59 protein-coding genes (2 of these 59 cut by a window edge) are annotated in these 53676 nt (G+C 64.5%); 38 read left to right on the top strand and 21 right to left on the bottom strand.

Going from position 1 to position 53676, the window contains the following annotated elements:
- Positions 1-297: the 5' portion of a nucleoside deaminase gene (locus tag CAG34_RS15540; RefSeq protein WP_085591029.1), read on the bottom strand. It extends 162 nt beyond the left edge of the window; only the first 297 of its 459 coding nucleotides appear in the window; the start codon lies at positions 295-297; its stop codon lies off the left edge, out of view.
- A gap of 198 nt (positions 298-495) precedes the next feature.
- Here CAG34_RS15540 and CAG34_RS15535 point away from each other — a divergent pair, with 198 nt between their 5' ends.
- Positions 496-933, top strand: a complete 438-nt coding sequence (locus CAG34_RS15535) for a carboxymuconolactone decarboxylase family protein (protein WP_025338700.1) — start codon at positions 496-498, stop codon at positions 931-933.
- Between the two features lie 131 nt (positions 934-1064).
- Here CAG34_RS15535 and CAG34_RS15530 read toward each other — a convergent pair whose 3' ends face one another.
- Positions 1065-2075, bottom strand: a complete 1011-nt coding sequence (locus tag CAG34_RS15530; protein ID WP_025338699.1) for an AraC family transcriptional regulator — start codon at positions 2073-2075, stop codon at positions 1065-1067.
- 168 nt (positions 2076-2243) lie between these two features.
- Between CAG34_RS15530 and CAG34_RS15525 the strand changes: the two genes are divergently transcribed.
- From CAG34_RS15525 to CAG34_RS15515, 3 genes are read left to right on the top strand one after another with little or no spacing between them, the layout of a single operon-like run.
- Positions 2244-3428 carry an acetyl-CoA C-acyltransferase family protein gene (locus CAG34_RS15525; RefSeq protein WP_025338698.1) on the top strand — a complete coding sequence of 395 codons (1185 nt, stop codon included), beginning with the start codon at positions 2244-2246 and terminating at the stop codon, positions 3426-3428.
- A gap of 13 nt (positions 3429-3441) precedes the next feature.
- The gene (locus CAG34_RS15520) at positions 3442-4290 is read left to right on the top strand and encodes a 3-hydroxybutyryl-CoA dehydrogenase (RefSeq protein WP_025338697.1); all 849 of its coding nucleotides are present in this window, start codon (positions 3442-3444) and stop codon (positions 4288-4290) included.
- A gap of 12 nt (positions 4291-4302) precedes the next feature.
- On the top strand, positions 4303-4884 hold the full coding sequence (locus CAG34_RS15515) for a TetR/AcrR family transcriptional regulator (protein WP_085591027.1): 582 nt from the start codon (positions 4303-4305) through the stop codon (positions 4882-4884).
- Positions 4885-4993: 109 nt separating this feature from the next.
- Here CAG34_RS15515 and CAG34_RS15510 read toward each other — a convergent pair whose 3' ends face one another.
- The 5 genes from CAG34_RS15510 to CAG34_RS15490 are packed head-to-tail and all read right to left on the bottom strand — an operon-like array spanning position 4994 to position 11493.
- Positions 4994-5371: a response regulator gene (locus CAG34_RS15510; protein ID WP_085591025.1), complete on the bottom strand. Its 378-nt coding sequence runs from the start codon at positions 5369-5371 to the stop codon at positions 4994-4996.
- A 44-nt stretch (positions 5372-5415) separates the two neighbouring features.
- Positions 5416-6642 (bottom strand): hybrid sensor histidine kinase/response regulator, encoded by a 1227-nt coding sequence (locus CAG34_RS15505; protein ID WP_025338695.1) that lies wholly within the window; start codon positions 6640-6642, stop codon positions 5416-5418.
- Positions 6636-7211, bottom strand: a complete 576-nt coding sequence (locus CAG34_RS15500; RefSeq protein WP_085591023.1) for a chemotaxis protein CheB — start codon at positions 7209-7211, stop codon at positions 6636-6638. The genes CAG34_RS15505 and CAG34_RS15500 overlap by 7 nt, the downstream gene beginning before the upstream one ends.
- Positions 7208-8029, bottom strand: coding sequence for a protein-glutamate O-methyltransferase CheR (locus CAG34_RS15495; protein WP_085591021.1), 822 nt, complete (start codon positions 8027-8029; stop codon positions 7208-7210). The genes CAG34_RS15500 and CAG34_RS15495 overlap by 4 nt, the downstream gene beginning before the upstream one ends.
- On the bottom strand, positions 8026-11493 hold the full coding sequence (locus CAG34_RS15490) for a response regulator (RefSeq protein WP_085591019.1): 3468 nt from the start codon (positions 11491-11493) through the stop codon (positions 8026-8028). The genes CAG34_RS15495 and CAG34_RS15490 overlap by 4 nt, the downstream gene beginning before the upstream one ends.
- Before the next feature lie 249 nt (positions 11494-11742).
- On the opposite strand from CAG34_RS15490, the gene CAG34_RS15480 reads away from it, so the two are divergent.
- Complete coding sequence (locus tag CAG34_RS15480; RefSeq protein WP_085591016.1) at positions 11743-12093, top strand: response regulator; 351 nt, start codon at positions 11743-11745, stop codon at positions 12091-12093.
- A 120-nt stretch (positions 12094-12213) separates the two neighbouring features.
- On the opposite strand, the gene cobF is transcribed toward CAG34_RS15480, so the two are convergent.
- Complete coding sequence (gene cobF, locus CAG34_RS15475) at positions 12214-12963, bottom strand: precorrin-6A synthase (deacetylating) (RefSeq protein ID WP_085591014.1); 750 nt, start codon at positions 12961-12963, stop codon at positions 12214-12216.
- Positions 12964-13030: 67 nt separating this feature from the next.
- On the bottom strand, positions 13031-14320 hold the full coding sequence (locus tag CAG34_RS15470) for an OprD family porin (protein WP_085591012.1): 1290 nt from the start codon (positions 14318-14320) through the stop codon (positions 13031-13033).
- A 361-nt stretch (positions 14321-14681) separates the two neighbouring features.
- Between CAG34_RS15470 and CAG34_RS15465 the strand changes: the two genes are divergently transcribed.
- The 3 genes from CAG34_RS15465 to CAG34_RS15455 all read left to right on the top strand — a co-directional run bounded on the left by CAG34_RS15465 (position 14682) and on the right by CAG34_RS15455 (position 16134).
- Positions 14682-15041, top strand: a complete 360-nt coding sequence (locus CAG34_RS15465) for a histone-like nucleoid-structuring protein, MvaT/MvaU family (protein WP_015270810.1) — start codon at positions 14682-14684, stop codon at positions 15039-15041.
- Positions 15042-15266: 225 nt separating this feature from the next.
- A complete protein-coding gene (gloA, locus tag CAG34_RS15460) occupies positions 15267-15794 on the top strand; it encodes a lactoylglutathione lyase (protein WP_085591009.1) in 528 nt (175 codons plus the stop codon).
- A 97-nt stretch (positions 15795-15891) separates the two neighbouring features.
- Complete coding sequence (locus CAG34_RS15455) at positions 15892-16134, top strand: hypothetical protein (protein ID WP_013973119.1); 243 nt, start codon at positions 15892-15894, stop codon at positions 16132-16134.
- Between the two features lie 127 nt (positions 16135-16261).
- On the opposite strand, the gene CAG34_RS15450 is transcribed toward CAG34_RS15455, so the two are convergent.
- Complete coding sequence (locus tag CAG34_RS15450; RefSeq protein ID WP_085591007.1) at positions 16262-17083, bottom strand: shikimate 5-dehydrogenase; 822 nt, start codon at positions 17081-17083, stop codon at positions 16262-16264.
- A gap of 162 nt (positions 17084-17245) precedes the next feature.
- Here CAG34_RS15450 and CAG34_RS15445 point away from each other — a divergent pair, with 162 nt between their 5' ends.
- Together CAG34_RS15445 and CAG34_RS15440 are read left to right on the top strand one after the other, a co-directional pair.
- The gene (locus CAG34_RS15445) at positions 17246-17590 is read left to right on the top strand and encodes a hypothetical protein (protein WP_025338687.1); all 345 of its coding nucleotides are present in this window, start codon (positions 17246-17248) and stop codon (positions 17588-17590) included.
- Between the two features lie 93 nt (positions 17591-17683).
- Positions 17684-17866 carry a hypothetical protein gene (locus CAG34_RS15440; protein ID WP_075044883.1) on the top strand — a complete coding sequence of 61 codons (183 nt, stop codon included), beginning with the start codon at positions 17684-17686 and terminating at the stop codon, positions 17864-17866.
- A 73-nt stretch (positions 17867-17939) separates the two neighbouring features.
- Here the strand turns inward: CAG34_RS15440 and CAG34_RS15435 are convergent, their stop codons facing one another.
- On the bottom strand, positions 17940-18425 hold the full coding sequence (locus CAG34_RS15435) for a glycoside hydrolase family protein (RefSeq protein WP_085591005.1): 486 nt from the start codon (positions 18423-18425) through the stop codon (positions 17940-17942).
- Between the two features lie 65 nt (positions 18426-18490).
- Positions 18491-18856 carry a chemotaxis protein gene (locus CAG34_RS15430; protein WP_075044881.1) on the bottom strand — a complete coding sequence of 122 codons (366 nt, stop codon included), beginning with the start codon at positions 18854-18856 and terminating at the stop codon, positions 18491-18493.
- 162 nt (positions 18857-19018) lie between these two features.
- On the opposite strand from CAG34_RS15430, the gene CAG34_RS15425 reads away from it, so the two are divergent.
- The gene (locus CAG34_RS15425; RefSeq protein ID WP_085591003.1) at positions 19019-19843 is read left to right on the top strand and encodes a S24 family peptidase; all 825 of its coding nucleotides are present in this window, start codon (positions 19019-19021) and stop codon (positions 19841-19843) included.
- A gap of 225 nt (positions 19844-20068) precedes the next feature.
- On the opposite strand, the gene CAG34_RS15420 is transcribed toward CAG34_RS15425, so the two are convergent.
- A complete protein-coding gene (locus CAG34_RS15420) occupies positions 20069-20392 on the bottom strand; it encodes a DUF1654 domain-containing protein (protein WP_085591001.1) in 324 nt (107 codons plus the stop codon).
- Positions 20393-20630: 238 nt separating this feature from the next.
- On the opposite strand from CAG34_RS15420, the gene CAG34_RS15415 reads away from it, so the two are divergent.
- The 3 genes from CAG34_RS15415 to pbpG all read left to right on the top strand — a co-directional run bounded on the left by CAG34_RS15415 (position 20631) and on the right by pbpG (position 23682).
- The gene (locus CAG34_RS15415; RefSeq protein ID WP_085590999.1) at positions 20631-21305 is read left to right on the top strand and encodes a polysaccharide lyase family 7 protein; all 675 of its coding nucleotides are present in this window, start codon (positions 20631-20633) and stop codon (positions 21303-21305) included.
- Between the two features lie 160 nt (positions 21306-21465).
- Positions 21466-22596, top strand: coding sequence for a sensor histidine kinase KdpD (locus CAG34_RS15410; protein WP_085590997.1), 1131 nt, complete (start codon positions 21466-21468; stop codon positions 22594-22596).
- 159 nt (positions 22597-22755) lie between these two features.
- Positions 22756-23682, top strand: a complete 927-nt coding sequence (gene pbpG / locus CAG34_RS15405) for a D-alanyl-D-alanine endopeptidase (protein ID WP_025338679.1) — start codon at positions 22756-22758, stop codon at positions 23680-23682.
- Between the two features lie 151 nt (positions 23683-23833).
- On the opposite strand, the gene CAG34_RS15400 is transcribed toward pbpG, so the two are convergent.
- Positions 23834-24268, bottom strand: a complete 435-nt coding sequence (locus CAG34_RS15400) for a hypothetical protein (RefSeq protein WP_085590995.1) — start codon at positions 24266-24268, stop codon at positions 23834-23836.
- Positions 24269-24469: 201 nt separating this feature from the next.
- Here CAG34_RS15400 and CAG34_RS15395 point away from each other — a divergent pair, with 201 nt between their 5' ends.
- The 9 genes from CAG34_RS15395 (at position 24470) to CAG34_RS15355 (ending at position 32142) form a co-directional block, all read left to right on the top strand.
- Entirely contained in the window at positions 24470-25804 is a 1335-nt protein-coding gene (locus CAG34_RS15395) for a lysine N(6)-hydroxylase/L-ornithine N(5)-oxygenase family protein (protein ID WP_085590994.1), read from the top strand.
- Positions 25805-26108: 304 nt separating this feature from the next.
- Positions 26109-27302, top strand: a complete 1194-nt coding sequence (locus CAG34_RS15390) for a PepSY domain-containing protein (protein WP_085590992.1) — start codon at positions 26109-26111, stop codon at positions 27300-27302.
- A complete protein-coding gene (locus tag CAG34_RS15385; RefSeq protein ID WP_025338676.1) occupies positions 27299-27838 on the top strand; it encodes a hypothetical protein in 540 nt (179 codons plus the stop codon). Before CAG34_RS15390 ends, CAG34_RS15385 begins: the two co-directional genes overlap by 4 nt.
- A complete protein-coding gene (locus CAG34_RS15380) occupies positions 27835-28155 on the top strand; it encodes a hypothetical protein (RefSeq protein ID WP_085590990.1) in 321 nt (106 codons plus the stop codon). The genes CAG34_RS15385 and CAG34_RS15380 overlap by 4 nt, the downstream gene beginning before the upstream one ends.
- Positions 28152-28721, top strand: a complete 570-nt coding sequence (locus CAG34_RS15375; protein WP_085590988.1) for a DUF6162 family protein — start codon at positions 28152-28154, stop codon at positions 28719-28721. Before CAG34_RS15380 ends, CAG34_RS15375 begins: the two co-directional genes overlap by 4 nt.
- 16 nt (positions 28722-28737) lie before the next feature.
- The gene (locus tag CAG34_RS15370) at positions 28738-29640 is read left to right on the top strand and encodes a metal ABC transporter substrate-binding protein (protein WP_025338673.1); all 903 of its coding nucleotides are present in this window, start codon (positions 28738-28740) and stop codon (positions 29638-29640) included.
- Positions 29637-30383, top strand: coding sequence for a metal ABC transporter ATP-binding protein (locus CAG34_RS15365; RefSeq protein WP_085590986.1), 747 nt, complete (start codon positions 29637-29639; stop codon positions 30381-30383). The genes CAG34_RS15370 and CAG34_RS15365 overlap by 4 nt, the downstream gene beginning before the upstream one ends.
- Positions 30383-31282, top strand: coding sequence for a metal ABC transporter permease (locus CAG34_RS15360; RefSeq protein ID WP_085590984.1), 900 nt, complete (start codon positions 30383-30385; stop codon positions 31280-31282). The genes CAG34_RS15365 and CAG34_RS15360 overlap by 1 nt, the downstream gene beginning before the upstream one ends.
- Entirely contained in the window at positions 31279-32142 is an 864-nt protein-coding gene (locus tag CAG34_RS15355; protein WP_085590982.1) for a metal ABC transporter solute-binding protein, Zn/Mn family, read from the top strand. The genes CAG34_RS15360 and CAG34_RS15355 overlap by 4 nt, the downstream gene beginning before the upstream one ends.
- Before the next feature lie 125 nt (positions 32143-32267).
- On the opposite strand, the gene CAG34_RS15350 is transcribed toward CAG34_RS15355, so the two are convergent.
- The 5 genes from CAG34_RS15350 to CAG34_RS15330 all read right to left on the bottom strand — a co-directional run bounded on the left by CAG34_RS15350 (position 32268) and on the right by CAG34_RS15330 (position 35553).
- Positions 32268-33320 carry a DUF1615 domain-containing protein gene (locus CAG34_RS15350; RefSeq protein ID WP_085590980.1) on the bottom strand — a complete coding sequence of 351 codons (1053 nt, stop codon included), beginning with the start codon at positions 33318-33320 and terminating at the stop codon, positions 32268-32270.
- Positions 33321-33346: 26 nt separating this feature from the next.
- A complete protein-coding gene (locus CAG34_RS15345; protein WP_025338669.1) occupies positions 33347-33898 on the bottom strand; it encodes a hydrolase in 552 nt (183 codons plus the stop codon).
- A gap of 57 nt (positions 33899-33955) precedes the next feature.
- Positions 33956-34675 (bottom strand): thioesterase II family protein, encoded by a 720-nt coding sequence (locus CAG34_RS15340; RefSeq protein WP_085590977.1) that lies wholly within the window; start codon positions 34673-34675, stop codon positions 33956-33958.
- A complete protein-coding gene (locus tag CAG34_RS15335) occupies positions 34672-34893 on the bottom strand; it encodes an MbtH family protein (RefSeq protein WP_016711157.1) in 222 nt (73 codons plus the stop codon). Before CAG34_RS15335 ends, CAG34_RS15340 begins: the two co-directional genes overlap by 4 nt.
- A 258-nt stretch (positions 34894-35151) precedes the next feature.
- Complete coding sequence (locus CAG34_RS15330; RefSeq protein WP_025338667.1) at positions 35152-35553, bottom strand: hypothetical protein; 402 nt, start codon at positions 35551-35553, stop codon at positions 35152-35154.
- A 263-nt stretch (positions 35554-35816) separates the two neighbouring features.
- Here CAG34_RS15330 and purU point away from each other — a divergent pair, with 263 nt between their 5' ends.
- The 6 genes from purU to CAG34_RS15300 are packed head-to-tail and all read left to right on the top strand — an operon-like array spanning position 35817 to position 42641.
- Complete coding sequence (gene purU, locus CAG34_RS15325; protein ID WP_013973142.1) at positions 35817-36683, top strand: formyltetrahydrofolate deformylase; 867 nt, start codon at positions 35817-35819, stop codon at positions 36681-36683.
- Entirely contained in the window at positions 36680-37591 is a 912-nt protein-coding gene (folD, locus tag CAG34_RS15320) for a bifunctional methylenetetrahydrofolate dehydrogenase/methenyltetrahydrofolate cyclohydrolase FolD (RefSeq protein WP_085590975.1), read from the top strand. Before purU ends, folD begins: the two co-directional genes overlap by 4 nt.
- Positions 37573-38814, top strand: a complete 1242-nt coding sequence (locus CAG34_RS15315; protein ID WP_085590973.1) for an FAD-dependent oxidoreductase — start codon at positions 37573-37575, stop codon at positions 38812-38814. The genes folD and CAG34_RS15315 overlap by 19 nt, the downstream gene beginning before the upstream one ends.
- A gap of 12 nt (positions 38815-38826) precedes the next feature.
- Positions 38827-39132, top strand: coding sequence for a sarcosine oxidase subunit delta (locus CAG34_RS15310; RefSeq protein ID WP_075044863.1), 306 nt, complete (start codon positions 38827-38829; stop codon positions 39130-39132).
- On the top strand, positions 39129-42032 hold the full coding sequence (locus tag CAG34_RS15305) for a 2Fe-2S iron-sulfur cluster-binding protein (protein WP_085590971.1): 2904 nt from the start codon (positions 39129-39131) through the stop codon (positions 42030-42032). Before CAG34_RS15310 ends, CAG34_RS15305 begins: the two co-directional genes overlap by 4 nt.
- 3 nt (positions 42033-42035) lie before the next feature.
- Positions 42036-42641, top strand: a complete 606-nt coding sequence (locus CAG34_RS15300) for a sarcosine oxidase (RefSeq protein WP_085590969.1) — start codon at positions 42036-42038, stop codon at positions 42639-42641.
- A 355-nt stretch (positions 42642-42996) separates the two neighbouring features.
- Here CAG34_RS15300 and CAG34_RS15295 read toward each other — a convergent pair whose 3' ends face one another.
- The gene (locus CAG34_RS15295; protein WP_085590967.1) at positions 42997-43881 is read right to left on the bottom strand and encodes a LysR family transcriptional regulator; all 885 of its coding nucleotides are present in this window, start codon (positions 43879-43881) and stop codon (positions 42997-42999) included.
- Positions 43882-44026: 145 nt separating this feature from the next.
- Here CAG34_RS15295 and CAG34_RS15290 point away from each other — a divergent pair, with 145 nt between their 5' ends.
- Positions 44027-45046, top strand: coding sequence for an alpha/beta hydrolase (locus tag CAG34_RS15290; protein ID WP_024087356.1), 1020 nt, complete (start codon positions 44027-44029; stop codon positions 45044-45046).
- A 54-nt stretch (positions 45047-45100) separates the two neighbouring features.
- On the top strand, positions 45101-45823 hold the full coding sequence (locus tag CAG34_RS15285) for a pirin family protein (protein WP_085590965.1): 723 nt from the start codon (positions 45101-45103) through the stop codon (positions 45821-45823).
- A 222-nt stretch (positions 45824-46045) separates the two neighbouring features.
- Here the strand turns inward: CAG34_RS15285 and CAG34_RS15280 are convergent, their stop codons facing one another.
- Positions 46046-46339, bottom strand: a complete 294-nt coding sequence (locus CAG34_RS15280; protein ID WP_025339641.1) for a DUF1330 domain-containing protein — start codon at positions 46337-46339, stop codon at positions 46046-46048.
- Between the two features lie 78 nt (positions 46340-46417).
- On the opposite strand from CAG34_RS15280, the gene ribBA reads away from it, so the two are divergent.
- The 7 genes from ribBA to CAG34_RS15245 all read left to right on the top strand — a co-directional run.
- Complete coding sequence (gene ribBA / locus CAG34_RS15275) at positions 46418-47539, top strand: bifunctional 3,4-dihydroxy-2-butanone-4-phosphate synthase/GTP cyclohydrolase II (RefSeq protein WP_085590963.1); 1122 nt, start codon at positions 46418-46420, stop codon at positions 47537-47539.
- Positions 47540-47889: 350 nt separating this feature from the next.
- Entirely contained in the window at positions 47890-48915 is a 1026-nt protein-coding gene (locus CAG34_RS15270) for an ABC transporter substrate-binding protein (RefSeq protein ID WP_025339643.1), read from the top strand.
- On the top strand, positions 48912-49829 hold the full coding sequence (locus CAG34_RS15265) for an ABC transporter permease (RefSeq protein WP_015270844.1): 918 nt from the start codon (positions 48912-48914) through the stop codon (positions 49827-49829). Before CAG34_RS15270 ends, CAG34_RS15265 begins: the two co-directional genes overlap by 4 nt.
- Before the next feature lie 6 nt (positions 49830-49835).
- A complete protein-coding gene (locus CAG34_RS15260) occupies positions 49836-50645 on the top strand; it encodes an ABC transporter permease (RefSeq protein ID WP_015270845.1) in 810 nt (269 codons plus the stop codon).
- A gap of 19 nt (positions 50646-50664) precedes the next feature.
- A complete protein-coding gene (locus CAG34_RS15255) occupies positions 50665-51813 on the top strand; it encodes an ABC transporter ATP-binding protein (RefSeq protein ID WP_085590961.1) in 1149 nt (382 codons plus the stop codon).
- A gap of 239 nt (positions 51814-52052) precedes the next feature.
- A complete protein-coding gene (locus CAG34_RS15250; protein ID WP_085590959.1) occupies positions 52053-53360 on the top strand; it encodes a substrate-binding domain-containing protein in 1308 nt (435 codons plus the stop codon).
- Between the two features lie 189 nt (positions 53361-53549).
- Positions 53550-53676, top strand: the 5' portion of a protein-coding gene (locus CAG34_RS15245) for a TerC family protein (protein WP_085590957.1). The gene runs 938 nt beyond the window's last position; only the first 127 of its 1065 coding nucleotides appear in the window; its start codon is at positions 53550-53552; its stop codon lies off the right edge, out of view.

Raw genomic sequence — 53676 nt, 5'->3', positions numbered from 1 at the left:
AAACCAGGCCTGCTCGATGCCGCACAGGTGCATGGCCGCCAGGCACATCGGGCACGGGTGGCCACTGGCGTAGATTTCGGCGCCATCCAGGCGCGCCTGGCCCAGGGCGTGGCTGGCCTTGCGGATGGCCTGCATCTCGGCGTGGGCGGTCGGGTCCTGGGTGCTGTGGATCTCGTTGACCGCACGTGCCAGCACCTGCCCCTGGTACACCAGCACGGCGCCGAAGGGCCGGCCACCGGCCTTGATGTTGGCGCGGGCCAGGTCGAGCGCTTCGCGCATGTAGCGTTCTTCGGACATGAATCGGTTCTCCTGTTGCAAGACCTGGTCATTATCCGGGCTTGGGCGGCCTGGCAGAAATGAAGAGATTGGATGCCTGTCAGTGGCCTCCCGAATGGCCGATTGGCCTCCCGCTGATGCGCGCGATTGGCTATCGGGGAGGCCAACGTGCGGCGCTACAGTAGCGCCATCCCCACCCCACACCCTTTGGAGACAGCCATGCACAACCGTATCGAATGGGCCAAGCACGCCCCCGAGGCCTACAAAGCCATGGTCGGCCTGGAGCAGGCCCTGGCCAAGAGCGGCCTGGAGAATTCCCTGCTGGAACTGGTGCGCCTGCGGGCCTCGCAGATCAACGGCTGCGCCTACTGCGTCAACCTGCACGCCAACGATGCGCGCAAGGCCGGTGAGACCGAGGCACGCCTGCAGACCTTGTGCGTCTGGCAGGAAACCGCCTACTTCACCCCGCGCGAGCGTGCTGCGCTGGCCTGGGTGGAGAGCCTGACCCGGCTGCCCGAACACGGCGCGCCGCAGGGCGAATATGAAGCCTTGCAGGAACACTTCGAGCCGGCCGAGGTGGCCAACCTGACCCTGGCAATCGCCACCATCAATGCCTGGAACCGCTTCGGGGTCGGGTTTGCCATGGTGCCGGCCTGATCATTGATCGGTAGCCTGTACCGGCCTCTTCGCGGGTAAACCCGCTCCCACAGGTACAGCACATTTTTCAGATTCTGTGAGTCCCCTGTGGGAGCGGGTTTACCCGCGAAGAGGCCCGCACAGGCAACATCTCAACGCCCGGCCAACCGCGCCCGGTAGCTGCCGGGGCTCTGCCCGGTCCATTTCTTGAACGCCCGGTGAAACGCACTGGGCTCCTGGAACCCGGTCTGCTCGGCAATCTCGGCAATACTCAGTTCCCCTTCGCGCAACCGCTCGAAGGCCATTGCCCGGCGCACCTCATCCTTGATCTGCTGGTACGAACGCCCTTCCCGCTCCAGCTGCCGACGGAAAGTACTGGCACTGACCCCCTGCTGCTGCGCCAGCGCCGCCAGCGTCGGCCACTGCCCATAGCGCCGCGCCCGCAGGTGCCGGTACACCTCGGCCACCAGCCCGTTCTGGTTGCGAAAGCGAATCACCAGCCCCTGCGGCGCGCTGCGCAGGAAGGTTTTCAGGGCCGCCACGTCCTGCACCACCGGCAGGCGCAGGTAGGCGCTGTCGAACTCCACCTCGGTGCGCCCGCTGCCCAGGCGCAGGTCCGGCCCCCACAGCAGCAGGTCGTCCTCCTGGGCCGGGCGCGACACCGCCAGCTCGGTGCGGTCGATGGCGATCCGCCGCCCGGCCAGCCAGCACAGCATGCCGATCATCAGCACCAGGTAGGTTTCCTCGGCATACACCCGGGTCAGCGGGTCGGCGATGCTCGACTGCACGCTGATCAGCGCCCGCCCGCCACGCAGCGTCAGGCTGCCGCGCAAATCGCGCAGGAACAGGCCAAAACCGCCCATGCACTGGCGCAAGGCCTTTTCCAGGTTCGGCTCCAGGATCAGGCCCCGGCAGATCAGGGCGAAACTGCCCGGCGGCATGCCGTGGCTGTCGAGGCGGAAGAACTCGTCGTCCAGGCGCTGGATCAGCGCCAGCCACAACTGGGCGAAGGCCTTGGCCGGTACACGGGCCTGGGGCTGCTCGAGCAGTTGCGGGTCGATGCCCACCGCACGCAGCTGCGCATCGCGTTCGGCGGGGCAGTCGCGCAGGGCGTGGAGCATGGCATTGAGGAAGTACACGGCGACCGAATCGCTATCGCGCATGGCGGTTTTCGCTGTCTATGCTGAGTGGCAAAAAGTGCCAGGTTGTCTGAACAGTTCCGGCATAGGCTGCAACAGAGCCTTTGCCTAGACTCGGTCCCACTCCGGGATCGTCGGCCATTCTCGCAGAGCCTGGCCCGGTCCCGCCATGCCTTCGCAATCGGAGCCCCTATGAGCAGCGCAGAAATCTACGTCGTCAGTGCCGTCCGTTCAGCCATTGGTGGCTTTGGCGGTTCCCTCAAGGACCTGCCGCTGGCCGACCTGGCCAGCGCCATCACCCGCGCCGCCATCGAGCGCTCGGGCGTGGCCGCCGAGCAAGTCGGCCACCTGGTGATGGGCACGGTGATCCCCACCGAACCGCGTGACGCCTACCTGGCCCGCGTAGCGGCAATGAACGCCGGCATCCCCAAGGAAACCCCGGCATTCAACGTCAACCGCCTGTGCGGCTCGGGCCTGCAGGCCATCGTCTCGGCAGCCCAATGCCTGCTGCTCGGCGACACCGACGTGGCCGTGGCAGCCGGTGCAGAATCCATGAGCCGTGGCCCGTACCTGCTGCCGCAGGCACGCTGGGGCGCTCGCATGGGTGACCTGCAAGGCATCGACTACACCGTCGGCGTGCTGCAGGACCCGTTCGAACACTTCCATATGGGCATCACTGCCGAGAACGTTGCGGCCAAGCACGGCATTACCCGCGAAATGCAGGACGAACTGGCCCTGACCAGCCAGCGCCGCGCCGCCCGCGCCATTGCCGAAGGCCGCTTCGCCAGCCAGATCGTCCCGCTGGAACTGAAAACCCGCAAGGGCAGCGTGCAGTTCAGCACCGACGAGCATGTGCGTGGCGAAGTGACCGCCGAGCAACTAGCGGGGATGAAGACCGTGTTCAAGAAAGACGGCACCGTTACCGCCGGCAACGCCAGTGGCATCAACGACGGCGCTGGCGGCCTGGTACTGGCCAGTGGTGATGCGGTGCGCCGCCTGGGCCTGAAGCCGCTGGCACGCCTGGTGGGCTACGCCCATGCCGGTGTCGAGCCTGAACTGATGGGCCTGGGCCCGATCCCGGCCACCCGCAAGGTGCTGGAGAAGACCGGCCTGAAGGTGCAGGACCTGGATGTGATCGAGTCCAACGAAGCGTTCGCCGCCCAGGCCTGCGCCGTGGCTCGCGAACTGGGCTTCGACCCGGAAAAGGTCAACCCCAACGGTTCGGGCATTTCCCTGGGTCACCCGGTGGGCGCCACCGGCGCAATCATCGCCACCAAGGCCATCCATGAGCTGCAGCGCATCCAGGGCCGCTACGCCCTGGCCACCATGTGCATCGGCGGCGGCCAAGGCATCGCCGTGGTCTTCGAGCGCGTCTGAGGGAGCCTGACACATGAGCATTGAACAGATTGCTGTGATCGGCGCTGGCACCATGGGCAACGGCATTGCCCAGGTGTGTGCGGTGGCCGGCTACCAGGTGCTGCTGGTGGATGTTTCCGACGCTGCGCTGGAGCGCGGCGTGGCCACCTTGAGCAAGAACCTCGAGCGCCAGGTCGGCAAAGGCACCCTCGACGCCGACAAGGCGGCAGCCGCCCGCACGCGCATTCGCACCAGCACCGACTACACCCAGTTGAGTGGCGCGCAGCTGGTGATCGAGGCCGCCACCGAGAACCTGCAGCTCAAGCAGCGCATCCTGCAGCAGGTGGCGGCCAACGTCGCCGCCGACTGCCTGATCGCCACCAACACCTCGTCGCTGTCGGTCACCCAGCTGGCGGCCAGCATCGAGCACCCCGAGCGCTTCATTGGCGTGCACTTCTTCAACCCGGTGCCGATGATGGCGCTGGTCGAGATCATTCGCGGCCTGCAGACCAGCGACAGCACCTACGCCCAGGCGCTGGTGGTGACCGAAAAGGTCGGCAAGACCCCGATCACCGCCGGCAACCGCCCGGGCTTCGTGGTCAACCGCATTCTGGTGCCGATGATCAACGAAGCGATCTTCGTGCGCCAGGAAGGCCTGGCCAGTGCCGAGGACATCGACACCGGCATGCGCCTGGGCTGCAACCAGCCGATCGGCCCGCTGGCCCTGGCCGACCTGATCGGCCTGGACACCCTGCTGGCGATCATGGAGGCCTTCCATGAAGGCTTCAACGACAGCAAGTACCGCCCTGCCCCGTTGCTCAAGGAAATGGTCGCGGCCGGTTGGCTGGGGCGCAAGAGCGGCCGCGGTTTCTTCACCTACTGAGGAGCGAACGCCATGCCCCCGGTCAATGCCGCGATGCGCTGTGCCAACTTTGAAGAGCGACGTGACCGGGCCATGGCACTGTTTGCCGAAAAGGGCTTTGGCCAGGTCAGCATGCGCGAGCTGGCGGCCCATGTGGGGCTTACCGCCGGCTCGCTGTACCACCACTTTCCCAGCAAGCAGGACTTGTTGTTCGACCTGATCGAGGAGTTGTACGAGGAGTTGCAGGCCACCCTGGACCAGGGGCGCCGGGCCATGGCGCGCGGGGCGTCGGCGTTGAGCTGCCTGATTGCCGCGCACTGGCAGCTGCATGCCGAGCGGCCCATGCAGTTTCGCCTGGCGGAGCGCGACTTCTGTTGCCTGAACGAAGACCAGCAGGCGCGCCTGGCCTTGCTGCGCAAGCGCTATGAGGCGGGGTTGCTGAGGTTGATCGCACCGCAGGCGAAGTTGCAGGGGCAGGCCCTGGTGGCCACGGCGCATGTGGTGGCGACGCTGCTGAACCAGTTACCGGGGCTGTTGAAGGCCTTGCCCGAAGAACAGGGGCTGGGGTTGATGGAAAGCATGCTGGTGGGTGGGCTGGAGCGGACACTGCGCTAGCCTGTTCCGGCCCTATCGCCGGCAAGCCAGCTCCCACAGGTACACCACAAGCCTGAAGACCTGTGGTGTACCTGTGGGAGCTGGCTTGCCGGCGATAGGGCCATCAGCTTTAACGCAACAGGAACTGGATCTGCTCGTGCAAGGTATCCAGGTCGAACGGCTTGGCCAGGATCGGTGCCTTGCGGGTGATCGGGCTGCCGGATTCGAGAATCTCTGCCGGGTAACCGCTGATGAAGATCACCTTCAGGTCCGGCCGCAATTTCACCGCCGGCTCGGCAATGTCCACCCCGGAAATCCCGCCCGGCAAGCGGAAGTCCGTCACCATCAGGTCGAGGTGCGGCTTGCTCGCCAGGATCGCGAACGCCTGCTCGCCATCCTCGGCCACCAGCACGTGGTAGCCCTCGCCTGCCAGGTAATCACGCAGGATCATGCGAATCGCCGGTTCGTCCTCGACCACCAGTACTACATCTTGTGCATCTTCACTCATGTCAACGCCTTGAAATACTTACAGCTGGCCATCAGACCCCAGGCTCAGGCAGAGGTTGCCCGTGCCTGGTCGTTTTGTTGTTCGTAAGTTGCCAGTGGCAACTGCAAGGTAAAGGTGGCGCCTTTGCCCTCTTCACTCTCCACCAGTATGCGCCCGCCGTGGGCCTGGACGATCTGCTCCGATATGTACAGCCCCAGGCCCAACCCACCACTGGCCTGCTGGGTGGCGACCCGCTCGAACTGCTGGAAGATGCGCTGCTGGTTGGCCACGCAGATGCCGATGCCATGGTCCTGCACCTGCACGCAGGCCAGGCCGTCCTGCTCGAACACCCGCACCTGCACCGGTTTGCGCTCACCATAACGCAAGGCATTGGACAACAGGTTGGCCAGCACCTGCTCGATGCGAAACTCGTCCCACTCGCCCCGCAGCGGCTCGCAGCGTTGCAACTCGAAATGGGTATCCAGTGCGCTGGCCTGGGCAGCAAAGTTCTCCACCAGGCCGCGCACCAGCTGGCCCAGGTCGAACGCCTTGGGCCGCAGCGACAGTTTGCCGGTGCGGATGCGCGATACATCGAGCATGTCTTCGACCAGGCGGATCAGGCTGTTGATCTGCCGCTCGTCGCGCTCGACCATGGCCTGCAGCTTGTCGCCGCTGAAGGCGGCAAGGTTGCCGCGTGCCAGGTGCAGCTTGCGCAGCTGGGTTTCCAGGATCAGGCCATTGAGCGGGGTGCGCACCTCGTGGGACACGATCGACATGAAGTCATCGCGCATGCGCACGGCATGCTCCAGTTCACCCCGCGCCGTTTGCAGCTGGGCCAGCAGCAGCTCCTGCTCCTGGCGGCTGCGTTCCAGGGCCTGCAACTGGCGGTCGAGCACCTTGCGCTGGCGGTACAGGTCGACGAAGACCGACACCTTGCTCTTCACCGCCAGGGTGTCGAGCGGCTTGTAAAGAAAGTCCACCGCGCCGCTTTCATAACCCTTGAACGCGTAGTTCATCTCGCGCCCGGCGGCAGTGACGAACACGATGGGGATGTTGCGGGTCTTTTCCGTGCCGCGCATCAGCTCGGCCAGCTCGAAACCGTTCATGCCCGGCATCTGCACGTCGAGGATGGCCAGGGCGAACTCGTGCTCGAGCAACAGCGACAACGCTGCCTCGGCCGACTGGGCCTGGTGCACCTCGCGGTCTTGGCCCTGGATCAGGGCGTCGAGGGCCAGCAGGTTTTCTGGCAGGTCGTCGACGATCAGCAGTTTGGCGATGGTGTGGCTTAGCATGCGCTGGGTTCCAGGGCGGCGAGCAATCGCTCGATGCCACTCAGAGAAAGAATATGGTCGGGCTGGTGCAGGGCCAGTGCGGCCTCCGGCATCAGCGCCACCTGTGCGTCGCAAGGGTCCTGGACCACGGTCCGGCCCCCGTTGTGCTTGATATAGGCCAGGCCTTCGGCGCCATCTTCATTGGCCCCGGTGAGCAGCATGCCCAGCAGGCCGGCACCATAGGCATCGGCCGCCGACATGAACAGGTAGTCGATCGCCGGCCGGGAAAAATGCACCGGCGGTTCCTGGCTCAGCGACAGGGTCAGGTCACGCTCCACCGACAGGTGGTAACCCGGCCCGGCCACGTAGATCTGCCCGGCGCGCAGCGGCTGCTTGTCGCGGGCCTCGCACACTGGTCGCCGCAGGCGGCGCTGCAGCACCTCGGCCAGCTGGCTGTGGCGGTCATCGGGCAGGTGCAGCACGCAAATTACCGGAATGGCGAAGCCGGCCGGCAACGCGCCCAGCACGCTGAACAGCGCCGTCACGCCACCCGCCGAGGCGCCGACCACCATCGCGCGTACGCCTTTCATGACTTGCGGTAGATCCGTTCGGGCTTGACCAGCGGCTCGAAGCGCTCGCCGTAGGCGGAAAAATCCACCGATTCCTTGCTGCCCAGCACCAGGAAGCCGCGGTGGCACAAGGACTCATGGAACAGGCCCAGGGCGCGGTCCTGCAGTTCCTTGTTGAAGTAGATGAGCACGTTGCGGCACGACACCAGCTGGGTTTCGGAAAACACGCTGTCGGTGGCCAGGCTGTGGTCGGCGAAGGTCACGTTGTCACGCAGGGTGCTGTCCATGATGGCGTTGCCGTAGGCTGCCGTGTAGTACTCGGCAAAGTCCCGCCGGCCGCCGGCGATGCGATAGTTTTCGGCGTACTCGCGCATGCTCTGCATCGAGTAGATGCCCTGCTTGGCCTTGTCCAGCGAATGCGGGTTGATGTCGGTGGCGTAGATGATGGTGCGCTCCAGCAGGCCCTCCTCGCGCAGCAGGATGGCCATCGAATACACCTCCTCGCCCGTGCTGCAGCCGGCAATCCACACCTTGATCGACGGCCAGGTGCGCAGCAGCGGCACCACTTCGTTGCGCAGCGCCAGGTAGTGCCCCGGGTCGCGGAACATCTCGCTGACCGGGATCGTCAGGTACTGCAGCAACTGCATGAACATGCCAGGGTCGTGCAGCACGCGCTCCTGCAGCGCCGACACCGTGAGGCAGTCGAACTGGCGCAGCGCATGCAGGATCCGGCGCTTGATCGACGCGCCGGAATAGTTGCGGAAATCGTAGCTGTACTTGAGGTAGATGGCCTCGATCAGCAAGCGGATTTCGATATCGGTGTTACGTTCGCTAGTCAAATTCGCTCCAGTTGCGGCAGCCACACACGGATCAGCGAGAACAAGCGGTCCAGGTCGATCGGTTTGGCCAGGTAATCGTTGGCGCCGGCCTGCAGGCAACGCTGCTGGTCATCCTTCATCGCCTTGGCGGTCACGGCAATGATCGGCAGCTTGCGCCAGCGCGGTTGCTGGCGGATCAGCCGGGTGGCCTCGAAGCCGTCCATCTCCGGCATCATCACGTCCATCAGCACCAGGTCGATGTCGTCATGCTGCTCCAGGCGCTCGATGGCTTCGCGGCCGTTGCGGCCGATTTCGACGATCGCGCCCTTGTGTTCCAGCGCGCTGGTCAGGGCGAAGATGTTGCGCACGTCGTCGTCCACCAGCAGCACCTTGCGGCCTTCGAATACCTTGTCGCGGCTGCGCGCGGTCTTGAGCATGCGCTGGCGTTCGTTGGACAGCTGCGACTCGACCTTGTGCAGGAACAGCGTCACTTCGTCGAGCAGGCGCTCCGGCGAGCGGGCGCCCTTGATGATGATCGAGCGCGAATACTTGAGCAGGTCGGCTTCTTCTTCGCGGGTCAGGTTGCGCCCGGTATACACGATCACCGGCGGGAAGGCACGGATGTCCTCGGCGGTCATGCGCTTGAGCAGCTCGTTGCCGAGCATGTCGGGCAGCTTGAGGTCGATGATCATGCAGTCGTAGATGTTCTCGCGCAGCAACGCCAGGGCATCCTGGGCCATGGCCACGGCGGTGATCTCGACATCGTCGTCGCCGATCAGGCGGGCAATGCTTTCGCGCTGCAGGTCGTCGTCTTCCACCAGCAGGATGTGCTTGAGCTTCTGGGTCAGCTTGGCCTCCAGGCGGGCGAACACTTCCTTGAGTTGTTCGCGGCTGGTGGGCTTGACCGCGTAGCCGACGGCGCCCATGTGCATGGCAGCCTCGACCCGGTCCTCCACGGAAATGATATGCACCGGGATGTGCCGCGTGCTCGCCTGCTCCTTCAGGCGTTGCAGCACGGTCAGGCCGGAATGGTCGGGCAGGCGCATGTCCAGCAGGATGGCATCGGGGATGTACTGGGCGGCCAGCTCGAAGCCCTCGTCGGCGCCCTGCGCCACCAGGCAGCTGTAACCCAGCTCGTGGGCCAGGTCGAAGAGGATGCGGGCGAAGTTCGGTTCGTCCTCGATCACCAGGATGCAGCGGTTGCCGAACGGCGCGCGCTCGCGGTCGTCGGCGAATGCCGGTGCCTGGCGTTTCGGCGCCGCCACCGCCGGTGCCTGCGGCGCGGGTGGCAGGCTGTCGACCGCCGGGCGCAGGCTGAGCGGCTCGATATCCTGCGCCACGCGCTCATAGCGCTCCGGCAGGATCAGGCTGAACACGCTGCCCTGGCCGGGGCTGCTGTCGACGCTGATCTGCCCACCCAGCAGGTGCGCCAGGTCGCGGGAAATGGACAGGCCCAGGCCGGTGCCGCCATAACGGCGGTTGCTGGTGCCATCGACCTGGTGGAAGGCGCCGAAGATCGCCTGCTGCTGGTCGGCGGCGATGCCGATGCCGGTATCGCGCACGGCAAAGACGATGCCGGTGCCAGGCTGGTAACCGATGTTCAGGCTGACCTGGCCGCGCTCGGTGAACTTGATGGCGTTGGACAGCAGGTTCTTGAGGATCTGCTCCAGGCGCTGGCGGTCGGTGAACAGCGTAGCCGGCACCTGCGCCTCGGTGGTCACCTCGAAGGCCAGGCCCTTGTGCCCGGCCAACGGCTCGAACATGCCACGCAGGCCTTCGACCAGGCGTTCCACCTGGGTGCTTTCGGGGCGCACTTCGAGCTTGCCGGCTTCCACCTTGGCGATGTCGAGAATGTCGTTGATCAGGTTGAGCAGGTCGTTGCCGGCCGAATAGATGGATTCGGCGAACTTGACCTGCTCGTCGCTGAGGTTGCCCTCGCCGTTCTCCGCCAGCAGCTTGGCCAGGATCAGCGAACTGTTCAGCGGCGTGCGCAGCTCGTGGGACATGTTGGCGAGGAACTCGGACTTGTACTTGCTCGAACGCTGCAGTTCCTCGGCGCGCGCCTGCAGCTCGTCCTGGGCCTGGAGCAGTTCGTCGTTCTTGCGGTCCAGCGCCTCGGTGCGCTCGGACAATTGCTCGTTGGTCTGCTCCAGTTCCGCCTGCTGGGTTTCCAGGTGGGCCTGGGACTCCTTGAGCACGCGGGATTGCTCTTCGAGCTCTTCGTTGGCGGTTTTCAGCTCTTCCTGCTGCACTTGCAGCTCTTCGTTCAGTTGCTGGGTCTCGGCCAGCACTTCCTGCAGGCGCTGCCGGTAGCGGGCGCTTTCGATGGAGATACCGAGGTTGCCACGGACCCGCTGCAGCATCTCTTCGTCACGCTCCTGCAGCGGCCGCAGGAAGCCCAGCTCCAGCACACCGTTGATCTGCCCGTCATCACTGCAGGGCATCAGCATGGCACTACGCGGCAGGCCCCGCCCCAGGCCGGAACTGAGGTGGAAATAGTCGTCGGGCAAATCGTCCAGGCGCAGCAGCCGCGCTTCGCGCACGGCCTGGGCCAGCAGGCCTTCGTGATCGCCCAGCACCTGCTCGCGGGCCTGCTCCTCGGCATCCAGGCCATAACTGGCCACACGCACCAGGCGGCCATGCTCGTCACGCACGTACAGCGCGCCGACCACGCTGCCCAGGTAACCGCCGAAGAAACGCAGGATGTTGTCACCGAGCATGGGCAAGGTCAGCTGGCCAAGCACCTGTTCGGCCAGTTGGGTCTGCCCGTTGCGCAGCCAGGCCTGGTGTTCCAGGCGCTCGGCCGCGCGCTGCTGGGCCTTGAAGTTTTCGTCATAGGTACCCGACAGCGCCAATAGGTCGCGCCGCCCGAGGTAGGCCAGCAAGGCACTGAGGCCGACGATGAACAGCACGAAGGACGACATGACCGTGACGGTCACACTGTTGACTCGCTCGTTGCGCGCCATACGCAACTGTTGTTCGCTGGCGATCAGGTTGTCGAACTCCTTGCGGATCTCGTCGGTCAGGCGCTTGCCGCGGCCGTTGCCGATCAAGGCGCGGTAATCACCCTGGCTGCGGCGCATGTTGATCATCTCGCTGCCGAAGGTGTTCCACGCCTGCTGCAGGGCGATCAGCCGGTCGATGCGTTCGACCTGTTGCGGGTTGTCCTCGACCATGCCGCGCAGGCTCTGCAGGCTACCGAAGATGCGCGGCTTGGCCACCTCGTAGGGGTCGAGGAAACGCTCGTCGCCGGTGATCAGGAAGCCACGCATGCCGGTTTCCATGTCGATCGACAGTTTGACCGTTTCGTTGGCATTGCCGATCACCCGGTCGGTGTGCTCGACCCACTGCAAGGCCGAAAGCAGGTAGTTGATCACCGCGACGAAGGCAACGGCCCCCAGCAGGCCAACCCCCAGGGGTAGGCCGACGTTGCGGCTCAACAGCTTGCGGAAGCTCCGCTGGTCCATCGAGGCTGCTTGAATCATGTGAAAACGCCCGAGCAAGTAAAGTCCATTGAAAGTGTGGCAAAGCGATCGTTGTAGTTGTCTGCCACTGCTCTGTCCCGTAAAGCGAGTCTAACCAGCTTTGGCGGGTCTGGCAGGGCATTTAGCCAGTATTTGAAGGTGATGTGCGCCAATCGTTCCATCTGATTGCACGGACCGGTATCCTCGGGGAACTTCTGCTGCCATCCGGAGCACAGATTAAAGACATTCATTCTGCACAGGATCGCAACCATGCACCTTCTGGTAGTCGAAGACGACGACATCGTACGCATGCTGATGGTCGAAGTGCTCGACGAGTTGGGCTACACCGTCATCGAAGCGGAGCATGCCAACGCGGCGCTGCGCATTCTCGAGGACCCGAACCAGGCACTGGCGCTGATGATGACCGATGTGGGGCTGCCGGACATGCGTGGCGAAGAGTTGGCGGCCAAGGCGCGCGAACTGCGGCCGCTGTTGCCCGTGCTGTTCGCCAGTGGCTATGCCGAAAGCGTCGACGTACCGGAGGGCATGCACCTCATCGGCAAGCCGTTCAGCATCGACCAGTTGCGGGAGAAGGTGAAGGCCATTCTGGGTAACCCTTGAAATCGGTGTCGCCTGCTTCGCGGGCTTGCCCGCTCCCACAGGGAACGCGCGGCCCCAAAGCTGGCGCTGTACCTGTGGGAGCGGGTTCACCCGCGAAGGGGCCGGAACAGGCAGTACACCTCACAGCTCCCTGCGCAACAGGTAGCTATCCATGATCCACCCCTTGCGCGCCCGCTCCCGCTCACGCACTTCCATTATCTGCGCCTTCACCGCCTGCAACGGCCCGGCAATCAGCACCTCATCCGCGGTCCCCAGGTACGCGCCCCAGTAGATCATCAACGCCGGGTCATCGAGCCGGGCAAACGCGCACTGCCCGTCGAGCATCACCAGCACATTGTCGATCTGCCCCTGCCCGGCCAGGCGCCGCCCTGGCAATACGGTCAACGGCTCACCGATACGATTGAGCGGCACCTGATGGCGCGCCGCCAACGCCTGCACGCTGCTGATGCCCGGAATGACCTGCAGGCGCAGCGCCACACCACGCTCGCGGACCAGGCCAAGGATGCGCAGGGTGCTGTCGTACAGCGTCGGCTCGCCCCACAGCAGAAAGGCGCCGGTTTCCCCAATGCCTAACTCCTGTTCGATCAGTTGGGCATACAGCGCCGCACGCTGCCGGTGCCAGTCCTGCACCGCGCCCAGGTAGTCATCGGCCTGGCCATCGCGTGCAGGGTCGGCGACCTGCACCAGGCGGTAGCCGCCCTCGGGCCGATAGCGTTGCAGGATGGCCTTGCGCAGGTGCACCAGTTCGTCCTTGTCGCCGCCCTTGTCGAGCACGAAGAACACGCTGGCCTGGCGAAGCGCATCGACCGCCTCGTAGGTGACCTGGCGCGGGTCACCCGGGCCGATGCCGATCAACAACAGGTCTTTCATTGCCCTGCCCTTTGCGGGAACCAGCAGTCATTGTCAGGTGGCTGCCGGTATTTGGCAAAGCGCCCCGTCAGAAGATGGAGAAGTTGTAGCTGACAATGACCCGTGTCTCGTCCATGTCACGCGCCCACTTTTCATAGTTGCTGCGGTAAGTGGAATTACGCAGGCGCACACTGACGTCCTTGAACGTGCCACTTTGCACCTGGTACTTGAACTCGGTGTCGCGTTCCCATTCTTTGCCTTCGGCCGTGCTGCCCGGCACCTTGATATTGTCACCGTTGATGTAACGGGTGAAGAAAGTCAGGCCGGGCACGCCCAGGGCCTTGAAGTCATAGTCATAACGCACCTGCCAGGAACGTTCCTGGGCGGCGGCGAAGTCGTTGACCTGGGCATAGTTGACCAGGTACGGGTTGGTGCCATCCAGGTATGGCATGGCACTGTCGCCATACATGCGTTGCCAGCCGGCACTGAGCTTGTGGCCACCCAGGCTGTAGCCGAGCATGCCGCTGAACGCGCGATGGTCGATTTCGCCGGCGCGGGCATTGCCGATGTCGTCACTCTTGATCAAGCGCAGGTCTGCCGACAGGCTGCCCACCGCCAATGGCTGGCTGGCCACCAGGCCGAGGAAGTGCTGGCGGTAGATGTTCTCCAGCTTGGACACCTGGTACTGGGCGCTGAAGCGCTCGTTGAAACGGTAATCGACACCGGCCAGGTCAAAGTGGTCAGCCTCGATATCGCAGGCATAGCGCTTGTTCTTGCAATGCACGCGAATGTCCTGGCGGTCGGTGGAATCCCGTGCGGTGTACTTGTCCAGGCGGGCCAGGGTGAACTTCAGGTCGCGCACTTCTTCGGAGGTGAGCATGGCGCCATGGAACATGGTCGGCAGCAGGCGGCCATCGTTGTACTTGAGCAGCGGCACATCCGGCATCATCGAACCGTACTTGAGCACGGTATTGGAAACCTTGACCTTGGCCGCCAGGCCCATCTTCGCGTACTGGTCCGCCGAGTGCCGTGGGTCATGGCCGGAAGACGGCAACAGGCCGCTGTTGCTGTCTGCCGGGCTGGAGTCAAGTTTGAAGCCGAACATGCCCAGCGCATCCACGCCAAAACCTACCGGCCCCTGCGTGTAACCCGACTGCACATTGAGGATGAAACCTTGTGCCCATTCTTCGCGTTTGGACGCACCCTGGCTGGAACTGCTGTGGCCGTCACGAAAATCCCGGTTGAAATAGACATTGCGTGCTTCGACCTTAGCACTGCTGTCTTCAAGAAAACCGGCAGCCTGGGCATTGACGCCGGCACACAACAGGAACAAGCCGGCAACACGACGCCCGGGGGCGATGGGGAAAGGGGCAAACATGGGAGAAAACATCCAGAATCAAGGCGAGTAAACAACCTGTGGCACGTGCTGGCCACGGTACTGCGAAGGGGCCGAACAATAGCCGGCCATCATCTGAAATTATCGCGCGAAGGCTCTGGCACGAGCCATTGGACCATGGTCTAAGCGCACCGCAAGGCAACCGCGGAAAAACCTGACAATACCGCGCGCAAAACTAGGAAAGTTCCCGGCTTACTTACAAAAAGTTTGCAGTTTACCCAGTACCCATGAATGACTACACTCGATATCAGCGAACAGCGGAACCCACCCGCGTGGCCGGCGTTTTTATTCTTCTTCAATGTTCGTCACGCCCTGCCACGACCGACGTACAGGAGTGATTACAGTGTCCAGACTTGCAGAGTTTCGTGCTGCCGAAAAAGCGCTCCAGGAACAGATGGCGCAACTGGAAGCGTTGAAAAAGGATGCCGGCCTCAAACGCGAAATCGAATTCGAGCAGAAACTAGTCGGCCTGATGAAAAGCTACGACAAGAGCCTGCGCGATATCATCGCCATCCTCGACCCGAAGGCAGTGGCCCGGGTTTCCAGTGCAGCGCCCAAGCAACAGCGCCGCGCGCGCGTGGTGAAGGTTTACACCAACCCGCACACCGGCGAGCGGATCGAGACCAAAGGCGGCAACCACCGTGGGCTCAAGGCCTGGAAAGAACAATACGGAGCCGCCACGGTAGAAAGCTGGGTACGCTGATGAAACGTCCACACGTGCTTCACACTTTTTTCACAAGGGCTGGCTCAGTATCGAGACAGCTAAAGGACTAGCGACCCCATCACGCGCCCGCACATGCGGGCCTCTAATTCCAGCGCCCTGCCTCGTGCAGGGCGCTTTCATTTGCGCAATCGGCACACTGCCGTATCATGGCCGGCCTGTCTGTTTTGCCGGCGCCCTGCGCCCGGCCCCGTCTCAGGAGTTCCCATGAGCCTGCATGATCTGCAAACCCTGCCTGGTGTCGCCGCCCAACCGGACGCCGCCACCGCCCAGTTCGTCTTCAACCACACCATGCTGCGGGTCAAGGACATCGAGAAGTCCCTGGACTTCTATACCCGCGTGCTGGGCTTCCGCCTGGTGGACAAGCGCGACTTCCCCGAAGCCGCCTTCAGCCTGTACTTCCTGGCTCTGGTAGACCCGGCGCAGATCCCGGCCGATGACAGCGAACGCCACCAGTGGATGAAGTCGATCCCGGGCGTGCTGGAGCTGACCCACAACCACGGCACCGAAAACGATGCCGAGTTTGCCTACCACAACGGCAACACCGACCCACGCGGCTTTGGCCACATCTGCATCTCGGTACCGGACGTACGCGCCGCCTGCGCACGCTTCGAGGCACTGGACGTACCGTTCCAGAAGCGCCTGCAGGACGGGCGCATGAACCACCTGGCCTTCGTCAAGGACCCGGATGGTTACTGGGTCGAAGTCATCCAGCCGACCGAACTCAAAGGCTGAGCGTTCATCGCGGCTCGCTCGTCGGGCCGGGAACTCCCGGCCCCTTGCTGTGGTATATGAAGGTAACTGCTTCACATGCCACAGCGAGGTAAGGACGATGCAATCTCTTCACTGTGAATATCGCAAGCACACCATCACCGCCAGCGTGATGCCCCACCCCGATTCCCCCCTGCCCTATGCCGCCGGGTGCCTGATCACCGACCCCGACGGACACACCAGCAGGCGCATGTCGATGCCGATGAAGTTCTTCTCCGACCTCGAGAACGCACAGCATGTGTCGCTGGCCCATGGCCGGGCGCTGGTCGACCAGCAGCTGGATGAAGGGCACAAGGTGTTCTGACCTTGTCGATGCCTGTGCCGGCCTCTTCGCGGGTAAACCCGCTCCCACAGGGGTAGCGCCGCTGCTACATGCGTGCGCTATCCCTGTGGGAGCGGGTTTACCCGCGAAAGGGCCGGCACAGGAGTATTCAGATATCCCGGGCGTACGCCACCGCCGCCTCCACCTGCGCCAGGGTGGGTCGCACCCCGGTGTACAGCACGAACTGCTCCAGCGCCTGCAGCGCAATCACCTCCAGCCCGGTGATCACCGGCTTGTCCAACGCCCGCGCCCGTCGGATCAACGGAGTGCTCTCCGGCATCGCCACCACATCGAACACCCGCGCCGCCGCCGCGATGGCGTTCTCGGAAAACGCCAGCTCCTCGCCCTCGGGCCCGCCCGCCATGCCGATCGGCGTCACGTTCACCAGCATGGGTGGGCACAGGTCGCCCAGCTCCGCCACCCAGCGATAACCACACACATCCGCCAGCTGCCGCCCGGCCTGCTCGTTGCGCGCAACGATGATACCTTCGGCGAACCCGGCATCGCGCAAGGCACTGGCTACCGCCTTGGCCATGCCGCCACTGCCGCGCAGGGCAAACGCCGTGGCCGGGTCGACCTGGTGTTGCTCCAGCAACTGGCGCACGGCCAGGTAATCGGTGTTGTAGGCCTTCAGGTGACCATTGGTATTGACCAGGGTATTGACCGATTCGATGGCCGCCGCCGATGGGTCGATCTCGTCGACCAGGGCCATGCAGGCCTCCTTGTACGGCATCGATACCCCGCAACCGCGGATACCCAAGGCACGGATGCCCGCCACCGCCGCCGGCAGGTCATCGGTGCGCATGGCCTTGTAGTAGAAGTCCAGGCCCAGCTGCTGGTACAGGTGGTTGTGGAACCGTACCCCGAAGGTGCCGGGGCGGCCCGCCAGGGAGATGCACAGCACGGTGTCTCTGCTGGGAGTTGTCGACATAACCTGCTCCTTTGTCATAACTGAAACGTTTGTTCAGCGTAACAGACGTAACCGCTGGTCGTCGCTTACACAACCTTTACCGTTCCCCCGTGCTCAGCTGACGAAAAGTGGAGTCATAGTAATAGGACCCCACACCTGGGGTGTCCTTGCGAGGGTTTCTTCATGAACCGTCACATTCCCGGAATCGCCCTGCTGGTCGGTGCCCTGGCCATCAGCGCACCTGCTGTCGCCCACGGCGGCCATGGCCATGGCGGTTGGTATGGCCCCGGCCCGCTGCTGGGTGCGGCCGTGGTTGGCGCCGTGGTCGGGGCGACGGTTTATGGCGGGCGTGACCGTACCGTGTACGTCGAGCGCCAACCGGTCTACTACGGGCCGCCACCTGTGTACGTGCAACCACCGCCACCGCCGGTGTACTACCAGCCGTACTACGTGCCAGCACCACCGCCCCCGGGCTACCGCACCTACTATGGCCCGCCACCGGTGTATTACGGCCCGCCGCGGTGGTAAATGTTGATAGAACCAATGACCACTATCGAGGAAGTTAATTTCAAACCGCCCCGGCTGCTGCGTAAGGTAGGGCCATGTTTACAGGAGGTCCACATGGCCACTATCCAGATCATGTCCGTCGTCGGCAGTGCCGTCCCCGCTTCGCTGCGTGAGCAGGGCCTGCTGGCATGCTGGTACCTGGTACGCAACGGCGAAGCCGTAAGCGGCCCGATGCCGACCCTCGCCTCGGCCCAGGCCCTGGTCGAACAGTTGCAACCAGGCACCCTGGTCGCCTGACCCGTATTTGTTGTGCGTTGCTCCCTACGCCCTTCTGGCCCGCCTACCTGGCGGGTCTTTTTTTGCCTGGGCGTTACGCCTGAACCTCCCCGCTGCAGGCTATGAACATTGCCAACAACGCGGCCAACTGGTGCTCGCGCTGACCGTAGCCCGCGCCAGGCAGGCTGGCCCAGATCGGCGCGGCCTTGGCGATCGCCTGGGCAATGCGGCCGACCTTGATCAGTGCCAGTGCGCCGCACTCGCTCAGCAACTTGATTGCCGCCAGGTCCTGGGCCTCAGGGGTAAAGCGGCCATTGAAGCCATAAGTGCTCACGATGGCATCCCAGGTACCGGCCAGAATCTGGTACCGCCCTGCCGCAGAGCTGTGGATGCCGTAGCTGGGCAACCACACCTTCTGCCTCGGGTGCCCGCTGTAGTCATTGAACAGTTGGCCGCCGACCAGGACGTTGTAGCCATCGTCACTGGCAGCGATGGTCGAGGTACCCTCGGACCAGGCCAGCATGTCCAGGAATGCGAGCACGTTCGCGCCGCCGGCAGCGGCAGAATCCAATCGAGCCATGTTGTCTCCATACAGAAAAGGGCCCATACGCATGGGCATGAACAGAATTTGTCTTGCGGGCCGCCTCACTCACCCTGCTTCCCGCGCAGGCGGGCGATCCCCTCGCCCTGGACGGTGACCTGCCGGGGAGGATGGCCGCCCCGACTGGTCAGCGCTTCGATCTTGCCTTCCAGGCGCCCTACAGTGATCACCAGTTCATTGCGCTCCTTGGCAAACTGATCGGCCCTGGCCTGCGCTTCTCTTCGGGCGTCACGCTCGATATCGAGCAGCTCATTCAGGCGCCGGACCACGCCAATATCAGCGTTGTCCATGGCACGGTCAGCCGCATCCCTGGACAGCCACTTGCGCAGCCAGAGGAATGCACCCAGCAACACGGTGCCTGTTCCGCCCAGCCAGGTGATGGTGCCTGGGCCGAGGTCAGTCGGATCCATGAAAACCTCATAACGGATGGTGATGTCGTAAGCCTGGAGAACAGCTTCTCGGTGGCTTTCCTTGCTTGCATATTTAATTTAGCCTACAGCTAATATCGTGACAAGAGAAATTTAGCCTTGAGCATATTTAGCAGCAAGCTAAACACTGGCATGCTTCGCCCCATGGACATCTACGAAATTCGCAAGCACAACCTGGTCAAGCTGATCGGCAGCCAGAGGAAGGGATCCTGCGCAGAGCGCTGGGGGATGGCGCCTGCGCACCTGAGCCAGATCCTTTCGGACAAGACAGCGAAGAACCTGGGCGATGACGTGGCCCGCAGGATCGAGGGCATCGAAGGTTTGCCGCGGGGGTGGTTCGACGCGGTGGCAGCGGGCGACCAGCCGCAGTCGCCGGTCGAGGCTGGCGACAGCAAGCTTTCCGCGGCCGACCTGGTCAAGCAGATGCTTGCCAGAAGCGGCAGGGGCATCCCCGAAGAAACCCGGCAAAGGCTGCTGGCCGCCGCCGAGGAGCCGGCAGACTCGACGCTGGTGGCGGCTGAACTTGTTCGGCCAGGCCTGGTGGGCGACGAAGTGTGGATTGCCCACTACGACGTCCGTGCGGCCATGGGCGGCGGGCAGATCCCCCACGACTACCCCGAGATGTTCAAGGATGTTCGCGTCAGCCCAAGCCACCTGCGCGAGCTGGGCGTGGAGTTCAGCGAGCACCACCACCTGAAGATGGTGACCGGCTGGGGGCAGTCGATGGAACCGACCATCAAGCACCGCGACCCGCTGATCGTGGACGTCAGCATCCGCGAGTTCGTCGGCGATGGAATCTACTTCTTCTCCTGGGGCGACCACATCTACATCAAGCGGCTGCAGATTGCCGACGAAGACCATTTCGAGATGATTTCCGACAACTCGCGGCACAAGGACCGCATGATTCGCCGGGAAGAGACCTACATCCAGGCCAGGGTGCTGCTGGTGTGGAATGCACACCTTGTGTAAAGCGAAGCCCACCACCCCGGCGTAATGCTGTCCATTCGCGCAACTGGGGCCGCCTTGCGGCCCTTCGCGGGCAAGCCCCGCTCCCACAAGTACGATGCAAGCCTCAAGGAATGCACATTCCTGTGGGAGCGGGCTTGCCCGCGAAGGGCTGCAAGGCAGCCCCATCGATGTCACATCAGACTCGAGTGAACAGTATTACGCTACCCCGCAGGCTCTTTCTGACCTTCAGAAAGGTGCCGCCTCCTCGACCTGCTGCTCGCTGTCCTGCTCGACGATAAAGTCGTCGCGCTCCTCCACGCTGCCGCGCTCCCAGCGTACCGTCACGCTCTCGTCTTCGTTGAAGGTCAGTTCCAGCTCGGGCGTCTCGGCCAGCAGGCCCATCACCTCCTCCCACTCGGCATCACCGTCGGTATCCAGGCGATGCACCGTCACCCAGCGCTGCGTCTGCGCGAGCGGGTGGTTGATCATCGCTGATACCCGCAAGCTCAGCCGCTCTATTCCGGTCATTTCCTGGCGCTGATGGGGCGTCGACTTCAAGGGCTTAGACATATTCTTATCCTGACAGCTGTATATTCGTACAGTATTCAAGGAAAGCTTATCTCACCGCCAAATCAAGCGTAAAGCCCCCGATGTGGAAAATTTTCGCCAACAGGTAATTTGTCGCCCGGCGAAATAATTTTAGCCATGAGCTATTGACGATGACTTAGCGCAAGGCTAAATTTCATTCCAGCAGCCGCCACCGTGCTGCTGCGGCACCCACCGTCATTTTCATTCAGGAGTTCTCCCCATGAGCGTAGATATCCGCAACCTTATCCTCGCCGTTCCGGTAGCTGAATCGTCGATCAGCACCGTAGCGGTCGAACTCACCGGCAGCGAAGCGATTGCCCTGTACCCGAACTACGTGACAGTGCTCAGCGATGGTTCGGTCCAGTTGTCTGCCCCCACCAAAGGCGCTTCGAGCAAAAGCACCCGCAGGACCCGCTGCGAGTGGTCGGAGCCGGAATACTGGAGCCTGGGCAGCGCCCGGGATCACTGGAATCGCCAGGAAATGACGCTGACCAAGGTCAACTGGGCGCAGAAGGTGGTTATCGCGCAGATGCACGTCTACGGGGACGACAGCCCGCCCGTGAAGGTGTTCTGGAAAAAGGGCGACATCACCCTGGGTTTTCGGCGGACCTACAACCAGACTGACCCGATCAACTCGACGGTGCTCAAGGGGGTACCGCTGGGGGCGAAGTTCGAGGTGAGCATCCATGCCACCGCAGCAGGCGTGGTCAACGTTACGGCCAAGTGCAACGGGATGACCGGATCGTCCGGCGATCTGCAGTTCGACAGCACCTGGGCTACACAGCTATTCGAGTTCCACGGCGGGGTCTACAACCAGGTGGACTACACCGATACCACGCCCGCCGATGACGGCTCGATCTGCATCATCAGCGACCTCTCGCTGACCCATGCCTGAACCCAGTCAGCCGGCAAGACATCCCGATGCCCCTGCCCCCAGACGCAGGTTGCATCGGGATCGCCTTTGGCTGAACTCCAGGTGGGCCGCTCAAACTTCCTGCTTCCCGGATGAACTAAGCTATTCGGATGTCTTTTTTCCAGATCAGGGTTAGGCCCCCATGAGACTGTTCGATTTCATTGATAGCAGTATGGAACCCATTCTCCAGGCTTGGGAAAATTACGCCCGCTCGGTTGAAACAGAGCTGCCAAAGCAGGACTCCATCGGCTTGCGCAATCATGCCGAGAAGTTGCTCCGCACCGTGGCCGCAGACATGAGAACGCCCCAGAGCAGGCAACAACAGTCCGAGAAAGCACAAGGGAGAGGCCCCAGGAGTTCCAGCGAAACCGCAGCGCAGACCCACGCGGTTGCTCGCTTGATAGCTGGGTTCTCGATGGATCAGATGGTGTCCGAATACCGGGCATTGCGCGCAAGCGTTCCGTCACTCTGGCTTACCCAGGAATCGTTCGCAGACGCGCATCATGTTCAGGACATGATCCGGTTCAATGAAGCGATTGACCAGGCGCTCGTAGAGTCGATCGCGGCCTACGGAACGGCAGTCGAGGCGACCCGGAAAATGGTGCTCGCCGTGCTCGGTCATGATTTGCGTTCGCCCTTGGGCGCGATACTCATGGCTGGCGGGCTGATCCAGCGGCAGGCCGGACTGGATGAAAAGGGAAAGGTACTTGCGACCCAGGTTTGTACCAGCGCACATCGGGCAAATGTCATGATCAACGATCTGCTGGATCTGGCCCGCTGCAACCTGGGGACTGGCATTCCAGTGGATTTGCGGAAAATGGATCTGAACGCCATCTGCCAAGCTGTCATTGACGAACTGCGCACGGCATTCCCGCACGCGCGGATCATCCTGGATGAGCAGGCGCACATCATCGGGCAATTCGACCCTGACCGCATCTCTCAGGTTTTCTCCAACCTGATAGGCAATGCCCTGCGCCATGGCGATGCGACGGCCCCGATCAAGGTCACGGTGGCCAGGGTGGATGGTGTTCCACGGGTCAGCGTCCAGAATTCCGGAGAGCCTATTGCACCCGAGGTGATGCCCTACATCTTCAAGCCGGAAGGGCGATACTCGAGCTACTCATCCGGAGAGCGGGGCTCCGCAGCGGGGCTCGGCCTTGGCCTGTTCATCACATCGGAGATCGTGGCGAACCACGGTGGCAGAATTGAGGTGGAGTCGACCGAAGAGGAAGGGACGACCTTCGAGGTTGTTCTGCTGTCTTCGGCAAAGTGATGATGGGTACAGGACAGGTACCGGATTAAATTTCGTTCACGTTGCGCCCTTTAGTCATAAGGCATTCGACAGCAAATCAGCCATACTCCAGAATGCAGCGGTTTTTGGGGGAAAACCCTTGCACAGCCAACGACATACCAACTTTTAGTGAGCCTCAACGTGAAAACATCCCTGTCCATCCTCAGCCTGCTGCTGTTGCTCACAGGTACTGCGACCCTTCCGTCGACCGCTGCTGCACAACCCCCGGCCCAGGTTCAACGTGACCCATCCAAGCTGCATCTCGCCTCGGGCAGCGCCCTGCTGATCGACTTGAACACCAACCAGGAGCTGTATTCGAGCCACCCCGACCGCGTGGTACCGATTGCGTCGGTGACCAAACTGATGACGGCGATGGTAGTGCTGGATGCCAAGCAGCCCATGGATGAGATGCTCACCATGACCATTGCCAACAACCCGGAAATGAAAGGCGTGTATTCGCGTGTGCGGCTGGGCAGCCAGCTCGACCGCCGCGAAACCTTGCTGATTACCCTGATGTCATCGGAAAACCGTGCGGCCAACACCCTGGCCAACCATTACCCCGGCGGCTACCCGGCGTTCATCAAGGCGATGAACGCCAAGGCCCGCAGCCTGGGCATGGCGCACACCCGCTACGTCGAGCCGACCGGCCTGTCGACGCAGAACGTGTCCACGGCCCGTGACCTGGCCAAGCTGCTGATGGCGTCGCGCAAGTACCCGATGCTGAGCGAGCTGTCGACCACCCGCGAGAAGACCGTGGCCTTCCGCAAGCCCAACTACACCCTGGGCTTTCGCAACACCGACCACCTGGTGAACAAGAGCAACTGGGACATCAAGCTGACCAAGACCGGCTTCACCAATGAAGCCGGGCACTGCCTGGTGCTGCTGACCCGCATGGACAACCGCCCGGTGGCCATGGTGATCCTCGACGCCTTTGGCAAGTACACCCACTTCGCCGATGCCAGCCGCATGCGTCAGTGGCTGGAAACCGGTGCTGCCAAGCCGGCGCCGGCGGTGGCCATGCAGTACAAGGCGGAGCGGCAGAACAAGGGGCGCCTGGCGGCCGAATGACCGCCGCCGGAATGATGGGGCCTGCACCGGCCCTATCGCCGGCAAGCCAGCTCCCACAGTGACAGCACCAGGCCTGCGAAAGCAACTGCCCTGCGCGGTCCATGTGGGAGCCGGCTTGCCGGCGATGGGCTGCACAGCAGCCCCAAGTTCGTCAGGCCGTGGTGCTGACCATCCCGCCCGCGCTGCTGCCACCCGTTTTCTGTAGCGCTTCGAGCAACTGCGCGGTGGCCTGCAGGATTTCACCATTGATGGTGGCGATGCTCGCCTGCTTGGCGGACACAACTGCCAGCTTGGTGGTTTCGTCCATCTTCTGCACCATCAACTGGGCCAGTTGCTTCTGTTCCTCGGCCAATTGCTTCTGCAGCTTCTTGATCATCTCGCGCAATTGCCTGATGTGCGCCGGCTCCGAACTCTCACTGCTGCCCTGGGCGCCTTGAGCCTGGCCGCCACCGCTCAATTTCGACGTGTCGGCCTGAGTGCCGGCCCCACTCTCTTCAGTCTTTTGCGCATCCTGGCTGTCGGCGACCTGGGTTGTGCTCAGCGCCTGGGCCGTGGTGCTGATGCTGACTGCTGCAATACCTGTCATGTCTTACTCCCTGCGTTGCAAATGGGTCCTTGGGTTGTTCTGCCTATCGGCCGACAGGCGCAGGTCTTTAGCCCCCGTTGCAAGTGGCCGGTCGCCCGCCAGTAAATTCCCCGTCGTTTGGCTCGTTCCACCCAATGTACAAACGCAGGCGCCGGCCTCTCCCGGCGAGCGTCAACATTCGACCATTATGGAACCGCAGCCATGAGCCAGTCTGCAAACCCGGAAACCATCAAGGACCTGATCGGCGTGGGCTTCGGCCCTTCCAACCTGGCCCTGGCCATCGCCCTGGAAGAACTCGCCGAGTCCCAGGGCCATGCCCTCGACGCGCTGTTCATCGACAAACAGCAGGACTATCGCTGGCACGGCGAAACCCTGGCCACCCAGAGCGAGCTGCAGATCTCGTTCCTCAAGGACCTGGTGTCGCTGCGCAACCCCACCAGCCCCTACAGCTTCGTCAACTACCTGCACCAGAAGCAGCGCCTGGCCGACTTCATCAACCTCGGCACCTTCTACCCCTGCCGCCTCGAGTACAACGACTACCTGCGCTGGGCCGCCGAGCACTTCGCCACCCAGGCGGTATATGGCGAGGAAGTGCTGCGCATCGAGCCGGACGTGCAGGCGGGCCGGGTCGAGCACCTGCGCCTGGTCTCGCGCGACGCCCAAGGCCGCGAATACAGCCGCCGCACCCGTTCGGTGGTGGTCGGCAGCGGCGGCACGCCGAAAATTCCGGAAAAGTTCGGCGCCTTCAAGGAGGACCCGCGGGTATTCCATCACTCCCAGTACCTGAGCAGCCTGAACAAGTTGCCGTGCACCGCCGGCAAGCCGATGCGCATTGCCGTGATCGGTTCGGGCCAGAGCGCCGCCGAGGCGTTCATCGACCTCAACGACAGCTACCCGTCGGTCAAGGTCGACATGATCCTGCGTGGCTCGGCGCTCAAGCCTGCCGATGACAGCCCGTTCGTCAACGAGATCTTCTCGCCGGACTACACCGACCTGGTCTACAACGAACCGGCCGACCAGCGCAGCAAGCTGCTGGGCGAATACCACAACACCAACTATTCGGTGGTCGACCTCAACCTGATCGAACGCATCTACGGCATCCTCTACCGGCAGAAGGTCGCCCACCAGTACCGCCACAACGTGCTGTGCCGGCGCCAGGTCGAAGCCGTGGTGGCCACCCGCGAAGGCCTGGAACTGACCCTGCGCGACCTCGCCACCGGCCAGCAGCAGACCCACCGCTACGACGCTGTGATACTCGCCACCGGCTACGAGCGCCGCTCGCACCGTGACCTGCTGGCGCCCCTGGCCGGCTACCTGGAGGATTTCAGCGTCGACCGCAACTACCGCGTGCTGGCCAGCCCCGACCTGCAGGCCTCGGTGTACCTGCAGGGCTTCTGCGAAAACAGCCACGGCCTGAGTGACACCCTGCTCTCGGTGCTGCCGGCGCGCGCGGCGGAAATTGGCCGCGCGCTGTACCAGGACCTGGCTCAGCTGCACGGCAAGCCGCAACCGGCAGTGGCCCTGACCCGCGCCTGATCCCCTGCAAGACCAGCACTGCCCTCAAGGCATGCACAGGTCCTGTAGGAGCGGCCTTGTGTCGCGAAAGGGCTGCAAAGCAGCCCCGGCAATTTGTGCATCTGCGCTGAAACCCTGGGGCTGCTGCGCAGCCCTTTCGCGACACAAGGCCGCTCCTACAGGGTCGCGCCAGCTTTCAGGTTTCTTTGCCTGAAACATTTGCTTGCATTTAAAACGGCAGGTTTTCGATTCTCATTCGTCCTTATCAATACAGCCCCTCTTTGGCTGGGCACACGCTCGACTCCCCATTGCAGAAGACCGTCAGATGGCCAAATCACCGAAAAAATCCAAATCCAGGCTGTGGTTCCTGGTCCACAGCTGGCTCGCCTTGCCGATCTGGTTCTTTGTCCTGATCGTCTGCTTCACCGGCATGCTCGCGGTGGTCAGCCAGGAAATCGTCTGGCTGGCCGACCCGGCCGTGCGCGCCAACAAGCCCGACGCCGACGCCGAACGCCTGAGCTTCCAGCAGGTACTGGACGCCCTGCACAAGGCCGAGCCGGACATGGTGGTGGAGCGGTTGATCCAGCCCGACGGTTCGCACTTTGCGGTCAAAGCCAATGTCACCCTGCCTGACGGCACCAGCCCGACGCTGTATGTAAACCCCTACAACGGGGCCATCCAGGGCAAGACCCCGGACTTCAACTTCGAAGCCTTCACCCGCGCCCTGCACGGCTGGTGGCTGGTGCCGTTCACCAACGGCTTCAGCTGGGGCTGGTACCTGGTGTCGCTGCTCGGGCTGCCCATGCTGGCTTCGCTGGTCACCGGCCTGGTGGTGTACAAGAAGTTCTGGAAGGGCTTCTTCAAGCCGGTGCGCACCGGCCATGGTTCGCGGATTTTCTGGGGCGACCTGCACCGCCTGGCCGGGGTCTGGTCGATCTGGTTCATTGCGGTCATTTCCATCACCGGCACCTGGTTCCTGATCCAGGCGATCCTGGCCGACAACCACATCACCATTTCCAGCCGGCCCATCGTGCCGGTCATCGCCCGTGAGGACGTGCCGCAAACCCCGAATGGCAGCCCGGCAGCGCGCATCGACCTGGATGAAGCGGCACGCATCGCCGGCCTGGCGGTCCCGGGGCTGGACATCAGCTTCATCTCGCTGCCGGCCACCGCCTACAGCCACATCACCCTGGCAGGGCCAGGCTGGTACCCGCTGATGTTCCAGAGCGCCTCGGTAAACCCGTACACGCGTAATGTCGACAGCCAGTTCCTGATCAGCGACCGCTCCGCCCTGGAGTTCGTCACCGAATCCATGCGCCCGCTGCACACCGGCGATTTCGGCGGCCTGCCGATCAAGCTGGTGTGGTTCTTCTTTGGCCTGGTCCTCACCCTGATGGTGTTCAGCGGCTTGCTGATCTGGACCAAACGCACCGCCCAGGCCACCGCCGCCGCCCTCAAGCGCAGCGAGCGCGCACCGCGCATGGCGCGCCATGAACCCACCGCGGAGATCCGCCCATGAGCCAGGCCCAAGCCGTGCCCGTCAGCCCGCTGAAGCAACTGTGGCTGAAGTGGCGTTTTCACCTGAACATCCTGCTGATCCTCATCCCGCTGGGCTTCATGCCCAAGTACTTCGCCGACGCCAAGCTGTTCCGCGGCGAAGCAGGGCTCGGCGCCAATGTGATCAACGACATCCAGGTCGGCCCCTATACCCTGGACCTGGCCGAGATGCGTGACGAGGCCCCCCGCGCCGACGGCCCTGCCGGCCACTTCAAGGTCTTCAATGCGTCGCTGTGCAAGGCCTGCGTCAACGGCGTCAAGGCGGCCTACCTGCGCATCGGCAAACCGCGCAGCCTGCGCGCCGCCGGCACGATTTTCTTCGGTGCACCGTACAACATGGGCACCTCGTTGCCGATCCCGCCACGCACCAAGCCCGACGCGCAGATCTGGATCACTCTGGAAGGCTGGGACGGCAGCATGCACCAGGCGTCGGTCCCGCTGGCCAAGGCATCGCCAGCCACCGTGGCCTGGCTCGAGAAACAAGGAGGCAATAAATGAAACACCTGATGCGCACCCTCGCCCTGCCCTTGCTGGTGCTGGCCGCCGGCCCGGCCCTGGCGCACAACCCGATGTGCGAATGCGAAGAACTGCCTGGCGGCCAGGTCAAGTGCACCGGCGGCTTCTCGGATGGCAGCGGTGCCCCCGGGGTAACCCTGGACGTGATCGGCTACGACGAACAGGTGCTGGTCGGCGGCAAGCTCGGTGATGACTCGACCTTGACCTTCAAGCGCCCGGACGGCGAGTTCTACGTGCTGTTCGATGCCGGCCCCGGGCACGTGGTGGAAGTCGACCACGCCGATATCGCCCAGCCATGAGCCGCGCCCAAGTGATTCGCCCGGCCGGTGCCGGGCACGAAACCCTGTACGTGCTGCTGGTCAGCCTGCTGATCGTGGTACTCGCCACCAGCGTGGTGCTGCTGCGCGGCGAACGCGAGGATGAACAGGCCATCGCCAGCCACCAGATCGACGCCCGTCGCGACCTCACCGCCGCCGAGCAAGGCCTGTACACCGACCTGCGGGTGGCCTTCGACGAAATCCAGCTGCTGCGTGAAGAAAACGCCGCCGCGCCCAGCGTGCAGGCCCTGGCCGAGGAAGGCCTGCCGCCGTTCGTGGTCGATGCCGGCAGCCAGAGCCGCGGCAGCCACCAATGGTCGTGGCTGGAGACCGGGGCCTACCTCGGCCGCAGCCAGGCCCCGGAAGTGGCCGGCAGCCTGCTGCTGATCCTGCCGGCCGACAGCACCGGCCAGGCCGATGTCTGGCTGCGCCGCGACAGCACCGCCGTGCCCCCGGACGACCTTGGCCAGGCCGCCCTGATCGCCGCCGGCTGGCAGCAGGTGGTCAGCCATTACGACGCCGGGGTCACCCGCGAACACCGTCACTGAACCCAAGGACTCCCCCATGCTCCGCTCCGCCCTCGCCCTGCTCCTGGCCCTTGCCCTGCCGGCACAGGCCCTGGCCGATAACGGCAAGCCCCTGCGTATCGGCATTACCCTGCACCCCTACTACAGCTATGTGAGCAACATCGTCGGCGACAAGGCCGAAGTGGTGCCGCTGATTCCGGCGGGGTTCAACCCCCATGCCTACGAGCCACGGGCCGAGGACATCAAGCGCATCGGCACCCTGGACGTGGTGGTGCTCAACGGCGTTGGCCATGACGATTTCGCCGACCGCATGATCGCCGCCAGCGAAAAGCCCGGCATCAACACCATCGAGGCCAACCAGAACGTACCGTTGCTGGCGGCCACCGGCATTGCCGCCCGTGGCGCCGGCAAGGTGGTCAACCCGCACACCTTCCTGTCGATCAGCACCACCATCGCCCAGGTCAACAACATCGCCCGCGAACTGGGCAAGCTCGACCCGGACAACGCCAAGCTGTACACGCAAAACGCCCGCGCCTATGCCAAGCGCCTGCGCACACTGCGTGCCGACGCACTGGCCAAGGTCACCGAGGCGCCCAGCGCCACCTTCCGGGTCGCCACCATCCATGCCGCCTACGACTACCTGGTGCGCGACTTCGGCCTGGAGGTGACCGCGGTGGTCGAGCCAGCCCATGGCATCGAACCCAGCCCGGCCCAGCTGAAAAAGACCATCGACCAGCTCAAGGCGCTGGACGTGCGGGTGATCTTCTCGGAAATGGACTTCCCGTCGGCCTATGTCGAAACCATCCAGCGTGAATCCGGCGTGCGCCTGTACCCGCTGACGCACATCTCCTACGGCGAATACACCAAGGACAAGTACGAAGTGGAGATGAAGCGCAACCTCGACACCGTGGTCCGCGCCATCCAGGAGAACCGCGCATGACCGCCGCCGCCAACCTGGTGACAGCCTGCGGGCCGCGCATCGAGTTTGCCAGCATCGACCTGACCCTGGGCCGCACCCGCATCCTCGAACAGGTCAGCTTCAACGTCGCCGCCGGCAGCGTGCATGCCATCGTCGGCCCCAACGGCGGCGGCAAGAGTTCGCTGATCAAGACCCTGCTCGGGCAGATGCCGCACCAGGGCCAGCTGACCCTGCACTGGCCCGGCGAACGCGAAGTGATCGGCTATGTGCCGCAGGCGCTGGAGTTCGACCGTGGCCTGCCGATGACCGTGGACGATTTCATGGCTGCCATGTGCCAGCGCCGCCCCGCCTTCCTCGGCCTGTCGCGCCGTGTGCAGCCAGCCATCGACGCGGCCCTGGCGCGGGTCGGCATGCTCGACAAGCGCAAACGGCGCATGGGCGCGCTTTCCGGTGGCGAACGCCAACGCGTGCTGCTGGCCCAGGGCCTGATCCCCGAGCCGCAACTGCTGGTGCTGGACGAGCCGATGTCGGCCCTGGATGAAGCCGGCATCCAGGTGTTCGAACAACTGCTGCAGGGCTGGCGCCAGGCCGGCACCACCGTGCTGTGGATCGAACACGACCTGGAAGCTGTGCTGCGCCTGGCCGACCGGGTTACCGGCCTGAGCCGCCAGGTACTGTTCGACGCCCCACCCGCCCAGGCCCTTACCCCAGAGCGCCTGCTCGGCCTGTTCTCCGTTCACCCGCGTAGCGAGAGCCTTGCCTGATGAGTTTCGAAATCTTTCGGCAAACGGTCCAGGACTGGGCCACTGCCGGCTACCTGCCCGAGGCGCTGGCCTACGGTTTCGTGGTCAACGCTTTGCTGGCCGGTTTGATGATCGGCCCGGTGCTGGGCGGCCTGGGCACCCTGGTGGTGGTCAAGCGTTTTGCCTTCTTCTCCGAGGCGGTCGGCCATGCCGCGCTGACCGGCGTGGCCATCGGCATCCTGCTGGGCGAGCCCTACACCGGCCCCTACGGCAGCCTGTTCGGCTACTGCCTGCTGTTCGGTATCTTGCTCAACTTCCTGCGCAACCGCACCGGGCTGTCGCCGGACACGCTGATCGGCGTGTTCCTGTCGGTGTCGTTGGCGCTGGGCGCCAGCCTGCTGCTGATGCTGGCGGGCAAGATCAACGTGCACATCCTCGAGAACGTGCTGTTCGGCTCGGTGCTGACCGTCAGCGGCCAGGACCTGGTGGTGCTGGGCATCGTCGCGGTGCTGGTGCTGGCATTGGCCGTGCCGCTGTACAACCGCATCATGCTGGCCAGTTTCAACCCACAGCTGGCGGCCGTGCGCGGGGTGGCGGTGAAAACCCTGGACTACCTGTTCGTGGTGCTGGTGACCCTGGTCACCGTGGCCTCGGTGAAGGTGATCGGGGCGATCCTGGTCGGAGCGCTGCTGGTGATTCCCGCTGCCGCCGCACGCCTGGTCAGCCAGTCGCTGAAGGGCTTTTTCATCCTGTCGGTGCTGATCGCCACGCTGAGCACGTTGCTCGGCATCCTGCTGCCGATCGTTTTCGACCTGCCGGTGCCGTCCGGCGCCGCGATCATCCTGGTCGCCGGCATCTGCTTCGCCCTGGCGGCGCTGGCCCGCGCCCTCGTCCCCCGCCTGCAAGGAAACCCGGCATGAACCTGAAACGCCTGACCCTGGCGCTGGCCCTGGCAGGCCTGCCGTCACTGTCTTTCGCCACACAAGTACTGACCACCCTGCCCGTCACCCACAGCCTGGCGAGTGCCCTGCTCGACGGCACCACGGTGCAGCTCAAGCGTGCAGCGCCCGCCAACCTGCCTGCCAGCCGCCAACCTTCCTATTTCGGCGGGCGCGGTGGCGCCAGCCTGCACAAGGCCGCGCGGCAGGCCGACGCGGTGATCAGCGTGCGCTCGATCTGGCGTGACGACCCGCTGTACCCGATGGCCCGGCGCAGCAATATCCGGATCGTCGAGATCGACGCCGCACGGCCGGTGGATGGCGCACTGCCGGGTATTGCGGTGAGCGGTGACGAGGCCTATGGCGCCTACCCCTGGCTCAACCCGACCAACTTCGGGCGCATGGCCGACGTGGTAGCCAATGACCTGGAGCGGTTGGCGCCGGCCGACAAGGCGAAGATCCAGGGCAACCTGGCCGGGCTCAAACGCCAGTTGCTGGAGCTTTCGGCCAGCAGCCAGACACGCTTGGCCAAGGTCGACAACCTGACGGTGGTGAGCCTGTCGGAACGGCTGGGTTATCTGGCCAGCGGGTTGAACCTGGACGTGGTCGAGCAGCCGCTGCCGGCCGAGTGGGATGCCGCTGCGCTGAAGGCGCTGGGGGACAACCTGATGGCGCAGGATGTGGCGCTGGTGCTGGACCATCGGCAGCCGGAGGCAGCGGTGGCCGAGGTGATCAAGGCGTCCGGGGCGAAGCTGGTGGTGGTGGAAAGTGACCCTGAGGATGCGTTTGCCGGGTTGAAGGCCAGTGTGGAACAGGTGGTTGCCGCCCTGGGCGAAAGCTGATGTTGGCTGTGCCGGCCTCTTCGCGGGCTTGCCCGCTCCCACAGGTACCTCACTGTTCTCTGGCCCTGTGCTATCCCTGTGGGAGCGGGCAAGCCCGCGAAGAGGCCGGTGCAAGCAATGGACAGCTAGCGCTTCATGCACCGCTGATAGCGCTCATCAACCCGCCCGGCAAACCACGCCGTGGTCAGCTTGCGGGTGATCTTCGGGCTTTTCAGCTGAATCCCCGGCAGCACCGCCCGTGGCACCGGCTTGCCCGCCGCGGCATCCGCCAGGGCAAACACCCCGCTGTACAGCTTGCTGTCCTCGAAGGCCAAGCTATCGCCCTCCTCCAGCTGGCTGCGGATCTGCGGGTTGCGCAGGCCCAGCTTCCCTCCCAGTTTGCGCGCCGCCTTTTCCGTGGTCCCAGGCATGATCGAGCCCGGCGCCACCAGGTCGCCATCCAGCGCCAGCGTTACCCCCGTCACCTTGCTCAGTGCCGCCTGGAATGCCGCATTGCGGCTGGCGTACCAGCCCGCGTTGAAATCGGCAAAGCGGTACAGCTGGCGATCGTAGTTGGTCGAATAGCCCAGCAAGTGGGCGATACCGAAATACATGCCGCCGCGCCGGGTGAACACTTCCTGGCGAATGCTGCCGTCGTGGCTGTAGGGGTAATCCCGCGCATGCTTTTCGGCAAAGTCGATGCTGACCTGCATCGGCCCACCGGTATGCACCGGGTTCAGCCCGCCCAGCAAGGTCTTGCCCAGCGGCACGCGAGCGATGACTTCGTCATACAGTTCGCTCAACTGCTTCTCGCTGCGCACGGCCTGCAAACGTTGCTGGTAGCTCTTGCCATTACCCGACGGCGTCTTCAGTGCACCATCGACCAGCAGCTTGGGGATGTGCAGGCGCGCGGCGCGGCGGTCGATTTCCTCCCGGGCGATACGCCCCAGGTTGGGCACCTGCGGGTCGGCATTGAAGGTCGATTCCTGTTCGGTCACCGCCAGCACCGCACACAGGTTGCTCTTGCTGGGGGCAATTCGCTGGGCCTCGAACGCCACCTGAATGTCCCGGGCCCAGCCCTCACGGTCCTTGGCCTGGGCGGGCAACAGCCGCAGCAGTTGGGCGCGAACCTTGGCCGGGTCCGCCTCGGGCGCTTCCTCACGGCGCCCGGCGCAGCCTTGCAGCAGCGCCAGGGCCATCAACCCGGCAGCCAGTAACCGGCCGTTCAGGGCTGTTCACCGACCAGGTAGGTCTTGCTGATGTGCCGGAACAGCGGGTGGCCGGCACTGCCCATGAGCTCGAACAAAACCATTTCGCGGGTCACCACCTGCGCCCCCGCAGCCCGCATGCGCGCCAGCCCTGCGGCCTTGCTCGCCGGGGTACGGCTGTCGCAGGCATCCTCGACCACGAACACCTGCTTGCCCAGCGCCAGCAGGCCGAGCACGGTCTGCAGCACACAGACGTGGGTTTCCATGCCACAGACAATCACTTGCTCGCGCGCCATCAAACTCGCTGGCAGGCACTCGGCGGCCACGCAGGAAAAATGGCTTTTCTCCACCACCTCGGCGGCCGGCGCTGCGGCCAGCAGTTCGGCCAGGGTATGGCCCAGGCCCTTGGGGTACTGCTCGGAAATCACCGTCGGCAGTTCCAGCTCGTTCGTCGCCGCCAACAACCAGCGGGCCCGCGCGCGGGTGCCTTCAGGGTCGCTCATGGCGCCGATGAGTTTTTCCTGGATGTCGACGACCAGCAGCGTGGCCTTGTGGGGATCGATCAGCATTGTCTGCCTCTTGCCTGGGAAAAGGCCTAGCCTCCCCCAGGCAAGCGGTGACGTCAATCAGGCGGACAGCCGAAGCGGTTGCAGCGACGCGGTCAGCGCAGCGAGCACCCGGTCCTCATGCTCATGGATGAAGAAGTGGCCGCCAGGGAACATCTGCAGCGAGAACGCCCCGTGCGTTTCCTTGCGCCAGGCCTGCAACTGCTCGTCACTGGCGCGGTCCTGCATGCCGCCCAACACGTGCAGCGGGCACTGCAAGGCCGGTCGCTGGCGGTAGGCGTAGGTACCACACAGCAGGAAGTCCGCGCGCAGGGTGGGCAAGGTCAGGCTCATCAGCTCGGCGTTGGCCAGCACTTCCTCGGGCGTGCCCTGAAGCTCGCGCAACTCGCCGATCAACTCGGCGTCGCTCTTGGGCTCGCGCCAGTTCTTGCCGTCGTAGTCCTCGCGGCGGGTCGGCGCTGCGGTACCACAGGCAAACAGGGTCAGTGGCGCCGGGCAGCCCAGCGCTTGCAGCTCATGGGCCAGCTCGAAGGCCAGCAAGGCGCCCAGGCTATGGCCGAGCAGCGCGTAGGGGGTGCTGGCCGCCAGGCGCTGTTCGGCAGCCAGTTGCCGGGCCAGGGCCTGCATGTCGGTGTGCAGTGGCTCGGCCATGCGCGCACCACGCCCGGGCAGTTCCACCGGGCGCACCTGCAACCACGTCGGCAGCTTGCGCCGCCAGCGGCTGTAGACCATGGCGCTGGCCCCGGAATACGGCAGGCACAGCAGGTTCAATGCAGTCACTGGGCGGCGGCTTCGGCCATTTTCTGGCGCAGGCTCAGCGGGCGCATGTCGGTCCAGACTTCATCGATATAGGCCAGGCATTCCTTCTTCAGGCCGCTCTTGCCTACGGCACGCCAGCCGTTGGGGATGGCTTTGTAGTCGGGCCAGATCGAGTATTGCTCTTCGTGGTTGACCACTACCTGGAACTGGATATCGTCGCGGTCGAAAACGGAAGTCATTGCCTGTCTCCTTGAGTGATGAATGCCGCTGCGCGCCTGGCGCAGGGGGGCTTTCAAGTAGACGTAGCGTGCGGCGAAAAAATTAGTGGGGCTGACGCGATCCTTGTAGGAGCGGCCTTGTGTCGCGATCGGGCGCGCAGCGGCCGTAAAGCCTGCAACCCCGGTCTTCCTGGCAGGTCTGGGTCGCCTGGATTACGGCCGCTGCGCGCCCGATCGCGACACAAGGCCGCTCCTACAAAGACCGCGCCGGGCAGGTCTTCAGGTATCACGCAACAGGTCGTGGGTATCGAGCAAGCGGAAGGCCACCTGCGGGTTGCGCTCCAGCCCACGGCGGATCGCCGCCGGGATCGACTGCCGGGTCTTGCGGCACAGCCCGGGCTGGTCGTCCAGTTCGATGACAATCCCGCGCATGGTCCGTACTTCATTGAAGCCAGGGGCGATATGCACGCGGATGCCGAGGTTTTCGTACATCCGCTGCTGCAGGCGTTGCAGGTCTTCCAGGTCCTTGAGGTTTTCCAGGCGGTCGAGCAGGCGCTTTTCTTCCTGGCGGGTCAGCAGGAGGATGCGCTGGGCTGTCTGCGGGTGGTCGGCCAGGTGTTCGCGGCCACAAATGCAGGCGCCAGGTGGGCAGGGTTGGCGCAGGGATGGAGAACTGGTCATGGGGCAAGCATAGCCAGTTTTTGTGTCGCCTGTGCGGGCCCTATCGCCGGCAAGCCGGCTCCCACAGGAGCCACGATGGCGTTAAAAAACTTTCCTGTCAGGATAAAAAATTTCACAAATCTCTAGACCGCCACCCCTCACTTCGCCTATAAATCGCCAAAAGGAAATTTATATTCCTACCAAGAAACATCACTTCGCCTCTCGCGAAGCCTCTTTTGCCCTTGTGCCCGACCTGCCCCACTCCATCACGAGGCCTATCCGACATGCATCCCGCTCCCGATCACTTCATCCTGCGCGTCAGCTGCCCGGCCGTGTCCGGCATCGTCGCCGCGGTGACCACCTACCTGGCCGAGCACGGTTGCTACATCAGCGAGATGGCGCAGTTCGACGACGAGGACAACGGGCGCTTCTTCATGCGCGCGGTGTTCCGCTACAACACCGGTGTCACGGGTGACACACCGCAGCTGGAAGCCGGCTTTGCCGATGTCGCCCAGCGCTTCGACATGCAGTGGAGCCTGCACAGCAGTGCCCGGCCAATGCGCGTGCTGCTGATGGTGAGCAAGTTCGACCACTGTCTGTCCGACTTGCTTTACCGGCATGCCAAGGGCGAGCTGGACATGCAGATCACCGCCGTGGTCTCCAACCACTTGGACCTGCGCCCGATGGCCGAGCGCCAAGGCATCCGTTTCGTCTACCTGCCGGTCAGCAAGGACACCAAGGCCGAACAGGAAGCCGCGCTGCTGCGCATCGTCGAGGACACCGGCACCGAACTGGTGGTGCTGGCGCGCTACATGCAGATCCTCTCCGACGACCTGTGCCGCCAGCTGTCGGGCCGGGCGATCAACATCCACCATTCGTTCCTGCCCGGTTTCAAAGGCGCCAAGCCCTACCACCAGGCCTACCAGCGCGGGGTGAAGCTGATCGGCGCCACCGCCCACTACGTCACCAGCGACCTCGACGAAGGCCCGATCATCGAGCAGGAAGTGCAGCGCGTGGACCATGCCTACGCACCGGACGACCTGGTGGCCATCGGCCGCGACACCGAGACCATCGCCCTGTCCCGCGCCGTGAAATACCACCTTGAGCACCGGGTGTTCCTGAACCACGACCGCACGGTGATCTTCAAATGAACGCCATTCCCGGTATCAAGCTGATCGACGGCAAGGCCACCGCGGCGCGGGTGCTGGCCGAGGTACGCGAGCAGGTGCAGGAACTGCGCCAGGGCGGCGTGCAGCCGGGCCTGGCGGTGGTGCTGGTCGGCGCCGACGCTGCCAGCCAGGTGTATGTGCGCAACAAGGTGCTGCGTGCCGAAGAGGTGGGCATCCGCTCGCTGGAGCATCGCCTGCCTGCCGACACCAGCCAGGCCGAGCTGCTGGCCCTGATCGAGCGCCTCAACCGCGACGCCGAGGTCAACGGCATCCTCGTGCAACTGCCGTTGCCGGCCCATATCGACGAACACCGCATTCTCCAGGCGATCAGCCCACTGAAGGATGTGGACGGTTTCCACAGCGAGAACGTCGGCGGCCTGGCCCAGGGCCGCGATGTGCTCACCCCGTGCACGCCCAGCGGCTGCATGCGCCTGCTGCGCGATGCCTGTGGCGAGCTGCGCGGCAAGCATGCGGTGGTGGTCGGCCGCTCGAACATCGTCGGCAAGCCCATGGCCGCCCTGCTGCTGCAGGCCGACTGCACGGTGACCGTGGTGCACTCGCGCAGCCGCGACCTGCCGGCGTTGTGCCGCCAGGCCGACATCCTGGTGGCCGCAGTGGGCAAGCCGCGGCTGATCGGTGCCGACTGGCTCAAGCCCGGCGCGGTGGTGATCGATGTCGGTATCAACCGCATCGACGAAGGCGGCCACAGCCGCCTGGTCGGCGATGTCGACTTCGCCGCCGCCCTGCCCCAGGTGGCCGGCATCACCCCGGTGCCCGGCGGGGTCGGCCCGATGACCATCGCCTACCTGATGAAAAACACCCTGCTCGCCCTCGACCTGCAGCAACAGGCCGCCCACCAGGAGCGCACCCTATGCCTTTCGCCCTGCTGAAATACGGCCTGAGCGCCGACTACCCGGTGGAGGTCGACCTGCCACCACCGTGCGAACTCAAGCCACGCTATGACGTGGTGATCATCGGCGGCGGCGGCCACGGCGTGGCCATCGCCTACTACCTGGCCAAGTACCACGGCATTACCAATGTCGCCGTGCTGGAAAAGGCCTATCTCGGTGGCGGCAACACCGCGCGCAATACCGCGGTGATCCGCTCCAACTACCTCACCAGTGAGGGTGTGCGCTTTTACGCAGAATCGGTGCGCATGTTCCAGAACCTGTCGAACGAGTTCGACTTCAACATCATGTATTCCGAGCGCGGTCAGCTCACCCTGGCGCATACCGACGCCACCGTGCGCGCGTTCCGCCAGCGCGCCGAGGTCAACAAGCATTTCGGTGGCCGCACGGAAATGATCGACCGCCAGCAGATCCGCGAACTGGTGCCCAGCCTGAACCTGGACCCGGGCCACCTGCCGGTGCTGGCCGGCCTGTGGCACATCGACGGCGCCACCGCGCGCCACGACGCAGTGGCCTGGGGCTACGCCAGGCAGGCGGCCAAGCGCGGCGTCGAGATCCACCAGCTGACCGAAGTGCAGGACCTGCTGATCCGCAACGGGCGCATCGAGGCGGTGAAGACCAACCGTGGCACCGTGCAGTGCGGTTGCGTGGTGCAGGCCGTGGCCGGGGCCAGTTCGCTGCTGATGGCCAAGGCCGGCATCCGTGCGCCGATCCATACCTACCCGCTGCAGGCCATGGTCACCCAGCCGTTCAAGCCGTTCCTCGATCCGCTGGTCAGCTCGTCGGCGCTGCACTGCTACGTGCAGCAGACCAGCCGTGGCGAGATCGTCTTTGGCGGCGGCTCCGACCCCTACCCGCTGTACAACACCCGCTCCACCCTCGACCTCAAGGAAAGCCTGCTGGCCCACGCCATCGAGATGTTCCCGTTCATGGCCAACGCCAAGCTGATGCGCCAATGGGCCGGGATCACCGACATGACACCGGACTACAGCCCGATCATGGGCCTGTCGCCGGTGCACAACTATTACCTGGACGCCGGCTGGGGCACCTGGGGTTTCAAGGCCACGCCGATCTGCGGCAAGACCATGGCCGAGCTGGTCGCCAGTGGCGGCAAGGTGCCGGAACTGATTGCACCCTTTGCCCTGGAGCGCTTCAGCCGCTTCCAGCAAGTCAACGAAATGGGCGCCACCGCAGCCAGCCACTAAGGAGCGACGACGATGAAGATCCTGACCTGCCCCTTGAACGGCCCGCGCAATATCAGCGAGTTCACCTACGGCGGCGAATTCAGGCACATGCCCGACCCGGCCAGCTGCAGCGACGCCGAATGGGCCGACTATGTGTTCAACAGCGACAACCTGGCCGGGGTGGTGACCGAGTGGTGGCTGCACAACGCCTCCAGCTACTGGTTCCTGGCCGAACGCCACACGGTGAGCGACCAGGTGCTGCGCACCTTCGACCCGAAAGAACTGTTCGACCGCCGCGTCGACTTCACCCCCGCCGCCACCCCGGAGATTGCCGGATGAACAGCCACACTCGCCTCCCCGCGCCCATGGGCCTGCTGATCGACCGCGAGCGGCCCCTGCACTTCCAGTTCGACGGCCAGGCCTGCCAGGGCTTTGCCGGTGACAGCATCGCCAGCGCCCTGCTCGGCAGCGGCCGCTGGCTGCTGTCGCGCTCGTTCAAGTACCACCGCCCGCGCGGCCCGCTGAGCATGGCCGGGCAGGATGCCAACACCCTGGTGCAGCTGCCGGACGAGCCCAATGTGCTGGCCGACCTGGAAGCCGCCCGCGATGGCCAGGTAGTCGAAGGGCAGAACTTCAACGGTAGCCTGGCGCACGACCGCGACGCCTACCTGGGCAAGTTTTCGCGCTTCATGCCGGTCGGCTTCTATTACCGCTCGTTCTACAAGCCCAAGGGCATGTGGAAGGTGTGGGAGCCGCTGATCCGCAAGAAGGCTGGCCTCGGCGTGCTCGACCTCGGTTTCAGGCCGCAGTACTACGACAAGGCCTATCTGTTCGTCGATCTGGCCGTCATCGGCGCTGGCCCGGCGGGCCTGCGTGCCGCACTGGACGCGGCCAATGCCGGGGCCAAGGTGTTGCTGATCGAACAACAGCCGGTGCTTGGCGGCTCGCTCACCTACGCCCGCTTCGACATTGCCGGCACCCGCGCCACCGGCCTGCGCCAGGAACTGCTGGCAGCCGTCGAGGGCCACCCGAACATCCAGGTGCTGCTGGAAGCCACCTGCAACGGCTGGTTCACCGACAACTACCTGCCGGTGATCCAGCACAAACGCCTGTACAAGGTGCGCGCCAGCCGCTGCCTGGTGGCGGCCGGTTCGTTCGACCAGCCAGTGGTGTTCCGCAACAACGACCTGCCGGGGGTCATGCTGACCAGCGCCGCGCAGCGGCTGATGAAGCTGTACGCGGTCAAGCCGGGCCAGCGTGCGGTAATCCTCACCGGCCACGATGACGGCTACCTCGCCGCCCTCGACCTGCAGGAGCAAGGCGTGGCCGTGGCCGCGGTGGTCGACATGCGCGCCGCGCCAGCCGATGCCGCAGTGGCCGCCGAACTGAAGCGCCGCGATATACCCGTGCACCTGGGCAGCACCGTGTACGAAGCCCTGCACGAAGCGGGCATGCGCCACGTGAGTGGCGTGGATATTCGCCCGATCACCGGCCAGGGCAAGGTCGGCCCGCACGGCCTGCGCCTGGCCTGCGACCTGCTGTGCATGTCGGCGGGCTACATGCCGGTGTACCAGTTGCTGTGCCAGGCTGGCGGCAAGCTGGCCTACGATGTCAACCGCGACGAATTCGCCATCAGCAACCTGCCGGCCGGGCTGGATATCGCCGGCTCGGTGAACGGCCGTCACGCACTGGGCAATGTGCTGGCCGACGCCACTCGCGGGGCTGCCGATGCGCTGGCAGCGCTTGGCCTGGAAGCGCCGGCGCAGCCAGTGTTCAGTGCCGAAGCCAAGGTCAACTTCCCCTGGCCGATCTTCCCCCACCCCAAGGGCAAGGATTTCGTCGACTTCGACGAAGACCTGCAAGTGCGCGACATCGTCAACGCCACCCGCAGCGGCTACCGCGACGTGCAGCTGGTCAAGCGCTTCTCCACGGTCGGCATGGGCCCGTCCCAGGGCCGCCACTCGGCGCTGCCGACCGCCCGCCTGGTGGCCCACGCCACCGGGCGCAGCATCAGCGAAACCGGGGTGACCACCGCCCGGCCACCGTTCCAAGCGGAAAAACTGGCCCACGTCGCCGGCCGCGCCTTCGACCCGTACCGGCAAACACCAATGCACCGCCGCCACCTGGAAGCCGGGGCGAAGATGATGCCGGCCGGCATCTGGCAGCGCCCGGCCTATTATGGCAAGCCCGAGGAACGCGAACGCTGCATGCAGGAGGAAGCCCGCCATGTGCGCGAGAAGGTCGGCCTGATCGACGTTTCCACCCTCGGTGGCCTGGATGTGCGCGGCCCCGACGCCGCCGAACTGCTGGAGCGCCTCTACACCTTCGGCTTCGCCAAGCTGGCCATCGGCCGCACCCGCTACGCGCTGATGACCAACGAGCACGGCGTGGTGATCGATGATGGCGTGTGCGCCCGGCTGGGCGAGCAGCACTTCTACGTCACCGCCACCACCAGCGGCGTCGACCGCATCTACCAGCAGATGCTGAAGTGGAACGCGCAATGGCGCCTGGATGTGGACGTCACCAACGTCACCGCCGCCCTGGCCGCGGTCAACCTGGCCGGGCCGCTGTCACGCCAGGTGCTGGCCAAGGTATGTGACGATGTGGACCTGTCGGCCGAGGCCTTCCCTTACCTCGGCGTACGCCAGGGCACCGTGGCCGGTATTGCCGCGCGCATCCTGCGGGTGGGCTTTGTGGGTGAACTGGGCTACGAAGTGCACGTGCCGGCGCGCCACGCCGAGCGCCTGTGGGATGCCTTGATGCAGGCCGGCGCGGGGCTGGGCATTCGCCCGTTCGGCGTCGAGACCCAGCGCCTGCTGCGCCTGGAAAAGGGCCATGTGATCATCAGCCAGGACACCGACGGCATGACCCACCCGGCGGAGATCGACATGCAGTGGGCCATCGGCCGCAAGAAGCCATTCTTCGTCGGCAAGCGCTCGATCGAGATCCTCGAAGCGCAGCCGCTCAAGCGCAAACTGGTCGGCTTCACCCTGCCCAAGGGCAGCCCACAGCCGCTGGAGGGGCATCTGGTGCTGGACGGGGCGGACATCAGCGGCAACGTCACATCCTGCGAATACTCGCAAACCGTGGGGCAGATCATCGGCCTGGCATACGCCGGTGCCCATCAGGCCACGCCTGGCATGCACATCCCGATCCGCGTGGAGGGCGGCGTGATGGTCAATGCCAAGGTGGTGCCCCTACCGTTCCACGATCCCGACAACCTGCGCCAGGAGCTCTGAGCCATGACCAGTTTGCAAGCTGAAGCTTTTATTCCACACAGCCCGCGGGCCGAGCTGTTGCACAACTGCGCGTTGACTGACCTGACCGATCTGGCACGGGTCGGGTTTCGTGGGGGCGACAGTGCCGCTTGCCTGCAGGCGCGTGGCTACCGCTTGCCGTCGCTACCCAACCAGGCCGTGCGCCAGCAAGACGGTGGCTGGGTAGCGCGCTTGTCGCAGACCGAGTACCTGCTGTTGGGCAGCCTGGCGGACGGCGGTGCACGGGTGGCTGCCGAAGAGGCCGGGTGGGTGCAGGATGCCCGGCGCAACTACCTGCTGCCGCGCCAGGATAGCCATGCCTGGCTGCAGCTGTCGGGGGAGTATTGCAGCGCGGTGATGGCCAAGTTGTGCGGGGTGGACTTGCGCGCCCAGGCGTTTCCCGTTGGGGCGGTGGCGCAGACCTCCGCGGCGCGGATCAACGTGATCGTGCTGAATGTGGGGAGCGATGAAAGGCCGGCGTTGCAGTTGCTGTTTGATCGGGCGTCGCTGGCGTATTTCCGTGAAGCGGTGCTGGATGCCATGGATGAGTTCGATGGTGGGTGGGTCGGGGTGGATGAACTGATGCATTGACCTGCACCGGCCTCTTCGCGGGTAAACCCGCTCCCACAGGGTCATCACAGGGCTTGGGTGCTGTGGCATACCTGTGGGAGCGGGCAGGCCCGCGAAGAAGCCAACGCGGTGGCTGGCACCGGCTGCGCCGGTGTTCGCGGGCACGCCCGCTCCCACAGGGTCATCACTGGGCTGGGGGCTGCGGGGTACCTGTGGGAGCGGGTTCACCCGCGAAGAAGCCAGCGCGGTGGCTGGCACCGGCTGCGCCGGTGTTCGCGGGCATGCCCGCTCCCACAGGGTCATCACAAGGCTTGGGGGCTGTGGAGTACCTGTGGGAGCGGGCGTGCCCGCGAAGAAGCTCACTCGGTACCGAAGGTCAGAGCTGCACCAACCGATCGCGCAGGAAGTTCACAAAACCCTGCACCGGCCGCGCCACCTGCCGGTGCTGCGGGTACACCGCCGACAGCTGCAGCGCCGGCGGTCGCCACTCATCCAGCACCGTCACCAGCCGCCCATCCGCCAGTGCCTGGCCCACGATGAAGGTTGGCAGATAAGTCACCCCCATCCCGGCAATCGCCGCATCCCTGAGCAGCTCGCCATTGTTCGCCCGCATCCGCCCGGCCACCTGGATCGCCTGTGCCTTGCCGCCCTGGCTGAACTGCCACTGCACCTGCCGCGAATGCCCATATGGCAGACAATCATGCCCAGCCAACTGCTCCGGCCTGGCCGGCACGCCCCGCGCTTCCAGGTACACCGGGCTCGCGCAATACACCCGCTCGACACTGGCAATGCGCCGCGCAATCAGGCTGGAGTCCTCCAGCGCACCAATCCGTAGCGCCAGGTCATAGCCCTCGCCGATCAGTTCAACGGCGCGGTCGCTCAAATCCACTTCCACATCCACCTGCGGGTGCAACTGCAGAAACTCGGTCAGCAGGCAGCCCAGGTGCGCCATGGCGAACGACAGCGGCGCACTCAGACGCAAGGTGCCACGCAAGGCCTGAGCCTGGCCGCTGATGTCGTGCTCCACCTGCTGCACTTCGCCGAGCAGGCGCAGCGCCGACTGGTAGTAGTGCTGGCCCAGCGGCGTGGCGTCCAGGCGCCGGGTGGAGCGATTGAGCAGGCGCACGCCCAGGCGCTCCTCAAGCTGCATCAGGCGCCGGCTGACCGATTGCTTGGACATCCCCAGGCGGTCGGCCGCAGCGGTGAAACTGCCGGCCTCCATGACCTGGGCAAAGATGCGCATGTCTTCGTAAGGGTTCATTGTCTCGCTCTTGGTGACAGTCAAACGCTTTATAGCGGCTTTTTCCCATCAGCGCATCTCCCTAATCTACGCACAAGTCGCAGCGATGGCCCTGAAGGCCAGGCAAGACGCCCACTACCAACATTCAACAGAAAAGGATTCGCTCATGAACATTGTCCACAAAACCCTTACCGCTTCCCTTCTGGCCCTGTCCGTTTCCAGCGCCTTCGCCGCTGGCAGCCCGGGTATCGAACAGCACACCCAGGCCTTCCTCGAAGCCCTGGAACAAGGCGGCGGCAAGCCACTGGAGCAGCTCAGCCCGAAAGACGCCCGCGCGGTGCTGACCGGTGCCCAGGCCTCGGTCAAGGTCGATCTCTCGGGTATCGAGGTGAAGGAACGCACCATCCAGGCCAACGGCGAGTCGATCAAACTGCAAGTGGTGCGCCCGGCCAACGTGAAGGGTGACCTGCCGGTGTTCATGTTCTTCCACGGTGGCGGCTGGGTGCTCGGCGATTTCCCGACCCACCAGCGGCTGATCCGCGACCTGGTGGTTGGCTCTGGCGCAGTGGCGGTCTACGTCGACTACACCCCATCGCCGGAAGCGCACTACCCGACCGCGATCAACCAGGCCTACGCCGCCACCCGCTGGGTGGCCGAGCATGGCAAGGAAATTGGCGTGGACGGCAAGCGCCTGGCCGTGGCCGGCAACAGCGTCGGCGGCAACATGGCGGCAGTAGTGGCCTTGAAAGCCAAAGAGGCCGGCACCCCGGCCCTGCGCTTCCAGCTGCTGCTGTGGCCGGTGACCGATGCCAGCTTCGAAACTGCGTCGTACAAGCAGTTTGCCGAGGGGCATTTCCTGACCACCGGGATGATGAAATGGTTCTGGGACAACTACACCACCGACGCCAAGGCGCGGGAACAGATCTACGCCTCGCCGCTGCGGGCCAGCAGTGAACAGCTGAAAGGCTTGCCACCTGCGCTGGTGCAGACAGCCGAGTTCGATGTGCTGCGTGACGAAGGTGAGGCTTATGCCCGCAAGCTGAATGCTGCCGGGGTGACCGTTACCTCGGTGCGGTACAACGGCATGATCCATGACTACGGGCTGCTGAACCCGCTGCATCAGGTGCCTGCCGTGCAAGCGGCCATGCGCCAGGCCGCCGGTGAGCTGAAAGTGCACCTGCAGTAACCTCATCCACCCATGCGGCAGGGCCTGGTGCCCTGCCGGTTCAGGAGACCCGTCATGCTGACCGTACGTAACGCCAAAGACCGCGGCCTGGCCTTTCATGGCTGGCTGAAATCGTTCCACACCTTCTCCTTCGGCCACTACCGCAACCCGGACGAGCAAGGGTTCTCGGACCTGCTGGTGATCAACGACGACCGCGTCATCCCCGGCAAGGGCTTTGGCCAACACCCGCACCGCGACATGGAGATTTTCTCCTACGTGCTGGAAGGCGCGCTGGAGCACAAAGACACGCTGGGCACCGGTTCGGTGATCCGCCCGGGCGATGTGCAACTGATGAGCGCTGGCCACGGCGTGGCCCACAGCGAGTTCAACCACAGCCAGGTGCAGCCGGTGCACTTCCTGCAGATCTGGATCGTACCGAACGTGCAAGGCGCAACGCCGCGTTACCAGCAACAGCATTTCAGTGCCGAGGAAAAGCGCGGCAAGCTGCGCCTGATCATCTCGCCGGATGGCGCCGAGGGGTCGTTGCAGGTACGGCAGAATGCGCGGGTGTATGCCGGTCTGTTCGACGGTGACGAGCGTGCCACCCTGACCTTGCCGGAAAACCGCCATGCCTACGTGCACGTGTCCCGGGGCAGCATCGAGCTCAATGGGCGAGTGCTGAATGAAGGGGATGGGGTGCGGGTGAGGCAGGAACAGGTGCTGGAGCTGGGCAATGGGGTGGATGCCGAGGTGCTGGTGTTCGACCTGCGGCCGCATGAATTGCCGGGCATGCCTTGAGTTTCTGCTTCGACAGTAATGGCCCTATCGCCGGCAAGCCAGCTCCCACCTCGACCACATCGACCGAAGCCATGCGCAGTCCCTGTAGGAGCCTGGCTTGCCAGCGAAGAGGTACTGACAGACAACACAAAACAGTTGCTCCCACAGGTGCTGCACAGTAGCTGTAACCTGTGCAGTACCTGTGGGAGCTGGCTTGCCGGCGATAGGGCCATCAGCCATCACTCAGGGCTCGAACCCTTCGACGATGATCACCTCAGCCTTCGCCACCCCCTGACGATGGCTGCAAGCCTCCTGGTACAGCTCGGACCGGTAACACGCCAGCGCCTGCTCGTACGAATCGAACTCGATCACCACGCTACGCTGAGGGGTAGGCCGCCCTTCCATTGCCTCGCTACGCCCGCCACGGGCCAGGAAGCGGCCGCCGAATGCCTTGAAGGCAGCCGGGGCGCGCTGGGTGTATTGCTGGTATTGCTCGGGGTCGGTCACGTCCACATGGGCGATCCAATAGGCCTTCATGCGCTGCTCTCCTGTTACGGCGATATTTGTGTATGATGGTATACCATAATAATCACCCCACCACAGTGAGCGTGCAACATGGCTTTCAACACCATCGAAGAACTTCTCGAGGACTACCGGCAAGGCAAGATGGTCCTGCTGGTGGATGACGAGGACCGGGAAAACGAAGGCGACCTGCTGATCGCCGCCGAGCGTTGCGACGCCCAGGCCATCAACTTCATGGCCCGTGAAGCGCGCGGACTGATCTGCCTGACCCTGACCGACGATCACTGCCAACGCCTGGGCCTGGAGCAGATGGTGCCGGCCAACGGCAGCGTGTTCAGCACCGCCTTCACCGTGTCGATCGAGGCGGCCACGGGCGTTACCACCGGTATTTCCGCTGCCGACCGGGCGCGTACCGTGGCGGCGGCCATGGCCCCCAACGCCCGCCCCGAAGACCTGGTGCAACCCGGCCACATCTTCCCCCTGCGCGCCCGCGAAGGCGGGGTGCTGACCCGCGCCGGCCACACCGAAGCCGGCTGCGACCTCGCGCGCCTGGCCGGGTTCACCCCGGCGTCGGTGATCGTCGAAGTGCTCAACGACGACGGCACCATGGCCCGTCGCCCGGACCTGGAGGTGTTCGCTGCCCGGCATGGCATCAAGATCGGCACCATCGCCGACCTCATCCACTACCGCCTGAGCACCGAGCAGACCATCAAGCGCATCGGCGAACGCGAACTGCCGACCGTGCACGGCACCTTCCGCCTGGTCACCTACGAAGACCGCATCGAAGGTGGCGTACACATGGCCATGGTCATGGGCGATATCCGCCGCGAGCAGCCGACCCTGGTGCGGGTGCACGTGATCGACCCGCTGCGCGACCTGGTCGGCGCCGAATACGCCGGCCCCGCCAACTGGACGCTGTGGGCGGCGCTGCAGAAAGTGGCCGAGGAAGGCGCCGGCGTGGTGGTGATCCTGGCCAACCATGAGTCCTCGCAGGCGCTGCTGGAGCGCGTGCCGCAGCTGACCCAGCCGGTGCGGCCTTACCAGCGTGGGCAATCGAAGGTGTACTCGGAGGTGGGTACAGGCGCGCAGATCCTGCAGGACCTGGGCGTGGGCAAGCTGCGCCACCTGGGCCCGCCGCTGAAATACGCGGGGCTGGCGGGGTATGAGCTGGAGGTCGTGCAAAGCATCCCCTTCGAGCCCGGGATTGCAGGTTGATATACGGACCCTGTGGGAGCGGGCGAGCCCGCGAAGCAGACACCGCGGTGCATTGCACGGGCTCGCCCGCTCCCACAGAGACCGCGCAAGCTTTTAGACCCCTGTTCGAATCGATCGCCCCGATAAGCAATGTGCCCAGACCTGAGGACGGAGTGATGGCCGGTAGCCTCATACCTCTTGCCAAAAGTTTGGAATACCATAATATGATATCCCGTAGACCTTGAATCTGCAGGCCGGCACCTACAATCAAAAACGGCCACAAGACACTTTGTTTTAGCTGCTCCCCGAACACTGTTGGCGGGCGCACCACAAGCCCCGCCTCGAATAACAAAAGCAACGAGGGCGTAACCATGCTGTTGAGCAAACGTGTAACCGCAGTGCTGTCCGCCAGCCTGCTGACCCTGGCATGTCAGGCCGCCCAGGCCGCCGACAGCCTGAACTTCGTCAGCTGGGGCGGTACCACCCAGGACGCCCAGAAAGAAGCGTGGGCCGCACCCTTCACCAAAGCCACCGATATCAAGGTCGTCCAGGACGGCCCTACCGACTACGGCAAGCTCAAGGCCATGGTCGAGAGCGGCAACGTGCAGTGGGACGTGGTCGACGTCGAAGCCGACTTCGCCCTGCGTGCCGCCAGCGAAGGCCTGCTCGAACCCCTCGATTTCACCCAGATCAAGCGCGACAAGATCGACCCGCGCTTCGTCTCCGACCATGGCGTCGGCTCGTTCTTCTTCTCCTTTGTGCTCGGCTACAACGAAGGCAAGCTCGGTGCCAACAAACCGGTGGACTGGACCGCACTGTTCGACACCAAGACCTACCCCGGCAAGCGTGCCCTGTACAAATGGCCCAGCCCGGGCGTACTGGAACTGGCCCTGCTGGCCGACGGCGTAGCCCCCGACAAGCTGTACCCGCTGGACCTGGACCGCGCCTTCAAGAAGCTCGACACCATCAAGAAAGACATCGTCTGGTGGGGCGGTGGCGCCCAGTCGCAGCAACTGCTGGCCTCGGGTGAAGCCTCGCTCGGCCAGTTCTGGAACGGCCGCGTCTATGCCCTGCAGCAAGACGGTGCACCGGTGGGCGTGAGCTGGAAACAGAACCTGGTCATGGCCGACTTCCTGGTCATCCCCAAAGGTGCCAAGAACAAGGACGCCGCCATGAAGTTCCTGGCCAACGCCAGCAGCGCCGAAGGCCAGGCCGAGTTCGCCAACAAGACTGCCTACGCGCCGGTGAACGTCGACAGCGTGGCCAAGCTGGACAAAGACCTCGCGCAGAACCTGCCGACCGCCTACGCCCAGGACCAGGTCACCCTCGACTTCGCCTACTGGGCCAAGAACGGCCAGGCCATCGCAGCCCGCTGGAATGAGTGGTTGGTCAAATGAAAGTCGCCATCAACGCCCTGCATAACGCGCAAGGTGCCCCCACGGGCACCGGCGCCCCGGGAACGGCCCCCCGCCGCGTCAGCCTGAGCCAGCGCTGGAAAGGCAGCCGCAATCTGCTGCCGGCGCTGCTGTTCCTTGGCCTGTTCTTCTTTGCCCCGCTGGCCGGCCTGTTGCTGCGCGGGGTGCTGGAGCCAACGCCGGGCCTGGGCAACTACGAGCAGCTGTTCGCCAACTCGGCTTATGCGCGGGTACTGTTCAACACCTTCTCGGTGGCCGGCGTGGTCACCCTGATCAGCGTGCTGCTGGGCTTCCCGCTGGCATGGGCAATTACCCTGGTGCCCAAAGGCTGGGGCCGCTGGTTGCTGAACATCGTGCTGCTGTCGATGTGGACCAGCCTGCTGGCGCGCACTTACTCGTGGTTGGTGCTGCTGCAGAGCTCGGGGGTGATCAACAAGGCGTTGATGGCCATGGGCATCATCGATGCCCCGCTGGAAATGGTGCACAACCTGACCGGCGTGGTGATCGGCATGAGCTACATCATGATCCCGTTCATCGTGCTGCCGCTGCAGGCGACCATGCACGCCATCGACCCGATGGTGCTGCAGGCCGGCTCGATCTGCGGCGCCAGCCCGTGGACCAATTTCTGGAAGGTGTTCCTGCCGCTGTGCCGCTCGGGGCTGTTCTCCGGGGCACTGATGGTGTTCGTGATGTCGCTCGGTTACTACGTCACCCCGGCCCTGCTGGGTGGTGCGCAAAACATGATGCTGCCCGAATTCATCATCCAGCAGGTGCAGTCGTTCCTCAACTGGGGCCTGGCCAGCGCCGCCGCCGCACTGCTGGTGGTGATCACCCTGGTGCTCTTCTACCTGTACCTGAAGCTGCAGCCGGAATCCCCGGTCGGCAACGCGAGGTAAACCGCCATGCTCCTGTCTCCCAATGCCATGGGCCGCCCGCTGCGTACGGGCCTGTACCTGACCACCGGGGTCATCGCGGCCTTCCTGCTGCTGCCGGTGGTGTTCATCGTGTTGCTGTCGTTCGGCTCGTCGCAGTGGCTGGTGTTCCCGCCACCGGGCTGGACCTTCAAGTGGTACGGCCAGTTCTTCTCCAACCCGGAGTGGATGGACGCCGCGCTGGCCAGCCTGAAGGTGGCCGTGCTGACCACCATCGCCGCCGTGCTGCTCGGCCTGCCCACCGCGTTTGCCCTGGTGCGTGGCCGCTTCCCCGGCCGCGAGCTGCTGTACGGGCTGTTCACCATGCCGATGATCGTGCCGCTGGTGATCATTGCCGTGGCGGTGTACGCGCTGTTCCTCAAGCTCGGCTACACCGGCACGCTGTTCGCCTTCGTGGTCAGCCACGTGATCGTCGCCCTGCCCTTCACCATCATCTCGATCATCAACTCGCTGAAGCTGTTCGACCAGTCGATCGAGGATGCCGCGGTGATCTGCGGCGCCTCGCGCCTGCAGGCGATCTTCAAGGTGACCTTCCCGGCGATTCGCCCGGGGATGATCGCCGGCGGCCTGTTTGCCTTCCTGGTGTCGTGGGATGAAGTGGTGCTGAGCGTGATGATGGCCAGCCCCGACCTGCAGACCCTGCCGGTGAAGATGTGGACCACCCTGCGCCAGGACCTCAGCCCGGTCATCGCCGTGGCCTCGACCCTGCTGATCGGCCTGTCGCTGCTTGTCATGTTCATTGCCGCCGCCTTGCGCCGGCGCACCGAAGCCAACGCCTGAACGCGCGGAGAAAACAACAATGAGTGCAGTGATCAAAGACAACGCGCACGGCAAGACCCTGGTCAGCCTGCGCGGCCTGAACAAGCACTACGGCGACTTCACCGCCGTGGACAACCTCGACCTGGAAATCCAGGACGGCGAGTTCCTGACCTTCCTCGGCTCCAGCGGCTCGGGCAAGTCCACCACCCTGTCGATGCTGGCCGGCTTCGAAACACCGAGCAGCGGCGAGATCCTGGTCGAGGGCCAGTCACTGGTCAACGTGCCGCCGCACAAGCGTGACATCGGCATGGTGTTCCAGCGCTATTCGCTGTTCCCGCACCTGAACGTGCGCGACAACATCGGCTTTCCGCTGGCCATTCGCAAGCTCGGCGCCAGCGAAACCAGCAAGCGCGTCGACGCCATGCTCAAGCTGGTGCAGCTGGAAAAGTTCGCCCACCGCAAGCCGTCGCAGATGTCCGGTGGCCAGCAGCAGCGCGTGGCGATCGCCCGGGCGCTGGTGTACGAACCGCGCATCCTGCTGATGGACGAACCGCTCGGCGCGCTGGACAAGAAGCTGCGCGAAGACCTGCAGGATGAACTGCGCCAGTTGCACCGTCGCCTGGGCATCACCATCGTCTACGTCACCCACGACCAGGAAGAAGCCATGCGCCTGTCCCAGCGCATCGCCATCTTCAGCCATGGCAAGATCGTCGGCCTGGGCACCGGTTACGACCTGTACCAGAACCCGCCGAATGCCTTCGTCGCGTCGTTCCTGGGCAACTCCAACTTCCTGCGGATCAAGGCCAGCAGCAATGGCGCGGGTAGCTTCGAGGGCCAGCCGGTGGCCATCCGCCTGACCCCGGGCCTGGCCGTCTCGCAGGATGCGCTGATCATGGTGCGCCCGGAAAAGGCCCTGGCCCTGACCGCCGAACAGGCCGCGCGCGAGCCGCTGCCGGCGGGCTGGAACGAGGTCAGCGCCAAGGTTGGCGAAGTGTTGTTCCTGGGCGAGAGCCAGACCTGCCATGTGGTGACCGCGGGCGGTACCGAGCTGACGGTAAAGGCGCTGTCGGCGGCGGGCATGCCGATGCAGCCGGGGGATACCGTGAAGGTGCGCTGGGCGGTAGCGGATGCGTGCATCTATACCGAGTGGGCAGAAAGTGACCTGAGCAAGTCTGCCGGGGCGCATTGATACCGCTGGGGCCGCTTTGCGGCCCTTTCGCCGGCAAGCCAGCTCCCACAGGTACAGCGCAGGTTTCAGGATTGGCAAGGCCCCTGTGGGAGCTGGCTTGCCGGCGATGGGCTGCACAGCAGCCCCATTGACGCGAACTTACAAGCATCAGGCAAAGCCCACTGCCCTATGGACTGTCACATTATCATCACGCCACTGTCGTAATCTGCCGGCCATCTCTATGCCATAGGCCTTCCGGCATGCCCCGCCTGCTTGTCTTGCTGCTCACTCTGCTGCCGCTGGCGACCCTGGCCGAGCCCGCTCACCTGCGCGTGCAAGGTTCCAACACCATCGGCGCGGCCTTGCTGCCAGCGCTGGTGCAAGGACAACTGCGCGCACAGCAAGCTACCGCCATCGAACAATACCCGGGCAAGCTGGCCAACGAGACTGTCATCACTGCTCGCGATACGCGCGGCCAGCCTTTGCGCATCGACATCGCCGCTCACGGTTCCAGCACCGGCTTCGTCGCCCTGGGCCATGGCGAGGCCGACCTGGCCGCCGCATCGCGGCCGATCAACGACAACGAAGCAAGCCAACTGCAGGCTTTGGGCGACCTGCGCGCCGCTGCCGCCGAACAAGTCATCGGCCTGGATGGCGTCGCCGTCATCGTTCACCCCGACAACCCGCTGCCACAGCTCACCACGGGGCAACTGGCACAGATCTTTGCCGGGCAGATCCAGCGCTGGGAGCAATTGGGTGTTGCCGGCGGGGCCATCCACCTGTACGCCCGTGACGACCGCTCCGGTACCTTTGAGACCTTCAAGGCACTGGTGCTGGAACCTCAGCACGGCGAGCTTTCGCCCAAGGCCCAACGCTTCGAGTCCAGCGACGAGCTGGCCGCGCGAGTGAGCACCGACCGCCAGGCCATCGGTTTCAGCAGCCTGGCGGCGGTGCATGGGGCCAAGGTGCTGGCGGTGGCCGAAGGTGACGCGCCGGCCATGCTGCCGGAGCGTGCACTGGTGGCCAGCGAGGATTACCCGCTATCGCGGCGCCTGTACTTCTACCTGCCGGCCAACCCCAAGCCCCAGGCCAAGGCCCTGGCCGATTTCGCTCAGAGCCCGGCGGGCCAGACGATCGTCGCCCAGCAGGGTTTCGTTGCGCAGCAGATCGAGGCCCAACCTGTAGCCCCCCAGGCCGATATGCCGCCGCGCTATCGCACCCTGGCCCAGCAGGCGCAGCGGTTGAGCGTGAACTTCCGCTTCCAGGAAGGCAGCGCCAGCCTCGACAACAAGGCCCTGCGCGATGTGCAGCGGGTGGCCGACTACCTGCGCCAAGCGGGCAAGTTGCGGCGCAAGGCGGTGCTGGTGGGCTTTGGCGACCCCAAGGAGACACCCGGTCGCGCCGCCCTGCTCTCCCGCCTGCGGGCCCAGGCGGTGCGTCGTGAGCTGGCGCGCGATGGCGTGGAGGTGCTGGAGGTGACGGGGATGGGGGATGAACTGCCAGTGGCAGGGAACGAACTGGAGCAAGGGCGACTGCGTAATCGCCGGGTGGAAGTGTGGGTTTATTGAACGATAGGCCTGCTCTGGCCTGACCGGTGCAGGAGCGCCCTGGCAAAGAAATGTAACAGCTCCCCATTCGGCATCACCGGCAAACGGGTCTAGGCTCAAGCCCATGTGATACCGGGCCCCTCTGACGGCTGCCAGGCCGCCATGTCGGATCACTGTTGCCATGCAACGTCGACATTGAAGGAGGGGCTCATGACAGCTCTACAGACATTCCTCACCACCCCGTTCCTCGGTACCAGCACCTGGTTGTGGCTGGTGTTCATGGCCATCGTCATCGGTTTGCTGGTACTCGACCTGGGCGTGCTGCACCGCCACGACC

The sequence above is a fragment of the Pseudomonas sp. B14(2017) genome (assembly GCF_002113255.1).
Lineage (GTDB): Bacteria > Pseudomonadota > Gammaproteobacteria > Pseudomonadales > Pseudomonadaceae > Aquipseudomonas > Aquipseudomonas putida_Z.
This window is presented reverse-complemented; position numbering and strand designations above follow the sequence as displayed.

What these genes read in the sequence shown, in the direction of transcription:
- CAG34_RS15370 (WP_025338673.1), top strand. Translation starts at nt 28,738, where the DNA reads ATGCTCCGCTCCGCCCTCGCCCTGCTCCTGGCCCTTGCCCTGCCGGCA.
- CAG34_RS15390 (WP_085590992.1), top strand. Translation starts at nt 26,109, where the DNA reads ATGGCCAAATCACCGAAAAAATCCAAATCCAGGCTGTGGTTCCTGGTC.
- CAG34_RS15285 (WP_085590965.1), top strand. Translation starts at nt 45,101, where the DNA reads ATGCTGACCGTACGTAACGCCAAAGACCGCGGCCTGGCCTTTCATGGC.
- CAG34_RS15525 (WP_025338698.1), top strand. Translation starts at nt 2,244, where the DNA reads ATGAGCAGCGCAGAAATCTACGTCGTCAGTGCCGTCCGTTCAGCCATT.
- CAG34_RS15260 (WP_015270845.1), top strand. Translation starts at nt 49,836, where the DNA reads ATGCTCCTGTCTCCCAATGCCATGGGCCGCCCGCTGCGTACGGGCCTG.
- CAG34_RS15400 (WP_085590995.1), bottom strand. Translation starts at nt 24,268, where the DNA reads ATGACAGGTATTGCAGCAGTCAGCATCAGCACCACGGCCCAGGCGCTG.
- CAG34_RS15480 (WP_085591016.1), top strand. Translation starts at nt 11,743, where the DNA reads ATGCACCTTCTGGTAGTCGAAGACGACGACATCGTACGCATGCTGATG.
- CAG34_RS15520 (WP_025338697.1), top strand. Translation starts at nt 3,442, where the DNA reads ATGAGCATTGAACAGATTGCTGTGATCGGCGCTGGCACCATGGGCAAC.
- CAG34_RS15335 (WP_016711157.1), bottom strand. Translation starts at nt 34,893, where the DNA reads ATGACTTCCGTTTTCGACCGCGACGATATCCAGTTCCAGGTAGTGGTC.
- CAG34_RS15515 (WP_085591027.1), top strand. Translation starts at nt 4,303, where the DNA reads ATGCCCCCGGTCAATGCCGCGATGCGCTGTGCCAACTTTGAAGAGCGA.
- CAG34_RS15345 (WP_025338669.1), bottom strand. Translation starts at nt 33,898, where the DNA reads ATGCTGATCGATCCCCACAAGGCCACGCTGCTGGTCGTCGACATCCAG.
- CAG34_RS15360 (WP_085590984.1), top strand. Translation starts at nt 30,383, where the DNA reads ATGAGTTTCGAAATCTTTCGGCAAACGGTCCAGGACTGGGCCACTGCC.
- CAG34_RS15420 (WP_085591001.1), bottom strand. Translation starts at nt 20,392, where the DNA reads ATGTCTAAGCCCTTGAAGTCGACGCCCCATCAGCGCCAGGAAATGACC.
- CAG34_RS15455 (WP_013973119.1), top strand. Translation starts at nt 15,892, where the DNA reads ATGCAATCTCTTCACTGTGAATATCGCAAGCACACCATCACCGCCAGC.
- cobF (WP_085591014.1), bottom strand. Translation starts at nt 12,963, where the DNA reads ATGAAAGACCTGTTGTTGATCGGCATCGGCCCGGGTGACCCGCGCCAG.
- CAG34_RS15350 (WP_085590980.1), bottom strand. Translation starts at nt 33,320, where the DNA reads ATGGCCCTGGCGCTGCTGCAAGGCTGCGCCGGGCGCCGTGAGGAAGCG.
- CAG34_RS15500 (WP_085591023.1), bottom strand. Translation starts at nt 7,211, where the DNA reads ATGAAAGGCGTACGCGCGATGGTGGTCGGCGCCTCGGCGGGTGGCGTG.
- CAG34_RS15365 (WP_085590986.1), top strand. Translation starts at nt 29,637, where the DNA reads ATGACCGCCGCCGCCAACCTGGTGACAGCCTGCGGGCCGCGCATCGAG.
- CAG34_RS15425 (WP_085591003.1), top strand. Translation starts at nt 19,019, where the DNA reads ATGGACATCTACGAAATTCGCAAGCACAACCTGGTCAAGCTGATCGGC.
- CAG34_RS15440 (WP_075044883.1), top strand. Translation starts at nt 17,684, where the DNA reads ATGGCCACTATCCAGATCATGTCCGTCGTCGGCAGTGCCGTCCCCGCT.
- CAG34_RS15505 (WP_025338695.1), bottom strand. Translation starts at nt 6,642, where the DNA reads ATGCTAAGCCACACCATCGCCAAACTGCTGATCGTCGACGACCTGCCA.
- gloA (WP_085591009.1), top strand. Translation starts at nt 15,267, where the DNA reads ATGAGCCTGCATGATCTGCAAACCCTGCCTGGTGTCGCCGCCCAACCG.
- CAG34_RS15315 (WP_085590973.1), top strand. Translation starts at nt 37,573, where the DNA reads ATGCCTTTCGCCCTGCTGAAATACGGCCTGAGCGCCGACTACCCGGTG.
- CAG34_RS15395 (WP_085590994.1), top strand. Translation starts at nt 24,470, where the DNA reads ATGAGCCAGTCTGCAAACCCGGAAACCATCAAGGACCTGATCGGCGTG.
- CAG34_RS15410 (WP_085590997.1), top strand. Translation starts at nt 21,466, where the DNA reads ATGAGACTGTTCGATTTCATTGATAGCAGTATGGAACCCATTCTCCAG.
- CAG34_RS15270 (WP_025339643.1), top strand. Translation starts at nt 47,890, where the DNA reads ATGCTGTTGAGCAAACGTGTAACCGCAGTGCTGTCCGCCAGCCTGCTG.
- CAG34_RS15265 (WP_015270844.1), top strand. Translation starts at nt 48,912, where the DNA reads ATGAAAGTCGCCATCAACGCCCTGCATAACGCGCAAGGTGCCCCCACG.
- CAG34_RS15255 (WP_085590961.1), top strand. Translation starts at nt 50,665, where the DNA reads ATGAGTGCAGTGATCAAAGACAACGCGCACGGCAAGACCCTGGTCAGC.
- purU (WP_013973142.1), top strand. Translation starts at nt 35,817, where the DNA reads ATGCATCCCGCTCCCGATCACTTCATCCTGCGCGTCAGCTGCCCGGCC.
- CAG34_RS15295 (WP_085590967.1), bottom strand. Translation starts at nt 43,881, where the DNA reads ATGAACCCTTACGAAGACATGCGCATCTTTGCCCAGGTCATGGAGGCC.
- CAG34_RS15490 (WP_085591019.1), bottom strand. Translation starts at nt 11,493, where the DNA reads ATGATTCAAGCAGCCTCGATGGACCAGCGGAGCTTCCGCAAGCTGTTG.
- CAG34_RS15430 (WP_075044881.1), bottom strand. Translation starts at nt 18,856, where the DNA reads ATGGATCCGACTGACCTCGGCCCAGGCACCATCACCTGGCTGGGCGGA.
- CAG34_RS15300 (WP_085590969.1), top strand. Translation starts at nt 42,036, where the DNA reads ATGACCAGTTTGCAAGCTGAAGCTTTTATTCCACACAGCCCGCGGGCC.
- CAG34_RS15380 (WP_085590990.1), top strand. Translation starts at nt 27,835, where the DNA reads ATGAAACACCTGATGCGCACCCTCGCCCTGCCCTTGCTGGTGCTGGCC.
- CAG34_RS15305 (WP_085590971.1), top strand. Translation starts at nt 39,129, where the DNA reads ATGAACAGCCACACTCGCCTCCCCGCGCCCATGGGCCTGCTGATCGAC.
- folD (WP_085590975.1), top strand. Translation starts at nt 36,680, where the DNA reads ATGAACGCCATTCCCGGTATCAAGCTGATCGACGGCAAGGCCACCGCG.
- CAG34_RS15535 (WP_025338700.1), top strand. Translation starts at nt 496, where the DNA reads ATGCACAACCGTATCGAATGGGCCAAGCACGCCCCCGAGGCCTACAAA.
- CAG34_RS15250 (WP_085590959.1), top strand. Translation starts at nt 52,053, where the DNA reads ATGCCCCGCCTGCTTGTCTTGCTGCTCACTCTGCTGCCGCTGGCGACC.
- CAG34_RS15290 (WP_024087356.1), top strand. Translation starts at nt 44,027, where the DNA reads ATGAACATTGTCCACAAAACCCTTACCGCTTCCCTTCTGGCCCTGTCC.
- CAG34_RS15450 (WP_085591007.1), bottom strand. Translation starts at nt 17,083, where the DNA reads ATGTCGACAACTCCCAGCAGAGACACCGTGCTGTGCATCTCCCTGGCG.
- CAG34_RS15375 (WP_085590988.1), top strand. Translation starts at nt 28,152, where the DNA reads ATGAGCCGCGCCCAAGTGATTCGCCCGGCCGGTGCCGGGCACGAAACC.
- ribBA (WP_085590963.1), top strand. Translation starts at nt 46,418, where the DNA reads ATGGCTTTCAACACCATCGAAGAACTTCTCGAGGACTACCGGCAAGGC.
- CAG34_RS15310 (WP_075044863.1), top strand. Translation starts at nt 38,827, where the DNA reads ATGAAGATCCTGACCTGCCCCTTGAACGGCCCGCGCAATATCAGCGAG.
- CAG34_RS15355 (WP_085590982.1), top strand. Translation starts at nt 31,279, where the DNA reads ATGAACCTGAAACGCCTGACCCTGGCGCTGGCCCTGGCAGGCCTGCCG.
- CAG34_RS15435 (WP_085591005.1), bottom strand. Translation starts at nt 18,425, where the DNA reads ATGGCTCGATTGGATTCTGCCGCTGCCGGCGGCGCGAACGTGCTCGCA.
- CAG34_RS15445 (WP_025338687.1), top strand. Translation starts at nt 17,246, where the DNA reads ATGAACCGTCACATTCCCGGAATCGCCCTGCTGGTCGGTGCCCTGGCC.
- CAG34_RS15510 (WP_085591025.1), bottom strand. Translation starts at nt 5,371, where the DNA reads ATGAGTGAAGATGCACAAGATGTAGTACTGGTGGTCGAGGACGAACCG.
- CAG34_RS15415 (WP_085590999.1), top strand. Translation starts at nt 20,631, where the DNA reads ATGAGCGTAGATATCCGCAACCTTATCCTCGCCGTTCCGGTAGCTGAA.
- CAG34_RS15530 (WP_025338699.1), bottom strand. Translation starts at nt 2,075, where the DNA reads ATGCGCGATAGCGATTCGGTCGCCGTGTACTTCCTCAATGCCATGCTC.
- CAG34_RS15385 (WP_025338676.1), top strand. Translation starts at nt 27,299, where the DNA reads ATGAGCCAGGCCCAAGCCGTGCCCGTCAGCCCGCTGAAGCAACTGTGG.
- CAG34_RS15280 (WP_025339641.1), bottom strand. Translation starts at nt 46,339, where the DNA reads ATGAAGGCCTATTGGATCGCCCATGTGGACGTGACCGACCCCGAGCAA.
- CAG34_RS15470 (WP_085591012.1), bottom strand. Translation starts at nt 14,320, where the DNA reads ATGTTTGCCCCTTTCCCCATCGCCCCCGGGCGTCGTGTTGCCGGCTTG.
- CAG34_RS15330 (WP_025338667.1), bottom strand. Translation starts at nt 35,553, where the DNA reads ATGACCAGTTCTCCATCCCTGCGCCAACCCTGCCCACCTGGCGCCTGC.